At 73.7% G+C, this 52,414-nt stretch carries 29 protein-coding genes; 13 read left to right on the top strand and 16 right to left on the bottom strand.

Features of this window, described 5'->3' with window-relative positions; translation table 11 throughout:
• The 8 genes from ACWEMJ_RS21745 to ACWEMJ_RS21710 all read right to left on the bottom strand — a co-directional run.
• A partial coding sequence (locus ACWEMJ_RS21745; protein WP_452138734.1) for an AAA family ATPase occupies positions 1-1,188 on the bottom strand: 1,188 nt, incomplete at its 3' end.
• A gap of 103 nt (positions 1,189-1,291) precedes the next feature.
• Positions 1,292-3,133, bottom strand: coding sequence for a hypothetical protein (locus tag ACWEMJ_RS21740; protein ID WP_452138733.1), 1,842 nt, complete (start codon positions 3,131-3,133; stop codon positions 1,292-1,294).
• Positions 3,126-8,408 carry a hypothetical protein gene (locus ACWEMJ_RS21735; protein WP_452138732.1) on the bottom strand — a complete coding sequence of 1,761 codons (5,283 nt, stop codon included), beginning with the start codon at positions 8,406-8,408 and terminating at the stop codon, positions 3,126-3,128. The genes ACWEMJ_RS21740 and ACWEMJ_RS21735 overlap by 8 nt, the downstream gene beginning before the upstream one ends.
• On the bottom strand, positions 8,390-11,602 hold the full coding sequence (locus tag ACWEMJ_RS21730; protein ID WP_452138731.1) for a hypothetical protein: 3,213 nt from the start codon (positions 11,600-11,602) through the stop codon (positions 8,390-8,392). The genes ACWEMJ_RS21735 and ACWEMJ_RS21730 overlap by 19 nt, the downstream gene beginning before the upstream one ends.
• A gap of 148 nt (positions 11,603-11,750) precedes the next feature.
• Positions 11,751-12,920, bottom strand: a complete 1,170-nt coding sequence (locus tag ACWEMJ_RS21725; RefSeq protein ID WP_452138730.1) for a Kelch repeat-containing protein — start codon at positions 12,918-12,920, stop codon at positions 11,751-11,753.
• A 295-nt stretch (positions 12,921-13,215) separates the two neighbouring features.
• Positions 13,216-17,913 carry a DUF6603 domain-containing protein gene (locus ACWEMJ_RS21720; RefSeq protein ID WP_452138729.1) on the bottom strand — a complete coding sequence of 1,566 codons (4,698 nt, stop codon included), beginning with the start codon at positions 17,911-17,913 and terminating at the stop codon, positions 13,216-13,218.
• The gene (locus tag ACWEMJ_RS21715) at positions 17,906-20,455 is read right to left on the bottom strand and encodes a hypothetical protein (protein WP_452138728.1); all 2,550 of its coding nucleotides are present in this window, start codon (positions 20,453-20,455) and stop codon (positions 17,906-17,908) included. Before ACWEMJ_RS21715 ends, ACWEMJ_RS21720 begins: the two co-directional genes overlap by 8 nt.
• 147 nt (positions 20,456-20,602) lie before the next feature.
• On the bottom strand, positions 20,603-21,772 hold the full coding sequence (locus ACWEMJ_RS21710; protein ID WP_452138727.1) for a cytochrome P450: 1,170 nt from the start codon (positions 21,770-21,772) through the stop codon (positions 20,603-20,605).
• Positions 21,773-21,982: 210 nt separating this feature from the next.
• Here ACWEMJ_RS21710 and ACWEMJ_RS21705 point away from each other — a divergent pair, with 210 nt between their 5' ends.
• The 9 genes from ACWEMJ_RS21705 to ACWEMJ_RS21665 all read left to right on the top strand — a co-directional run bounded on the left by ACWEMJ_RS21705 (position 21,983) and on the right by ACWEMJ_RS21665 (position 40,791).
• Entirely contained in the window at positions 21,983-22,855 is an 873-nt protein-coding gene (locus tag ACWEMJ_RS21705) for a sterol desaturase family protein (protein ID WP_452138726.1), read from the top strand.
• 60 nt (positions 22,856-22,915) lie between these two features.
• Entirely contained in the window at positions 22,916-32,185 is a 9,270-nt protein-coding gene (locus ACWEMJ_RS21700) for an amino acid adenylation domain-containing protein (RefSeq protein WP_452138725.1), read from the top strand.
• On the top strand, positions 32,163-33,806 hold the full coding sequence (locus ACWEMJ_RS21695) for a phytoene desaturase family protein (protein ID WP_452138724.1): 1,644 nt from the start codon (positions 32,163-32,165) through the stop codon (positions 33,804-33,806). The genes ACWEMJ_RS21700 and ACWEMJ_RS21695 overlap by 23 nt, the downstream gene beginning before the upstream one ends.
• Before the next feature lie 14 nt (positions 33,807-33,820).
• The gene (locus ACWEMJ_RS21690) at positions 33,821-35,455 is read left to right on the top strand and encodes a phytoene desaturase family protein (RefSeq protein WP_452138735.1); all 1,635 of its coding nucleotides are present in this window, start codon (positions 33,821-33,823) and stop codon (positions 35,453-35,455) included.
• Positions 35,456-35,468: 13 nt separating this feature from the next.
• Positions 35,469-36,524 (top strand): MDR family NADP-dependent oxidoreductase, encoded by a 1,056-nt coding sequence (locus tag ACWEMJ_RS21685; RefSeq protein ID WP_452138723.1) that lies wholly within the window; start codon positions 35,469-35,471, stop codon positions 36,522-36,524.
• A gap of 30 nt (positions 36,525-36,554) precedes the next feature.
• Positions 36,555-37,670 (top strand): Rieske 2Fe-2S domain-containing protein, encoded by a 1,116-nt coding sequence (locus ACWEMJ_RS21680; protein ID WP_452138722.1) that lies wholly within the window; start codon positions 36,555-36,557, stop codon positions 37,668-37,670.
• Entirely contained in the window at positions 37,633-38,133 is a 501-nt protein-coding gene (locus tag ACWEMJ_RS21675; RefSeq protein WP_452138721.1) for a peroxiredoxin family protein, read from the top strand. Before ACWEMJ_RS21680 ends, ACWEMJ_RS21675 begins: the two co-directional genes overlap by 38 nt.
• A gap of 108 nt (positions 38,134-38,241) precedes the next feature.
• Complete coding sequence (locus ACWEMJ_RS21670) at positions 38,242-40,179, top strand: hypothetical protein (protein WP_452138720.1); 1,938 nt, start codon at positions 38,242-38,244, stop codon at positions 40,177-40,179.
• Between the two features lie 174 nt (positions 40,180-40,353).
• Positions 40,354-40,791: a hypothetical protein gene (locus ACWEMJ_RS21665; RefSeq protein ID WP_452138719.1), complete on the top strand. Its 438-nt coding sequence runs from the start codon at positions 40,354-40,356 to the stop codon at positions 40,789-40,791.
• 82 nt (positions 40,792-40,873) lie between these two features.
• Here the strand turns inward: ACWEMJ_RS21665 and lysA are convergent, their stop codons facing one another.
• Both lysA and ACWEMJ_RS21655 read right to left on the bottom strand, forming a co-directional pair.
• The gene (gene lysA, locus ACWEMJ_RS21660) at positions 40,874-42,211 is read right to left on the bottom strand and encodes a diaminopimelate decarboxylase (protein WP_452138718.1); all 1,338 of its coding nucleotides are present in this window, start codon (positions 42,209-42,211) and stop codon (positions 40,874-40,876) included.
• 55 nt (positions 42,212-42,266) lie between these two features.
• The gene (locus tag ACWEMJ_RS21655) at positions 42,267-42,443 is read right to left on the bottom strand and encodes a hypothetical protein (protein ID WP_452138717.1); all 177 of its coding nucleotides are present in this window, start codon (positions 42,441-42,443) and stop codon (positions 42,267-42,269) included.
• 294 nt (positions 42,444-42,737) lie between these two features.
• Here ACWEMJ_RS21655 and ACWEMJ_RS21650 point away from each other — a divergent pair, with 294 nt between their 5' ends.
• Together ACWEMJ_RS21650 and ACWEMJ_RS21645 are read left to right on the top strand one after the other, a co-directional pair.
• Entirely contained in the window at positions 42,738-43,076 is a 339-nt protein-coding gene (locus tag ACWEMJ_RS21650; protein ID WP_452138716.1) for an SAV_915 family protein, read from the top strand.
• A 114-nt stretch (positions 43,077-43,190) separates the two neighbouring features.
• Positions 43,191-43,532 (top strand): hypothetical protein, encoded by a 342-nt coding sequence (locus ACWEMJ_RS21645; protein WP_452138715.1) that lies wholly within the window; start codon positions 43,191-43,193, stop codon positions 43,530-43,532.
• A 93-nt stretch (positions 43,533-43,625) separates the two neighbouring features.
• Here the strand turns inward: ACWEMJ_RS21645 and ACWEMJ_RS21640 are convergent, their stop codons facing one another.
• From ACWEMJ_RS21640 to ACWEMJ_RS21625, 4 genes are all read right to left on the bottom strand, one after another.
• Positions 43,626-44,213, bottom strand: coding sequence for a GNAT family N-acetyltransferase (locus tag ACWEMJ_RS21640; protein WP_452138714.1), 588 nt, complete (start codon positions 44,211-44,213; stop codon positions 43,626-43,628).
• Positions 44,214-44,446: 233 nt separating this feature from the next.
• Positions 44,447-45,484 (bottom strand): hypothetical protein, encoded by a 1,038-nt coding sequence (locus ACWEMJ_RS21635; protein ID WP_452138713.1) that lies wholly within the window; start codon positions 45,482-45,484, stop codon positions 44,447-44,449.
• 167 nt (positions 45,485-45,651) lie between these two features.
• Positions 45,652-46,749: a polyprenyl synthetase family protein gene (locus ACWEMJ_RS21630; protein ID WP_452138712.1), complete on the bottom strand. Its 1,098-nt coding sequence runs from the start codon at positions 46,747-46,749 to the stop codon at positions 45,652-45,654.
• A gap of 59 nt (positions 46,750-46,808) precedes the next feature.
• Complete coding sequence (locus ACWEMJ_RS21625) at positions 46,809-47,423, bottom strand: RICIN domain-containing protein (RefSeq protein WP_452138711.1); 615 nt, start codon at positions 47,421-47,423, stop codon at positions 46,809-46,811.
• 141 nt (positions 47,424-47,564) lie between these two features.
• On the opposite strand from ACWEMJ_RS21625, the gene ACWEMJ_RS21620 reads away from it, so the two are divergent.
• A complete protein-coding gene (locus tag ACWEMJ_RS21620) occupies positions 47,565-48,386 on the top strand; it encodes an AfsR/SARP family transcriptional regulator (protein WP_452138710.1) in 822 nt (273 codons plus the stop codon).
• Here the strand turns inward: ACWEMJ_RS21620 and ACWEMJ_RS21615 are convergent.
• On the bottom strand, positions 48,317-49,516 hold the full coding sequence (locus ACWEMJ_RS21615) for a cellulose-binding domain-containing protein (protein WP_452138709.1): 1,200 nt from the start codon (positions 49,514-49,516) through the stop codon (positions 48,317-48,319). The two genes, ACWEMJ_RS21620 and ACWEMJ_RS21615, sit on opposite strands and share 70 nt — an antisense overlap.
• A gap of 99 nt (positions 49,517-49,615) precedes the next feature.
• The gene (locus ACWEMJ_RS21610; protein WP_452138708.1) at positions 49,616-50,731 is read right to left on the bottom strand and encodes a lytic polysaccharide monooxygenase; all 1,116 of its coding nucleotides are present in this window, start codon (positions 50,729-50,731) and stop codon (positions 49,616-49,618) included.
• 271 nt (positions 50,732-51,002) lie between these two features.
• On the opposite strand from ACWEMJ_RS21610, the gene ACWEMJ_RS21605 reads away from it, so the two are divergent.
• On the top strand, positions 51,003-52,295 hold the full coding sequence (locus tag ACWEMJ_RS21605; protein ID WP_452138707.1) for an extracellular solute-binding protein: 1,293 nt from the start codon (positions 51,003-51,005) through the stop codon (positions 52,293-52,295).
• The last annotated feature ends 119 nt before the right edge of the window (positions 52,296-52,414 follow it).

Genomic DNA, 52,414 nt, shown 5'->3' with positions numbered 1-52,414 from the left:
GACAGGCCCGTCGCGACGGCCGTGTTGTCGATCGACCCGTTGGCCGCGTCGGCGGCGGTGACGGTGTACGTGGCGGTGCAGGTGATCGTCCGGCCCGGCGGCGGCGTGCGCGAGGTGCCAGGCCCGCCGGTCGGGGTCGCGCCCGCCGTCGGTGGCGTCCGCCAGCGCCCGGTGGGCGGCGCGCAGCTCGGCGGCGTCCGCGCCCCGCCACACGGCGGAGCGCACCAGCGGGTGCCGGAACCGCACCGGCGCGCCCAGCGTGATCAGGCCGGCGGCCTCGGCGGGCGCCGCCGCCCGGGGCCCGATGCCCAGCGAGCGCAGCGCCTGCCACAGCAGCGGCCCGTCGCCGACCGGTTCGAGCGCGGCGACCAGCAGCACCGCCCGGGTGTCGGCGGGCAGCGCCTCGACGCGCCGCCGGAAGCCCTCCTCGACCCGGCCGGCCAGCGGGGCCGCCCCGGGGCCGCCGAGGCCGAACGCGAGCTGCGCGGGCGTCAGGCCGGACGGCAGTTCCAGCAGGGCGAGCGGGTTGCCGCCGGTCTCGCCGACGATCCGGTCCCGCACCCGGGCGTCCACCGGCCCGGGCAGCACCCGGTCGAGCAGCGCCCGCGCGTCGGCGTCGGCCAGGCCGCGCAGGGCGAGTTCGGGCAGCCCGGCGAGGCCCTGGTCGCCGACCCCGTCGGCGGTCCGTTCGGCGAACACCAGCGCCACCGACTCGGCCTCCAGCCGCCGTCCGACGAACGCCAGGATCCGCTGCGACATCAGGTCCAGCCACTGCGCGTCGTCGACCAGGCAGATCAGCGGCGCGGCGGCCCCGGCCTCCGCGAACAGGCCGAGCACCGCCATCCCGACCAGCAGCATCTCGGGCGGCGGCCCGGCGCTCAGCCCGAACGCCACCCGCAGCGCGTCCTGCTGCACCGGCGGCAGCCCGTCCAGCCCGCCGAGCAGCGGGGCGCACAGCCGTTGCAGCGCCGAGTACGCGAACTCGGCCTCCGCCTCCACCCCGGCCGCCCGCACCACCTGCGCCTGTCCGGCCCGCCCGGCCTCGGCCGCCAGCCGGTCGAGCAGCGCCGACTTGCCGACCCCGGCCTCCCCGCGCAGCACCAGCACCCGGCTGCGCCCGTCCCGGACCTCCCGCAGCAGGCCGGCCAGCTGCTCCAACTCCCGTTCCCGCCCGAGCAGTTGCCGCATCCCCTGGTTCTCCGTCCCACCCAAGACCGGACTCCCTCCCGCCGGAGCTCCGTCCCATCCTACGAACGGCCCCCACGAACGCCCCCCGGGAACGACCCCGGCGTCAGGCCGCCGGCGGCTTCGGCGTGTCCACCAGCAGATCGAACCCCAGCCCGCTCGCCCCCTCCCCCCGCCCGGCGCCGCGCGCGGCGGCCAGCCAGACGCAGACCCGCCCGTTGCGCCACCGGGTGCGCCGGTAGCAGACGCTCAACTTGGTCCCGGTCTGCGGCACTTCCTCCTGCCCGATGAAGTACGAGTGCGCGGGCACCGCGTCGAGTCCCTCCCGCAGCAAAGACGTTCGCGGCTGCACGGGCGGCAGCACCGCGACGATGTTCGGCATCGCCGCGCGCTGCAACTGCACGGTCCGGTTGTCCCCCGGCACGTGCACCGGGATGAACGGGATCCACTGCTCGGGCACGGAGTTCATCGCCTCGTACGCGATCGGCGCGAGCGGCGCGTCCGGCCCGGCGGGCGGGTGCCGCCGCAGGTGCTGGGCCTGGACCGCGGCGGCGACCTCGCTGCCCCGCCGGCCCTCGCCGGTGGGCCGGGGGACGGTCGCCTCGATGCCCCAGACCAGGTTGGCGTTCTCGTCGCGGACCAGCGACACCTCCTCCAGCGCGGGCCCGTCCGCGACCTTGGGCACACTGGCGGGCAGGAACAGGCTGGTGTCGGCGGCGGTGCCGGGCCCGGCGTCCAGGGTGTCGAGGGTGTACATCGACCAGCGCTGCCAGTTCTCGTTCAGGCCGCTGCCCGCCGGGGTGATCCACAGCCGCTGCCCGAACACGTCGGTGACGGCCAGGCCCTGGATGTCCGCCAGCGTGCCGACCGGGAGTTCGCACGGCAGCTGGTACCAGTCGTTGCTGTAGACCAGCGCGAACTCCAGGAAGATCAGCCGGGCCAGGTCGGTGCTGTCGGGCGACACCGCGGCGAAGTTGGTGCCGCCGTCCTCCACCGCCCACCAGCGCGGCAGCGGCATGCCCGCGTACCGCAGCTGCGCCGGGAAGACGGTGCGGTTGATCGCGGGCAGCGGCGGCTGCGCGCCGCCGACGGGGTGGTCGGGGTCCACCGAGAAGGCGTGCCAGTCGAGTTCGCCGCCGGGGAACTCCTGCGCGGTGAGCACCTTCTCGGTGCTGTCGGGGGCCGTGCCGGCCACCGAGAAGCGGTGTTCGAGGCGGCGCGGGTCCCAGGTGGCGTCGGCGCCGGGCTGGTCGATCAGGTCGTCGAACCAGGCGACCAGGCGGGCGCCGAGGGCGTCGAGCGCCGGGTAGTGCAGGTGCAGGACGTCGTTGATGCCGTCGGAGGCCCGCCCGCCGTCCTTGATGTGCCGGTACAGCAGGTAGCCGTCCATCCGCCGTACCGCCACGGCCTGCAGGGTGGCCCACACCTCCGGGTCGGCGACCCGCGGCGCGTCCGCGTCGGTGTCCGGGTTCGGCAGCGCGATCGGGTACTTGCGGACGTATTGGCCGCGGAAGTCGAAGGCGATGTTGGCCAGCACCGGGTCGCGGCCGAGCAGTTTGAGCCAGCGCCGACCGATCGCCAGCCGCAGGTCGAAGGCGATCGGGTCGGCGCCGGCGGTGAACGCCACCGCCCGCCGTTCGGCGAGCGCCTCCAGCGGCCGGTCGTCGGGCAGCGCCTCGGCGGCGCCGCCGGTCGGGCGGAAGCGGCTGGGCCGGGTGCCGGCGATCGAGTACGTCGCGGTGACGGGCGACCCGGCGTCGGTGGCGCGGAACTCGCCCAGCTGCCACTGCCTGGTCAGCATCCACAGCGCGTCGCGCACTTCGGCCCGCAGCGCGCGCTGGAAGTCGGTGGTGCGCGGGCGGCCCTCCAGCCGGTTCCAGACGCCGACGGCGGGGTTGGTCCGGTCGGTGAGCGCCTTGGGGAGGTCGGCGATGCGGGGCTCAGGCATGGGCGGCCTTCCAGCGCTGGTTGGCGATCGCGAGGTCGGTGGAGATGGTGATCGGCTGCCGGGTCGCGGACATCACGGTGGCGGGCAGCAGTTGGGCGTACCCGGTGTCGTCGAGGTGCTCGGGTTCGACGCCCCGGGCCTTCGCCAGGTCGAGGGTCTCGCCGATCGCGGCGATCAGGTCGTCGGTGTTCCAGGCGCCGGTGCGCACCGGCGGCACGACCAGCAGCATGGCCTGCGGCGGTTCGGAGTCCGGCCCGTCGTAGTGCAGCGCGATCCCGGTGGTCTCCCGGTCGGCCGGGACGACCTCCGTCCACTCGTCGAGCAGCAGCCCGACCTGGGTGGGGACGGTGGGGAGCGGGTCGGGCGCGTAGTGCGCGGTGAACAGCACCTTGTCCTCGGTGATGTCGGTGCCGGGGTTGAACTCCATGGCCAGCCAGTGGTCGTTCGGCCGGTACGGCAGTTGGATCGGCACCAGCTGCGGTTCGGCGGAGTGCAGCAGGTCGCCGAGGATGCCGCCGGGCCCGCGCAGCGCGTCGCTCAGCACCACGGCCCGCTCCCACAGCCGGGGCTTGTCGCGGACCCGGGCGATGCCGTGCGCCCAGTCGTCGATCGGGAAGTCCCGCCCGAACGGCGGCTGGGTGAGGTGCTGGACGAGCTTGCCGCTGTCGCCGAGCGCCTTCTTCCAGTCCGCGGCGAGCTGCGCGGTGGGCGTGAACTCCGGTACGGCCAGCACGTCCTGGCCGATCATCGCCTTGAGCGCGTCGAGGGCCGCGGCGACCTTGTCGGGCCCGGTGACGGCCGCGTCGTACGCGGTGAGCGCCCGGTCGGCGGCGGCGAGCCGGGCCAGCACCTCGGTGTGCAGCGTGTTCGCCCGCGCCAGCAGGTCCCGGCAGAACTGCACCACCCGGTCCTGGAACGGCCCCAGGCTGAGGTCGGTCGGGTCGAAGTCGCTCAGCGGGAGCTTCGCGGCGACCTCGGCGAGCAGCCCGCTGAGCGTGTTGCGCACCGTCCGGGCCTCGGCCCGGAGCGACTGGAGCTTGTTGGTGAAGGCCTGCCGCCGGTTCGTGATCACCGCCCGGTACGCGGCCGGCTGGGCGGGCAGCGGCGAGGTGGGCTTGGTGGCGATCAGCCGCTCCGCCTGTTGCAGCAGCCGGAACCGCTCGGCGGCGGAGGTCGCGGCGGGCAGCGCGTCGTAGCGGGCGAGCAGCGCGTCGGCGGCGGCCAGCGCCCGGGTCATCCGGTCGGCGACGACGGCGACGGCGTTCAGCACGTCGGTGAACACCCCGCGCCGCCAGGTGGCGAGTTCGCCCCATCCGCTGCGGACCATGCCGAACCCGCTCGCGGTGGTGACCAGCGCGGCGTACCCCGACAGCAGGGTGTCGACGGCGGCGACGATCTGCGCCCGCTGCGGCTCGGCCCCGGCCGGGTACAGCGGCGTCAGCGTGGCGAGGTAGTTCTCCACCGCGGTGCGCAGCGCGTCCAGCGAGGCCCGGACGGCGGCGGGGCGTTCCCGGGGCAGCGAGACGGCCCGGTCGGCGTCCCGGTCGGCGGGGTCGGTCCCGGCGGCGGGCGCCAGGTCGGTGGGGCGCAGCGGCCGGGCGGTGGTGAGCAGCGTGCGCAGCGCGGTGATCAGCGGGGAGATCTCGAAGAAGGTGACGCGGCCGGAGAGCTGGTCGGTGTAGTGGATGGTCAGTTCGACGTCGGGCCGGGGGTTGTCGGTGCGGATGACGGAGCCGATGATCCGGTCGTCGAGGTCGGTGTCGGTGCTGCTGCCGGCCGGGCGCACCGCCCACAGCAGGTCGATCGGCGCCAGGCCGAGGTCGAACTGGCTGACGGTGCGGTTGCGGGGCAGTCCGGTGAGCGCGTCGGTCCAGGTGACCTGGGCGACCAGGTTGGTGGCGGGCGGGAGCAGGGCGGGCAGCCAGGCGTTGACGGCGGGTTCGGCCTGGGCGCGCGGGGTGTTGTGGGCGAGCGGCGCGGCGCCGCTGTCGGGGCCGAGGCCGGCGGTGAGGCGCAGCCCGAGCCGGTGGGTGAGGGTGGTGCCGCTGCGGGGTGTGGCGACGACGGCGGGGTGCGGCGGCAGGCCTTCCTTGGCGTACGCGTCGAGGGTCGCGGAGGCCCGTTCGGGGTTGCCGAGCAGCGCCTGGTGGGTGCCTTCGGCGACGGCGAGGTCGGCGAGCGCGTCGTGGAGGTCGAGCAGGTGCTGGGCGGCCCGGTCGACGACGGCCTGCTGGGTGGCGGTGACGGCGGGCAGCCCGTCCAGCCCGTACGGGTAGCTCTGCGGGGCGTCTCCTCTGGTCAGGTGCCGTACCAGGGCGAGGCCGTCGATGACGTTGTGGGCCTCGACCTGGTCGATGGCCAGTGGCTTGGCGGGGTCGGGCTGGTCGCTCGGCCGGGGCACGGTCTCGGCGATCCGCCCGGCGCGCAGCGGGAACTTCAGGCGCAGCGCGGCGATCAGGAAGTCGACCTCGGCCTGTTCGTGGCTGTCGTGCAGGTCGCGTTCGAGCCGGTAGCCGAGCAGGGCGCCCAGCGACTGGCCCTGCCGCATGCCGTCGAGCAGGGCGAGCGCGGTCCGCACCCGCCCGGAGCTGAGGTTGACGGCGAACGAGCCGGGGTTGTCCGGCGATCCGTTGGCCAGGTATCCGGCGCGCAGCACGGCCGCGGTGCGGGCCTGCCCGGGCGAGGGGGCGTGCAGGTGGCCGCCATTGTTCGCGTCGTGCATCAGCGGCTGGTCGCCCTGGAAGACGGTGGCGAGCGGCCCGGTCAGGGTGACGGGGGTGAGCGCGGTCGCGCGCCGGCGGACGTCCTCCAGCCAGCCGTACGCGCCGAGGTGGACGCCGCGCACGGGCGGGGCGGTGCCGTCGGGGCCGTAGCGCATTTCGGCGAGGCGTTCGTTGGCGAGGCCGAGCCGCCAGGCGTCGAGCCGGTAGGTGGCGGTGTCGAGGTGTTCGGCGAGGACGCGTTCCAGCCGGGCGGTGGGCAGGGCCGTCAACAGGTCGAGGGCGTCGGCCTGTTCGGCGAGGCGGGCGGTGGCGGGGCTGGTGCCGATCACCCGGGGGATGTGGTCGACGACGAGTCGGGCGGGGTCGTCGGTGATCCGCGGCGCGGGCGAGTACAGCCTGCGGAAGCGGCTTTCGCTGGGCAGGCTCTGGCCGGGCGCGGGGATCTTGACGTGGATGAACGCCGGGTCGGCGGCGGCCTGTTCGGCAGGGGTGGCGATGCCGGCGGCGATGGCGAGTTCGGTGGCGGCGTCGGCCCAGCCGAGCAGCAGGGCGTGCCGGGCCAGCAGGTACAGCAGCGCGGCAGGCCGGTCGTCGTCGGGGAAGCCGGCTTCGGTGCGGATGCTCTCCAGGTCGGTGCGGGCGTGCGCGGCGAGCCACGTCAGGTAGTTGGCGCCGTCGACGGTGTAGGGCCGGATCGGGTCGGTCTCGGACAGCGGCCGGTCGTCGACGGCGGGGGCGAGCAGCGGGTGCTGGGTGTCGAGGAACAGCCGGCGGACCAGGTCCGGGTCCTGCGAGGGGCCGGTGTCGGGGTACCCGAAGCGGGTCAGCAGGGCGCGGAGCGGGCCGGGCTGGTTCAGCCGTTCCAGGCCGGGCAGCACGGTGGAGCCGAGTGCGCCGAGGTTCTCCCGGTTGAAGATGTCCTCGACGCTCTGCGCGTAGCGCTGGTAGTACTCGGCGGAGGTCGGGTGCAGCGCCAGGATGTCCAGCAGGTGCTGGTGGGCGTCGGCGGCGGGCCCGCCGAGGTGGGGGACCTTGGCGGTGGCGGCCTGCCAGTCGGCTGCGGCGGCCCGGAGCACCGTGTGCAGGCCGCGCCGGTGGGCGGCGGCGGGGTGGCTGTCGGGCCAGGCGAGCCGGGAGAACGCGGTGGTCGGCAGGATGCCGTAGGGCTGGCGGCCGATCCGCACGGTCGGCACCGGCCCGCGGCCGGAGACGTGCCGCAGGAAGTACTGCCGGGTCTGCTCGACGACGGCCCGGGAGAACACCGGGTGAAGCGTGGTCTGCAGGTGGTAGCCCCAGGTCGCGGGCCACAGCGCGGTGTCGGCGGCGCGCGCGTCGCGCTGGTCGGTGCCGTCGGCGCCCGGCATCCCGGCCAGGTCGGCGGGGTCGACGCCGAGCAGTTCGGCGAAGCACTGCCCGTCGGTGCGGGTGGTCCAGTCCGCCGTGGGGGCCACGGCGCGCAGGTGGGCCGCCGAGCGCAGCCCCGCGTCGGCCTCCTGCGCCGGGTCCGTCCCGGCGGGGGCGTGCGCGCTGTTGTTGGTGGGGGTGCCCTGCGGCAGCAGGGCGAGCCCGGCGGGGCTGCGGAGTTGACGGGTCAGCAGGCCGGTCAGGTCGGTGGCGGACTGCGCCGGGGCGGCCTGCCCGCGCAGCCCGAGCACCACCAGCCGGTCCAGCCCGCCGGCGAGGGCGGGGGTCAGCGTGACGCGGAAGCCCATGCCGACGGTGACGGCCCGGTCGAACTCGGTCAGCCAGCGCAGCTCGTCGGGGACGGTCAGCACGCCGGTGCTCTCGTTCACCTTCATCGGGTCGGTGTTGCCCGGGTCGGGGCTGACCGGCAGCGTCGCCGGGACGGGGTTGCCGTCCAGGTCGATCACCTTGGCGCCGCCGGCCCAGCCCAGCAGCCGGAACCGGTCGGGCAGCAGTCCGGCGCGGGCGGCGACCGTCCAGGACTGCGGGGCGATGTCGGCGGCGGCCGGGCGCGGCACCACCAGGAACGCCACCAGCACGGCGTCGCCGACGGCCACCGGCGCGGCCTCGATCCCGGCGGGCCGGCGGGCGGTGATCGCGGCCGCCCGGGCCGCGCCGACGGCGGCGAGCAGCGCGGTGTCGGCGGCCCGCAGCTTCAGCCGGTCGCCGTGCGCCCGCCACACCGCCGTCCAGTAGTCGACTGTCGGCTGCCGGTCGGCGGCGGGCAGCGCGGCGGTGCTGAACACCACCAGCACGGTGGTGTCGGCGGGCACCGTCGCCGGCCGGTCGGTCGGGTTCGCCGGCCGGTGGCTCTCCAGCAGCCAGGTGGCCCGGCCGGCGGCGATCCGGCCGACCAGTTCCTGCCAGGCCGTCCGGTCCCCGACGGCGTTGCCGCCGGTGCGCCACAGCGCCGTCCAGTAGGCGTCCATGGCTCCCAACTCGGCCTCGGTGGGCCGGGGTTCGAAACTGTCGACGGCCCACTCGTCGGGGAAGACCCGCACCAGCAGTTCGGTGGCGGTGAACCTGGTCTCGACCCGCACCGGTCCCAGCAGGACCGGGAAGTCGTCGCTCAGGGGGTTGTCGGCCATACCGGGAGCATCTCCTGTGCGTGGATGGCGACCATGACCGGCGCCTGGAAGAGGATGTACGCGATGTCGGCGGAGCTCAGCCGGGAGTACCACAGCGGCAGCGCGTTGTCCTCGGCGCGCTGCTGCTGCTTCTCCAGGTCGTCCGGGGAGCCGTCGAACGGTGCCAGCGGCACGTGCGTGGCGTCGCCGAACTCGATGAACCCGAGCCTGTCCGGGTCGACGTGCTGCCAGGTCAGGTCGTTCCACACCTCGACCGGCGGCAGCGGCCCCTCCGGCTCGTCCACGCCGAAGCGCGGCTCGCCGGGCCGTTCCTTGAGGACGAAGAACCATCCCGGGTCGCCGGGCGGGTTGCCGCGCGCCTCGGCGGCGTCCAGGTCGAAGCCCAGCAGGTAGATGTCGGGTTCGACCTTGGCCTCGTACAGCGGCAGCCGCACCAGGTCCGACGTCGGATGGTCCTCGTCGGGCAGCGGCGCCGGAACGCGCTCCCCCGTGGTGATCGGATCGCCGTTCGCGTCCAGCGGCCAGGCGGCCCGGTGCGCGTACACGGCCGTGTTCGGGTACTTCTTCAACAGCTCGCCGCGGACGACCAGCACCAGGTCGTCCTTCTGGTGCGGGCCCGCCTGCTGCCGGTTGTCGTTCTCGCCGAGCAGCGCCGCCGGCCCCCAGGTGTGGACCGGCTTGATGTCGTACAGCCGCTCACGCCGCTGCTCGGCCGTCTCCCCGGGCGGCGACAGCACCGCGCGCGGGTCCCAGAACTGCCGGAACGGCGTGCCGCGCTGGTCGGTCGGGTACTCGCGCCACAGCATCTCCCGCGCCATCTCGTGGTTCAGCCCGACCAGGAACGACTCGATGAAGCGCCGGTTGTTCTCCAGCAGAGTGATCGAATTCGCGGGCAGCAGGCCCAGGTTGGGCACGAAGACGTCCACCGACAGGTCGATCAGCGACTGGTACATCGGCAGGTCGATCACCGGGTACGCCATCGCCTCGACGAAGCTCTCCGCGAACGGCCGCAGCCGCTCCGGCACCCCCACCGACCCCAGCAGACACCTCGGCACGGTGGTGTCCGCACGCAGCCCCTGCAGCACCGCGTCCGTCGTCCCCGCCACCCCCAGCCGTTCCCGGACGGGCGCCTGCCCGACCGCCGCGGCCTCGTCCCGGCCGTCGTACAGCTCGCGCAGCGCCGCCTTGAACCGCTGCGCCTCCGGGCTGTCCACGTTCCCGCCGGTGGTCGGCGGCACCGGATCGCCGATGTCCTTCAGCACGAAGTCCGCGCTCTTCGGCAGCGACCCCACCGGATCGGCCGCCCGCAGGCCCACCCCGGGGTGCAGCTCGTGGTCGAGCTGGTCCGGCGTCACCAGCGCGGCCGGCTTCACCTTCGGCGCGGCGGCGGTGACCGGAGCGGTCTCGGCGTCCATCCGCGGCACCAGCGCCTCCCGGGGCCGGTCCGGCGGGAAGGTCAGCGACCGCACCAGCCGCGCCCCCGGCCGGATCAGCCGCCGCATCGCGGCCGACACCGGCGCCGCCGCGACCTGGCTGGCCGCCACCTGGAACCCCACCGCCAGCTGCTCCCCGCCCGCGTCCAGCGCCGCCGCCGGCCCGGCGGTGGTGACGCGCGGGTGCGCGGGAGCGGTCAGCGTCAGGTACTTGCCGGTGGGCGGCGGCGCGTCCAGCGCCGCCGGCGCGGCGGGCGGCGACAGGTGCTTGACCTGCAGGCGGTGCCCGACCTCCCGCGCCAACTGCGCCTGCCGGATCCGCGCGTTGGCCTGCAGCACGTCGCCGAGCTGCGCCCACGCCGCGTCCATGAACTCGTCCTGCCGGGCCTGCACCACCTTGGTGCCGAAGTTCGCCGCCACCCGGAACCGCGGGTCGAGGTTCAGCCGGTGCACCCAGTTGCGGTTCGCCGGCGCGGGCAGCGGCTGCCCCGCGTCGTCGACCAGCAGGTGCGCGGTCAGCGCGTGCCAACGGCCGTACAGCGGCGGCGTGATCACCGGATCGACGCCCGCCGACAGCGACTGCGCCTGCGCGGGCGGCAGCGCGGCGTGCGCCGCCGCCGGGGTGACGTGCTGGTAGGCCTCCGCCAGGTTGACCAGGTTGGCCAGCGCCTGTTGGAACGGGTGCGGGAAGGGCGCGGCGGGTGGTGGCTGCCCGAGCCAGTTGTCCCAGTTCTCCCAGGCGTCGACCGGCTGCTCGGGCACCTGCAGCGCCCCGCCCAGCCGCAGCACCCCGCCGATCGCCGCCGGCGTGGTGATCGGCGGCAGCCCCGGCCCCGCCGACCGGTGCACGTCCATGTCCCGCCGCCCCACCAGCGGATCCGGCCGGCGCGGCTGCAACAACCGCACCAGGTACTCGAAGTCCCCGGTGGCCCCCGTGGTGAACGACCACCGCAGGTAGTACGGCAGCTGCCCCTCGCCCTTGCGGTTCGGGTACGCCGGCCCCCAGCTGGAGTACAGCGCCCCCGGCGACAGCGCCGGATCGAACCCCAGCCCCGCCAGCCGCCCCGTCTCGAACGCCGGTACCAGGAACGCCTCGTAGGCCCGGTCCTGCTGCAGGTGCCGGGGACACACCAGCCGCGAACACGCCCGGTCCGGATCGGTGCGCAGCACCTCCGCGAGCGCCTGCAGCACCGGATCCCCGCCCCCGTCGAGCTCCCGCGCCACCACCGCGTCGTCCAACGACCCGTTGACGTGGACGTGCGCCCACGCCCCGAGCTGGTCGGCCGGCGGGAACACGGTCGGATCCTTCACGACCACGAACGGCACCGGCGTCCCCCCGCCGCCCTCCTCGAACTCCGCCGGCGCCCCCGTCACGTCACTGCGCGCCGCCAGCACCACCAGCGCCAGCCACGGCGCCAGCCGATCCGTCGTCCCGTCCGCGCCCGCCGGGCTGTACCGCCACGGGAAGTCCTCGTCGTAGAACTCGATGTGCGCGAGGAAGTTGGGCTCGATGTTGGTCGTCCCCGGCAGCGGCTCCCGCCGCGAGACCGCCCGCCCCTCCACCCCGATCACGTCGCCGGGCCCGTACAGCTGCACGGCCCGCTCGACGCCCCGGCTCAACGGCCCCCCGTCCAGCGCCTCCCCGCTCACCACCAGCTTCACCGGAATCGTCGCCCGCGCCGAAGCCCCCGGATCCCCACTGATCCGCGTCGACAGCCCGGACCGCAACCACGGCAGGAACGAGTAGCCATTCGCCGTCATTCGCCACTCCCGACCGACACCCGACCGCCGACGACCACTTCACAGCCGACCCCACCGGCGGCGGACCGCCGACCGAGCCCAACCCCCGTGCCCGACGCGCGAGTTCGCCGAGCATCGAGCCCGACCGGCCCCGCACCCTCCCCGGCCCTCATGCCCCGCCCCCGTCGAACACCTCGGCGGCGGCCGTCAGTTCGGTGCCCGTGGCGTCGGCCGCCGCCAGGCCCGAGCGGGTGGCCCCGCCCGCCGCGAGGACGCGGCCGTCGGTCAGCACGGCGGCGGCGAAGCCCCAGCGGCCGGTGAGCAGGCCCGGTTGCGCGGTCCAGGTGTCGGCGGAGCCGTCGTAGCGGAGCACGCTGCGGAACCCGGCCTCGTCGGCCTCGCTCCCGGTCCCCCCGATCACCAGCACGGCCCCGGTGCCGACGGCGACGGCCCGGTGCTGGGCGCGCCCGGCGGGCATGTCCTTGACGGGCGTCCAGGCGCCGGTGGCGAGGTCGTACTTCTCGGCCGTCCGCCGGCTGACCGGGTCGAACCCGCCGCCGTCGCCGGCCCCCGGCGCGCGACCGCCGGTGACCAGCACGGTGGTGTCCGACAGCGCGGTGGCCTGGTGCAGCGCGCGCGGCCGCGACAGGCTGCCCGTCGGCGTCCACTTCCCCGTCGCCGGGTCGTACAGCTCGCAGAAGGCGAGCGCCGGATCCTGCTCGGCGCCGACCGACGCGGTGCCCCCGACGGCCAGCACCTTGCCGTCCTTCAGCACCACCGCGACGTGCCCGGAACGGGCGTCCACCAGGTCGCCCGCCACCGTCCAGCGCGCGGCGTCGGTGGTGGCGGCCGGGTCGTACAGCTCGGCGGAGCGCAACGCCCGGACGGTGCTGCCCGCCCGGACGGCGCTGCCCCCGGCCACCAGCACCTTGCCGCCGGGCAGCAGCACCGCGCTGTGGCCCCAGCGGGCCTGGTTCATGGTGCCGGCCGGGGTCCAGGTGTTCGCCACCGGATCGTAGACCTCCGCGGACGCCAGCCCGGGCGCGGTGGAGCCGCCGATCCCTCCGGTGACCAGCACCTTCCCGTCGGCCAGCGCGGTCACCGCGTGCAGCCGCCGGGGCGAGGGCTGCGTCGCGGTGGCCGTCCAGGTGTCGGCCGCCGGGTCGTAGACGGCGGCCCGCCCGAGCGCGGCCCCGCTCGCGTCGGCCCCGCCGACGACCAGCACCTTCGTGGTGCCCTTGAGCACCACCGGGCCGTCGTGCTGCCCGAACCAGGCGGTGGCCCCGGCCAGATCGTGTGCGGCCGTCCACTTCGCTGCGGTGGGCACGGTGGTGGTCATGGTGTCGAACCTTCCGTCGTCGGGGCTTGTCGTTGTCGTGGGACGCACACCTCGGTGACGCCACCGGGTCCGACCGTCGGCGGCGACTTCGCCCGGCGCACCCCGCACACCGCCGCCCCACCGCCGAGCCCGATCGCCCACCAGCGCCGCTGCCGCCCGCGCGCCCCGCCGCCGCCCGACGCCGCCCAACTGCCCTGCGCCGAAGCCGACTTCACCCGGCACACGCCGCAAGCCCCGCACCGCGAGAGCCGCCGCCCCTCACCCGCTCCGCTCACCACACCGAACCCCTCCGCCCTCACGGCACGTACGCCTCGTCCACCGCCACGAGCTCGACCGCGTCCGGCCCCGGAGCCGCCGCGCCCGCCAGCGCCGTTCCGCCGGTCACCAGCACCCGCCCGTCCGTCAACTCCACCGCGCCGAAGTCGAACCGCCCGGTGGCGAGCCGCCCGGTGGCCGTCCAGCTCCCCGTCGCCGGATCGAAGGCGACCGCGTCGCGGAAGCCGGTGTCGAAGGCCGGCCCGCCGGTGCCGCCGACCACCAGCGCCAGGCCCGAGCGCAGCACCACGCACCGGTGCCCGCGCCGCCCGCCGCCCGGCAGCGGCGCGACGGGCGTCCAGAGCCCGCTGCCCGGGTCGTACACCTCCGCCGCGGCCAGGCTGCGCGGGTCGTACCGGCCGCCCGCGCCCACCGCGTCGCCCCCGGTCACCAGCACCCGGCCGTCGGCCAGCAGCACGGCCTGGTGCCCCTTGCGGGCGGTCAGCAGGCTGCCGGTCGGCGTCCACTTCCCGGTCCGCGGGTCGAACAGCTCGCAGTGCGCCAGCGCCGCGTCCGGCCCGCCGGTGGCCAGCGCGCCCCCGACCACCAGCACCCGCCCGTCGGCCAGCAGCACCGCCCGGTGCCCGGTGCGCGCGTCCGTCATCGCGGGGCCGGTCGGGCTCCAGCCGCCGGCCGCCGGGTCCAGCAGTTCGACGGTGGCCAGCGCCCGCCCGTTCGCGCCGGTGCCGCCGGTGACCAGCAGCCGGCCGTCGGCCAGCAGCGTCGCGGCGTGCCCGGCCCGGGCGGTGGCGAGCGGCCCGCCGACGGCGGACCAGGCGCCCGGCGCCGGATCGTAGATCTCCGCCGTGCCGAGCACGCCCCCGTCCGCCCCGCGCCCGCCCGCGACGACCACCCGCCCGTCGCCCAGCCGGCTGCTGCTGTGCCCGACGCGGGCCGTGGCGAGCGAAGGCGCGGCCGCCCACGCGGCGGCGACCGGGTCGAACAGCGCGGCGGCGGCCAGCGCGCCGCCGTTCGCGTCCGCTCCCCCGGCCACCAGCACCTTCCCGTTGGCCAGCCGCACCGCCTCCACGCCCCGCGCGGCCACCGGCAGCCCGCCCACCGCGCTCCACGCCCCCGACACGGCGGGCGACCCGACCGACTCCTCCTCCGGAATGACGTGCAACTGCCCGGCCAGCGCGCCGTCCCGGCCGACCCAGTCGTCGAGCACGTCCTGCGCGGTGGCCCGGCTGCGGAACGTCGCCGACGGGAGCCCGCCCGCCGGCGGATGCGCCTGGACGTTGTTGCGCACGTTCGCGACCACGAACCGCCGGTCGGTGAGCCGCATCGTCTGCTCGGGCGGGAACGGCTGCCGCAGCCGCGACTCGCGCCGCGAGATCGGCGAGCGGCTGGTGCTGCTCCCCTGCAGCAGCTGGTTGAACACGGCCGGGCTGACCTCGTGGAAGCGCTGCGGCGCGGCGGCGGCCGACCGCGCCGCCATCGGCACCACCCGCCGCGCGGCCGCCGCCGTCGCGGGAACCCCGCTGTCGATGATGTGCAGCTCGTACCGGGCGCTCCGCCGCACCACCCGGGGCGACAGCAACGTGCCTGCGGCGGCCGTGAGTTCGAGCCCGGAGTCCTGGCTCTCGTAGGCGGGCCGGGAGAGTTTCGCGGCGTCGTCCATGTCCTGGAACTGCGCCATGGCGAACTTCTCGCCGGTGACGGAGACCCTGGTCAGCCCGCTGTCCGGGGCCGGCGCGATCGCGAACCGCCGCCCGTCGCTGGGCCGTTGGGCGCCGACCCGGTCGACCCGGACGTCCAGCGGGACGGCGCGCTGCCGGACGGTCAGGGTGCCCAGCGGGTGCAGCACCAGCTGGTCGGTGTCGGGCAGCTGCCGCAGCGTGACCAGCGGGTTGAAGCCGCCCGAGGGCAGCTGGGTCTGCCAGCCCTCGATCTTGTCGAACTCCGCCGCCAGCAGCGGCAGTACGGCCACCGGCGGCAGCGTGGTGTTGTGCTCCTCGCCCCAGGTGATGTCGAAGTCGGCGGAGATCTCGAAGAACAGCAGGGAGATGGAGCCGCGCCCGTGCGCCCGCCACGGCGCGGGCCCTTCCAGCGCGAAGTGCAGGTCGATGCCGAACACGCCGACGCCGAAGGCCTTCAGGGTGACGCCGGCGGAGATCTCGATGGTGAACGCGAACGGCGAGAAGCGGAACAGCGCGTCGAACGACAGGTGCCCCTCGACGCCGAACCCGCCGAATCCCAGCCGCAGTTCGGCAGCCGCGCCGAACTGCACGGTGTTGCTGGTGACGGCGAAGTACCCGGAGACCCGGATCAGTTGGCCGGGCCGGTTGAGGATGTCGACCGTCAGCCGCTTGGGCACCGGGAACGGCAGCGGCGGCGGCTTGAAGGACGGGTGGAACCCGCCGACCGTCAGCACGAAGTCGGGGTTGTCGCCCCACGCGACGAGCAGGCCCATCCCGCCGTCGATGGTCATCAACAGCACGTGCGAGTCGAAGAGTTCGGCGAAGAACCAGAGCCGCGACTTGTCGACCTCCAGCGCGCCGACGAAGTTCACCTGGAGCGCCAGCAGCGGCAGGTCGGGGCTGGGCAGGATGCACTGGAGCACGCCGAGGATGGCGATGTCCCCGGGCGGGATCTCGATGACGATGCCGAGCGAGACGCTGACCAGGGTGGGCGTCCCCCAGCCGATCTTCGCCATCGGCCCGATCAGGAACCGGCCCTGCTCGGGCGGGAAGAACCGGGCCAGGTCGGAGAGGATCCGGGGCGCGTTGGCGATCACGTCCTCGGGGAACATCACCGACTGGACGGAGCCGTTGCGCACGCCCTCCGCGAGGGCCTGCAGGTTCATCGACCGGTTCAGCCCGATCAGCCCGCCGACGGCCAACAGCGTGAAGCCGTAGCCCAGTTGAATGCCCGTGGCACCGAAGTCGGTGGTGATCACGATCAGTAGCGAGAAGCCGTCGCCGCCGCCCGGCATCCGGGTGCTGATCAGGCCGATCGCCTTGAGCTCGACCAGCCCGGCGAACTCCAGGTCAAGGGCGCCCGCGTACTCGCCCCGGTCCTTGTCGAAGGACAGGAACCCGCCGCCCTTGACCGCCCCGGCGTTCACCTCCAGGCCGACGCCCTTGGGCGGCCGGAAGTCGAAGGACAGGTCGACCGGCCCCAGGTTGCCGCTGCCGTCGGACCGGAACGCCAGCACGGCGTCGAGCCCGACCTGCTCCACCACGGCGGTGACGGGCCCGAGTTGGGCGCGGAAGGACACCCCGAGGCCGATCGGCAGCCCGTTCGCGTCGGGCGCGGCGGTGATGGTCAGCCCCTGGATCTCCAGCGGGCCGAGCTCCAGGTGCGCGGGGAGCTGGATCTCCAGGTTGGAGGTACCGCGGAAGTAGAACCCCTGCCGGTAGGAGACGCCGACCGTCAGATCCGCGCCGAGGGTGAACCCGTCGGCGGGCAGCACGGCCGAGAGGAAGCCGTCCCCGCCGGCCGGCGAGAGCACGAACTCCAGCCCCTCCAGGCCGACTTCGGCGAAGAAGTCGACGGCGTCCCCGACCAGCCGCACCCCGCCCGCGCCGGAGAACCGCTGCAGTTGCAGCCGCGTGCCGCCGGCCTCGCCGAACAGGATGCGCGGCTGCCCGGCCGGCCCGGACCGCTCCGCCCGCACGTCGATCGAGCCCTTGGCGTGCACCGGCGCGCCGGACGACTCGAAGCCCAGCACCATCTCCACGCCCTGCCCGGGCCGCACCAGCAGCGCCACCCCGCCCTGCAGGTCCAGATCACCCCGGATGGTCACCGCGATGTCCGGCCCGAGTTCGAACCGGAACCCCTGCACGCCGGTGAACGAGGGCAGCAGCGCCAGCCCCGGCAGCGCCCCGTCGGCGGCGGGCAGCGGCAGCACCCGGATCGCGGCGTGCATCTCCGAGGACGGCTGGACCCGCTGGAACAGCACCGCGGTCAGCGCCTTCGGCCGCGGCCCGAACGGGTCCGGCGGCGCCCCCTGCACGGCCGCCGCCGCGGTGGGCGCGATCCGCAGCGTGTCGACGTTCGCCCCGAAGGTGTGCAGCAGGTTGTCGAGCTGCGACAGCAGCGCCGGCTGGTCGAACGCGGCGGTGCCCCACCCGAACGCGTCCTTCAGCACCTGCGCCGGGTCGGCCAGCACCCGCGGCAGGTCGCCGAGGTCGAACGCGAGGTGCACGTACGGCGGCCGGTTCCCGGCGGGCGCCGCGTACCCGGCCTTCACCACGCCGAGGCTGCGCAGCACGAAGCCCAGCCCCGAGTGGTAGCGCTGCAGGTAGGTGACGATCAGGTAGTCCAGGAGCTGCCCGGGGAACAGCGTCAGGAAGCCGTCGGCGCGCAGCGTGTCGGGGATCGCCGAGGCCGGCGCGTCGGCGATCGCGTGGATGCCCTTGATCAGCGCCTGGACGGCGCCGAGGGCCCGCTTGACGTCGTCCGGCGAGAACGACACCGCCGCCCCGGCCCCGCCGTCGCCGACCGTGCCGTCGACGTTCAGCCCGCCGTCGCCCAGCAGCGTGTGCAGGCTGTCGTAGAGCGTCTCGACGGCGTTGCGCAGGTCGACGAAGGGCTGCGGGATGTCCGTGACCGTCCACCCGAGGCGGCGCAGCAGCGCGCTGAACGCGGCGGGGGTGGCCAGTGCGTCGCGCAGCGGCAGCAGGGCCTGGCCGATCTCCGCCAGGATCCGTTCGAAGGTGCCCGGCTCACTCATGCTTCCTTCTCTCCGCCTTGGACTCCGGGTAGAACTTCCGGTCGAGGAGCGCGTGGAAGGTCGGGTCGACCCGGTTGACGATCAGCCAGGCGCAGACGTGGCAGAAGTCCGCCTCCAGGCGCATCTTGCAGCGGCCGGTCGGCCGGTAGTGGGCGCCGGCGAAGGTGGCGGCGCCTTCGAAGACTCCGATGGTGCGGGCGGACTTGCAGGGCGGGCTGAAGTCCGGGATGTCGACGGGGTTGTCCTCCTTGTCGTTGGTGTCGTCGTGCTCGGGGTTCACGTTGAGCGGATTGCCGTTGGCCTTGAGGAAGTTGAGCACCTCCGGCTCCACCACCAGGAGCGGCTGGTGCTGCTTGTCCTTCACCGGGACGAAGGCGATCGCCCCCTTCTTGAAGAGCGGGAACGGGGCGCTGCCGGCCCGGGTGAGGATGATCGCGCCCTCGCCCGGCAGCACCTGCCCGACGGTCAGCCCCTCCAGGTAGTGGGCGGGGTCGGTGGCCAGCGGGAGCTGCTGCCCGCCCGGCAGGATGCCGAAGTCGCGCAGCCGCACCTCGGAGAAGTCCGTCCTGGCCTGCTGCCACTCCGCGATGTTCCGGGCGCCGATGGTGAGTTTGATGCCCGGGACGGGGGTGGTGACGTTGACCGAGTCGGCCAGCAGCACGGCGGCGGTGCCGATCCGGGGCAGTTGGAGCCATTTGATCTTCGCCGGGTCGATCCGCCGGTCGGGCACCGGGTGGGCCCGCACGAAGCCGAGCCTGGTGACGTTGTCGCCCGGCATGTCGTTGGGCCGTTCCTCGGCGGGGCCGCCGTCGCCGCGGATCTCCTCGTACTCGTCGAGCAGGTTGAAGCTGTGGCCGAACTCGTGGGCGACGGTCTGGACGAGGTCGTCGAAGTTCACCTGCGTGTCGTCGGGCGGGTCGCGGCGCAGTTCCCGCTTGTCGGTGGCGTTGGCGTAGACGTACGGCAGCCCCTGGATGTTGCTGACCGTCGAGGCGGTCACCGTCCGGACGTTGAAGTTGGTGCCGCCGTCCATGTCGTCGTTGGCGATCAGCGCGATCAGGCCCCGGCTGGGCTGGAAGTGCTGGTCGTCGGGCTGCCAGACGGCGCCGACGGCGGCCGTGGAGCCGGTGACCTTCAGGCTGCGGACGAAGCGCAGCAGGGTGGTGGCCACGTTGAGCTCGGAGGCGTTCATGTACAGCTCGGGCGGGTGCCGGCGCGGGTCGAGGGTGAGGTTGCGGGTGGGCCGGTTGGTGTAGAACTCGTACAGCTGGGCGACGAAGGCCTTGACCGCCGGGTCGCCGACGGTGTCGGCGGCGGGTTTGGTCACCGGGTTGGTGCTGGACAGCCGGTCGCCGGGCCGGGGGCCGAGGCGGAGGCCGAAGAAGGTGTCGCGGGCGTGCAGGATGCCGACCGACTGGTGCTGCTTCCAGGAGGCGATCAGGTCGTCGTCGATCTTCGCCGGGTCGATGTCGAGGTCCTGGGACTGCCAGGTGGCGACCAGTCCGGTCCGCTGGTCGCCGCGCATCGGCAGCCCGACCCGGTGGACGAGCTCCTCCAGGGTGTAGCGGGCGCCGCCGCCGATCGCGTTGGTCGGGATCGGGAAGCCGGTGCCCTTGGCCTGCCCCGCCTCGGTCCGCTCCTCGCCGGCCGCGACCCGGAAGCCGCAGGTGACGGTGTGCTGCTGGGAGGCGGTGAACGCCTTGAAGACGTTGAAGCTGTTGCGCAGCATGCCGTACGGCTCGTGCGCGGGCTTCTCGAACATCTCGTGGACGACGCGGGCGACGATCTCGTCGAACTTGGCGCGGTCCTGCTCGCGGAACCCCTCGGCGAGGAACAGCACGTTGTGCTTGTCGGCCAGGGCCGCCGGGTCTCCGCCGCCCATCGCCCAGGTCAGCGCGTGGTCGGCGGCGTAGTCGACCACCCGCACGTTCAGCAGCTGCGCGCCGCCCAGCCCGGGGAACAGCCCGGAGAGCACCCACGGCGTGCCGGGCTGGGTGGGCAGCACGCCCCGCAGCCGGCCGGTGGCCGACACCACGAGCTGCCGGGTGTCGGCCGGCACCAGTTGGACGTACCCGTGGCCGGTGATGTCGCCGATCAGGTCCGTCCCGGTGCCGGCGTCGTCGCTGAACCTGGCGTACAGCGACGGCTGGGCGTGCGCGACGGTGGTGTCGAGCGCGGTGGTGATCGAGTCGTTGCCGAACCACCAGCCGACCACGGAGCGGTGCACCTGGAGCCGGCCGACGATGTACTGGTTCCCGGAGATCGCCCGGAACAGGAAGACCCCGGGGGTGGTGGCCGTGATCCGCCCGGTCGCGGGGTCGTACGTCGGCAGCCCCTCGAAGCGGTGGCCCTTGGCGTTGAACGGGGCGAAGAATTCGAACGTGCACTGGGCGCTCGGAACGGCAGTGACGGTGAATCCGTTGGTCGCGGGCACCGCCTCCGCGCGGGTGGCGAGCGTGACGGTGAGCGGCGGCGTCCCGGTCAGCGCGATGTGCAGGTCACTGTGCGGGAACAGCAGCAGGTCGGGGCTGGCGACGGCCACGGGAGACCTCCTGTCGAATGCTCCGCAACCATACTGAGCGGCCCCGACAATTCCGCCGGAAACACCGGGTCAATGCCACGAACGGGTAATTCTCATTCGATCACCCATCGGATGATCTGCCGTGAAAAACAATTGCGCCGATCAGACTCACCAGACCGCCGGCAGGCTGCGCGGACTGCGCGTGGTACTGCCCAGCCGCCATTCCACCGGCGCCCCCGGATCGGCGAGCCGCAGCCCGGGCAGGCGCTCGGCGAGCCGCCCCAGCGCCACCTGGATCTGGGTGCGCGCGAGCCAGGTGCCCAGACAGTGGTGCGAGCCCGCCCCGAACGACAGGGTGGCCGAGGGCAGCGGCGCGAACGGATCGCCCGCCAGGCCGTCCGGGAAGACCTCCGGGTCGCGGTTGGCGCTGCCGAGGCAGACCGCGACCGTCTCACCGGCCGGAATGCGCACGCCGCCGATCTCCGCCTCCCGGAACGCCTGCCGGGTGGTGAACTCGTCGTCGCCCAGCTGGACGTGGTGCAGCAGCCATTCGGTCGCGTGCCGCGCCCGCTCCGCCCCGGCCAGTCGCGGCCACAGCTCGGGCCGCTCGCCCAGCAGGTACAGCAGGGAGTTGGCGAGGACCGCCGCGACGCTGTCGCTGCCGCTCGCCGCCAGGCCGCCGACCAGGAAGGTCAGCTGCTCCTGCGGGATGCCGCCGGCCCGGTCGGCGGCCTGCACCAGCCGGCTCACCACGTCCTCGCCCGGCCGGCGCCGCCGGTCCTCCAGCAGCCCGGCCGCGAACTCCGCGAACTCCTTCTGGTCGGCGGCGATCCGCTCGTCCCCGCCGGAGCCGTCGTTGGTCAGGCAGGCGGCCCACCGGCGCAGCTGGGCGGGGTCGAGGCCGTCCAGCGCCAGCAGGCGCTGCGCCACCGCGAACGGCAGCACGGCGGTGAGGTCGGCGACCAGGTCGGCGGGCGGTCCGGCCGCCACCAGTTCGTCCAGCAGCCGGCCGACCACCGTCTCCACCCAGGGCTGCCAGCCGGCGATCGCCCGGGGCGTGAACGCCCCCTGCACGGTGCGCCGCAGCCGCTGGTGGCCGTCGCCGTTCTGGTTGTAGAGCGAGGACGGGTCGGTGGACACGTTGAGCGCGGCGCCGGGCTCGGGCCCGCCGTCCTCGGCCCGCCCGAACCGCGGGTCGGTCAGCACCTGCCGCACGTCGTGGTACCTGGTCACCAGCCAGGCGCTGGAGCCGTCCCGCAGGGTGGCCCGCCGGGGCGGCGCGGCGGCGGGGAGGTCGAGGGCGTGCAGGGGCGGCAGCTGGGCGATCGGGGCGGGCATGGCACCTCCACGTCGGCGGCGTGCGCCGGTGGTTCGGAAGGGGGGTGGGATTCGCCGATTACGCTACCTGACTGACCATCAGCTTTCTTTCAGCCGCGCCATGTCGGTTCCGTGGCGAGCGCAGGCCGTGTGGTTAGCATCGATTCCCGTTCGGTTCGGTGACGATTCATCCGGAGGTCGGCCTTGAGCAAAGGAAGATCTGTCGATCCGATGATCGGACTTCTCGGTATTCTGCGCTGCACCGCCTATCCGGTCCTGCTCGCCGCCGTTCTCGCCACCGCCATTTCGACCGTCCACGAGCATTGGGATCCCGGCCGCGTCATGGTGCTCTTCCAAATCGGCACCATCGGCTACCTCTGGACCCTCGAACGGCTCATCCCCCACCGCCGCGAGTGGCACCCCGGCGGCCGTGAACTCCGTTGCTACGGCGTCTACTTCGTCCTGACGATGGCGGGCGGGGCGATCGGCCAGCTGCTGGTCGCGGCGCTGGTCGCCCGGCTGGCGCCGCCGCATCCGACGTTCTCGCTCCGCGTCGAGATCCCGCTCGCCGTGCTCACCGGTTCGCTGGCGAAGTACCTCTTCCACCGCTGGTCCCACCACCAGCCGTGGCTGTGGCGGCTGCACGGCGTCCACCACGGGCTGGACAAGGTGAACGTCACCAACAACGGCGTCAACCACCTGCTCGACGTCCTGCTCGGGCAGGCCATGGTGCAACTGGCCCTGGCCTGGCTCGGATTCTCGCGGGAGGCGGTCCTCTGCGCCGCCCTGTTCGTCGTCGCGCAGGGGTATTTCGTGCACGCCAACATCGATGTCCGGATCGGCTGGCTGAACCACGTCCTCGGCAGTCCGGAACAGCACCGGCTGCACCACAGCACCGTCCCCGCGGAGTCCGGCCACTTCGGCGCGGACCTCGCCGTCTGGGACCACCTGTTCGGCAGCTTCACCTGGCGGCCCGGGCTGGAGCCGGTGGCGGTCGGGCTGCGCGACCCCGCCAGCTTCCCGCCCACCACCAGCGTGCTCGCCAGCCTGCTGCACCCCTGGCGCCCCGTCCCGGGCGCCACCACCGGATCGTCGTCCTCCTGACCGGTCCCGGTTCTCCGCCCACCCGTCCCCTGCGGGGCGCCATGACACACGGATTGGACCATGACGGACTCGCCCAACGACTACCAGGACCGGATCGCGATCATCGGCATCGGCTGCCGGTTTCCAGGCGGGGTCCGTGACCACCGCGGCTTCTGGCGCAACCTGATCGAAGGCCGGGACTGCATCGTCCCCACCCCGGCCTCCCGCTACGACACCGCCACCCTGGGCAGCCGGGACCGGGCGAAACCCGGCCGGCTGATCGGCGGGCGCGGCGGCTACATCGACGGCATCGACGAGTTCGACCCCGAGTTCTTCGGCATCAGCCCGCGCGAGGCGGAGCACATGGACCCGCAGCAGCGCAAGCTGCTGGAGGTGGCATGGGAGGCGCTGGAGGACGGCGGCCAGCTGCCGAGCCGGCTCGCCGGACGCGAAGTCGGCGTCTACGTCGGCGCGTTCACCCTGGACTACAAGATCCTGCAGTTCGCCGACCTGTCCTTCGACACGCTGGCCGCGCACACCGCCACCGGCACCATGATGACGATGGTGTCGAACCGCATCTCGCACTGCTTCGACTTCCGCGGCCCCAGCGTCTCCATCGACACCGCCTGCAGCTCCTCGCTGGTCGCCCTGCACCTGGCCCGGCAGAGCCTGCTGCGCGGCGAGACCGAACTCGCCCTGGCCGGCGGCACCCTGCTGCACCTGGCGCCGCAGTACACGATCGCCGAGACCAAGGGCGGCTTCCTGTCCGCCGAGGGCCGCTCGCGCGCGTTCGACGCCACCGCCGACGGCTACGTCCGCGCCGAGGGCGTCGGCGTGGTCGCGCTCAAGCGCCTGGCGGACGCGCTGCGCGACGGCGACCCGATCCACGCCGTGGTGCTCGGCAGCGGCGTCAACCAGGACGGCCGCACCGACGGCATCACCGTGCCCAACCCAGATGCCCAGGTCACCCTGGTGCGCCGGGTCTGCGCCGAGGCCGGGATCGAGCCGGGCAGCCTCCAGTACGTGGAGGCGCACGGCACCTCCACCCCGGTCGGCGACCCGATCGAGGCGCAGGCGCTGGGCCGGGTCCTCGCCGAGGGCCGCGAGCCCGGCGACCGGTGCTACGTCGGCTCGGTCAAGACCAACATCGGGCACACCGAGGCCGCCGCCGGCATCGCCGGGCTGATCAAGACGGTGCTCGCGCTGAAGCACCGGCGGATCCCCCCGCACATCAACCTGGAGCGGCCCACCGACGCGATCGACTGGGCCGCGCTGCCGTTCGAGGTCCCGACCGGCGCGGTGGACTGGCCCGCGCACCGGGGCCCGGCCCGGGCCGGCGTGAACTCCTTCGGCTTCGGCGGCACCAACGCGCACGTCCTGCTGGAGGAGGCCCCGGCCCGCCCGGCCGCCGCCCCGCCCGCCCGGACGCCCGCGTTCACCGTGCTGCCGCTGAGCGCCCGCGACCCCGCCGGGCTGCCCGAACTGGTCGACGGCGTCCGGCAGGAGCTGGCCGCCCCCGACGGCCCGCGGCCGGCCGATCTCGGCCACACCCTGGCCCGGCGCCGCGAGCACCACGAGCACCGCCTGTCGGTGGTGTACCGCCCCGACGACCCCGAGTCGCTGGACGAGGCGCTCGCCGCCCAGCAGCGCGGCGAGCCGCACCCCCGGGTGCTGACCGGCCGCCGCCTGGAGCGCGCCCAGCGCCGGCTGGTGTGGGTGTTCACCGGCATGGGCCCGCAGTGGTGGGGCATGGGCCGGGGCCTGCTGGAGAGCGAGCCGGTCTTCCGCGAGACGGTGGAGCGCTGCGACGCCGAGATCCGCCGGCAGGCCGGCTGGTCGCTGCTGGCGGAGATGGCCCGCGACGAGGCCGACTCCCGGATGGCCGAGACCTGGCTCGCCCAGCCCGCCAACTTCGCCGTGCAGATCGGCCTGGCCGCGCTCTGGCGCAGCTACGGGGTCCGCCCGGACGCGGTGGTCGGCCACTCCACCGGCGAGGCCGCCGCCTTCCACGAGGCCGGCGTGCACGAACTCCCCGACGCCGTCGCGGTGATGCTGCACCGCAGCCGCCTCCAGCACCGGCTGGCCGGCACCGGCGCCATGCTCGCCGTCGGCCTGACCGAGGTGGAGGCCGCCCGCCGGATCCGCGCCTGCGACGACCGGGTCTCGGTGGCCGCCGTCAACAGCCCGTCCTCCGTCACCCTCTCCGGCGACCGCGACACCCTCGCACGGCTCGCCGCCGACCTCGAACGCGAGCAGGTCTTCGCCCGCTTCCTGCCCGTCCAGGTGCCGTACCACAGCGTGCGGATGGACCCGATCCGCGACGAACTGCTGGACGCCCTGGCCGACTTGAAGCCGCGCCCGGCCGAGCTCCCGCTGTACCTGACGGCCCGCGAGGGCCGTGCGCACGGCACCGAGCTGGACGCCGCGTACTGGTGGCAGAACGTCCGCGAGCCGGTGCGGTTCCGCTCCGCCGTGGACCTGCTGGTCGACGACGGCCACCAGGTGTTCCTGGAGATCGGCCCGCACCCCGTCCTCGGCCACGCGATCCGCGAGTGCCTGGACGGCCGGGAGGCGAGCGGCTGGACGGTGCCCTCGATCCGCCGGGAGGAGGACGAGCCCGAGCGCTTCGCCCGCTCGCTGGCCGAACTGCACAGCCTGGGCGTCGAGTTGGACTGGCGGACGCTGCACCCGGGCGGGTCGCCGGTGCCGCTGCCGGGCTACCCGTTCAAGCGCGACCGGTACTGGGTGGAGCCCGCGCCGGTGGCGCAGGTCCGGCTCGGGCGGCTGGACCACCCGCTGCTGGGGCGGCGCACCGCGAACGTCCGCCCCACCTGGGAGGTGCAGCTCGACCTGGAGCGGCTGCCCTACCTGGCCGACCACCGGATCGAGGAGGCGGCGGTGTTCCCCGCCGCCGGCTACCTGGAGATGGCCGCGCAGGCGGTGCGGGTGCTGACCGGCGCGGACCGGACGGTGCTGGCCGACATCGAGCTGCCCAAGGCGCTGTTCCTGTCCGAGGCGCTGCCGCCGACCGTCCAACTGGGCTTCGACTCCGACGGCGTGACCTTCTCGGTCGCCTCCGGCGGCGCCGAGCGCACCCTCCACGCGACCGGCGTGGTCCGCACCGACCAGCGCCGCGGCCCCGGCCCCGCCCCGGACTTCGACGCGGTCCGGGACCGCTCCCGGCGGCGCCTCGCCGGGGCCGACTGCTACCGGGAGCTCGCCGGGCTGGGCTACGGGTACGGCCCGGCGTTCCAGCGCATCGAGGAGGTCTGGATCGGCCCCGGCGAGGCGCTGGCCCGGATCAGCCCGGCCGATCCCCGCCCGGTGGACGCCGACGCCGCGCACGTCCACCCGACCCTGCTCGACTCCTGCTTCCAGGCTCTGCTGACTCCCCAACTCCTGGAGCCCGCAGGGCAGGTGAGCGGCATCCGGCTGCCGCTGTCGATCGGCGAGGTGGCCCTCGACCGGATCGGCGACCGGCCGTTCTGGGTGCACGCCACCGTCACCCGGGAGGACAGCGACGAGCTGGTCGGCGACCTCGCCCTGCACGCCGACGACGGCACGCTGCTCGGCCGGGTCACCGGCTTCCGGGCGGCCGGCGTCGAAGGCGCCGCGGCCTCGGTCGGCCTGGCCGCCATCGACGGCTGGCTGGCCGAACCGACCTGGATCGACCAGGAGTTGGAAGGTACGGACACTCCGCCGGAGCACCTGGTGGTGCTCGCCGACGCAGGCGGCCTCGCCGAGGAGCTCGCCGCGCTGGTGCGCGGGCGCGGCGGGCGCTGCCACCTGGTGCGTCCGGGCGGGGAGTACCGGCACGGCGACGACGCCTCCACCGTCCGGCCCGGCGAGGCGGCCGACCTGCGCAAGCTGTTCGACGACCTCGACGACGGCTTCGACACCGTCCTGCACCTGTGGAACCTGGACCTGCCCGCGCTGGACGCGGCCGGCCCGGCGCAGCTGGCGGACTGCGGCACGCTCGGCGGGTACTCGCTGATCGCCCTCGCCCAGGTGCTGCCCGCGGCCCGGCCGAAGGGGCGGCTGCACATCGTCACCCGGGGCGCCCAGGCGGTGGTCGCGGGCGACCCGGTGGAGCCGCTGGGCGCGCCCGCCTGGGGCATCGGGCGGGTGCTGTGGCAGCAGGAACTCGTCGCGCAGCGCGGCAAGTTGATCGACCTGGGACCGGCGGCCGAGCACCCCACCGAGGCCGCGGCGCTGCTGCGGGAGCTGGCGGTGGCCGACGCGGAGGAGGTCGGGCTGCGCGGCGAGCTGCGCCGCACCTGCCGGCTGCGCCGGCCCGCCGACCTCACCCGGCCGCTGCCGCTGCGGCTGCGGGCCGACGGCAGCTACCTGGTGACGGGCGCGTTCGGCGCCCTCGGCCGGCTGCTGTGCCGGACGCTGGTCAAGCGGGGCGCGCGGCGGCTGATCCTGGTGGGGCGCACCGCGGTGCCCGCCCGTGAGCAGTGGGCCTCGGTCGATCCGGACGGCCCGGCCGGCCGCCGGGTGGCGTTCCTGCGCGAGCTGGAGGCGCTGGGCGCCCACCCCGTGCCGGTGCCGCTGGACGTCACCGACGGGGCCGCCCTGGCCGCCTGGCTGGCGGACCACCGGAAGCGTCAACTCCCGCCCGTGCGTGGCGTGTTCCACCTCGCGGGGCAGGTCAGGGACGCGCTGGTGCCGGAGCTCGACCGGCAGGTGTTCGACGCCGCGTGGGAACCGAAGGTGCTCGGCGCGCACGCGCTGCACCGGCAGCTGCGCGAGGAGCCGCTGGACCACTTCGTGCTGTTCGCCTCCATCGCCTCGCTGCTGACCACCGCCGGGCAGACCAACTACGCGGCGGGCAACGCCTTCCTGGACGCGCTGGCGCACCACCGCCGGGCCCGCGGCCTGCCCGCGCTGTCCATCGACTGGGGCCCGTGGGCGACCGGCATGATCGAGGAGCTGGGGCTGGTCGGCCACTACCGCGAGGCGCGCGGCATGAGTTCGCTGCCGCCGGCCGCGGGCATGGCGGTGCTGGAGCGGATCATCGGCCAGGACCGGGCGCAGCTGCTGGTCGCCACCGTCGTCGACTGGCCGGTGTTCCAGGCCTGGTACGCCTCGCCGCCGGCCCTGGTCGCCGAGCTGGCGGCGGACGCGGAGGTCCCGCAGGCCGCTCCGGCGGGCGGTTTCCCGGCCGCGTTCCGGGCCGCCGCCCCCGAGGCGCGCCGCCCGCTGGTGGCCGAGCGTTTCACCGAGCTGGTCGCGACCGTCCTGCGGGCGAAGCCGGAGCGGATCGACCCGGCCGCCGGGCTGAACAGCCTCGGCCTGGACTCGCTGCTGGCGATGGAGCTGCGCGCCCGCATCCACGCCGAGCTGGGCGTCGCGCTGCCGGTGGTGACGCTGCTCAGCGGCGACCCGCTGGACGAGCTGGTCGAGCGGGTCTACACCGGCCTGCTGGAGTCGGCGGCGGACGGCCCGGTGGCCGAGGCCGAGGTGGAGCTGCACACCGACGAGACCCGCTACCCGCTGACGCACAACCAGAAGGCGCTCTGGTTCCTCAAGCACCTCAACCCGGACGCCTTCGCCTACAACATCGGCGGCGCGGTCGAGATCCGCACCGAGCTCGACCCGGAGCTGATGTTCGACGCCTTCCGGGTGCTGGTCGAGCGGCACCCGGTCCTGCGGGCCAACTTCGTGCTGGAGAACGGCCAGGCCGTCCAGCTGATCAGCCCCGACGCGCGCCCGGACACCGGCCTGTTCGACGTCCAGGACCGCGAGTGGGACGAGATCCACGACATGATCGTCGAGGAGTACCGCAAGCCGTACGACCTGGAGCGGGACCCGCTGGTGCGGCTGCGGCTGTTCAAGCGCGGGCCGGACCGCTGGGTGCTGATGAAGGCGGTGCACCACATCGTCTCCGACGCGATCTCCACCTTCACCTTCATCGACGAGCTGTTCACCCTCTACGAGGGCCGCCGGCACGGCCGCCCGGCCGAGCTGGCGCCGGTGCCCTCGCGCTACCTGGACTTCCTCAACTGGCAGAACCGCATGCTCGCCGGGCCGGACGCGGCGCGCATGCTGGACTACTGGCGCACCCACCTGCCCGCCGAGATGCCGGTGCTCGGCCTGCCCACCGACAAGCCGCGCCCGTCCGTGCAGACCCACAACGGGGCGTCCGAGTTCTTCCGGCTGGACGACGAACTGAGCGCCCGCGTGCAGGAGTTGGCGCGCCGGCACGACGTCACCGTGTTCATGGTGCTGCTCAGCGCGTACTACCTGCTGCTGCACCGCTACTCCGGGCAGGACGACATCATCGTGGGCAGCCCGGTCACCGGCCGCACCCACGAGGAGTTCGGCTCGGTCTACGGCTACTTCGTCAACCCGCTGCCGCTGCACCTCGACCTGGCCGACCGGCCGTCGGTCGCCGAGCTGCTGCTGCGGGTCCGCGACACCGTGCTGGGCGGCCTGGACAACCAGGAGTACCCGTTCGTGCTGCTGGTCGAGCAGCTCGGGCTGCAGCGCGACCCGAGCCGCTCGGCGGTCTTCCAGGCGATGTTCATCCTGCTGACCCACAAGGTCGCCACCGACAAGTACGGCTACCACCTGGACTACATCGAACTCCCGGAGGAGGAAGGGCAGTTCGACATCACGCTGTCGGCCTACCAGGACCGGGCGGACGGCTGCTACCACTGCGTGTTCAAGTACAACACCGACCTGTTCGAGCCCGCCACGATGGCGCGGATGGCCGGGCACTACCGCAACCTGCTGGACGCGCTGACCCGGGCCGGCGCCGAGCAGCCCGCCGACCGGCTGCCGCTGCTGGGCGCCGACGAGCAGCACCTGCTGCTCGACCGGTGGAGCGGCGCGGGCCGCACCGAGCCCGCCGGGGCGCCGGTGCACGAGCTGATCGCGAAAGTCGCCGCCGAACGCCCCGACGCCGTCGCCGTCACCCTGCCCGCCGCCGACGGCACCGCCCGCCGCCTCGACTACCGCGAGCTCGACCTCCGCAGCCGCCGCACCGCCGCGCGGCTGCGCCACCTCGGCGTCGGCGAGGGCTCGGTGGTGGCGCTGTGCCTCGACAAGTCGCCCGAGCAGATCACCGCGCTGCTGGCGGTGCTGCGGGCCGGCGGCGCCTACCTGCCGCTCGACCCCGAGCACCCGGTGGACCGGCTCGCCTACCTGACGGGCAACGTCGGCGCCGCCCTGCTGCTCACCGACCGCGCCCGGCCCGAACTGGCCGGGCTCGCACCGCGGGTGCTCACCCTCGACGAACTCGACCGCACCCCCGAGAGCCCCGACCCCGACCCGGTCGTCGGCCTGGACGCGCCCGCGTACGTCATCCACACCTCCGGCAGCACCGGCCGCCCCAAGGCCGTCCGGGTCAGCCACCGCAACCTCGCCTCGGTGTACGCCGGCTGGCGCTCCGCGTACCGCCTGGACGACGACGTCCGGGTGCACCTGCAGATGGCCGCGCAGTCCTTCGACGTCTTCACCGGCGACGTGGTGCGCGCGCTGTGCTCCGGCGGCCACCTGGTGCTGGTCGACCGCGACCTGCTGTTCGACACCGCCCGGCTGTACCGCACCATGGCGGAGGAGCGCGTCGACTGCGCCGAGTTCGTCCCCGCCGTGGCGCGCGGCCTGCTGGCGCACTGCGAACGCGAGGGCCGGCGGCTGGACTTCATGCGCCTGCTGATCGTCGGCTCGGACGCCTGGAAGGTCGAGGAGCACCGCCGCCTGCACGCGCTGTGCGGCCCGCACACCCGGCTGGTCAACTCCTACGGGCTGACCGAGGCCACCATCGACAGCGCCTGGTACGAGGGCCCGGCGGACGGGATCGAGCCCGGCCGGATGGTCCCGATCGGGCGGCCGTTCCCGAACAGCGCGCTGTACGTCCTGGACGGGCACGGCGAGCCCGTGCCGCCCGGCGTGGCGGGCGAGCTGTGGGTCGGCGGCGCCGGCGTCGCCGACTGCTACCTCGGCGACCCGGAGCAGACCGCCGAGCGGTTCGTCCAACGCACCCTCGGCGGCCGGGAGGTGCGGCTGTACCGCACCGGCGACCTGGCGCACTGGGCGGCCGACGGCACCGTCCGGCTGCTGGGCCGGGCCGACAACCAGGTCAAGGTGCGCGGCCACCGCATCGAACCCGGCGAGATCGAGACCCAGCTCGCCGCGCTGCCCGGTGTCGCCCAGTGCGCCGTGACGGTGCGCCAGGTCGACGACGCAGGCGGCGTGCTGTGCGCCTACTACGTGCCCGAGCACGGGGCCGAGCTCGACCCGCGCGAGCTGCGCCGGCACCTCGCCGACCGGCTGCCCGCGTACATGACGCCCTCGCACCTCACCGAGCTGCCCGTCCTGCCGCTCACCCCGAACGGCAAGGTGGACACCGCCGCGCTGCCCGCCCCGCAGTTCGATCCGGGCGACGGCGAACCGGAGCCGCCGGCCACGCTGTTCGAGGTGCGGATGGCGGAGCACTGGAAGACCCTGCTGGGGGTGGAGCGGGTCGGACTGCAGCACGACTTCTTCGAGGCGGGCGGCAGCTCGATCAAGCTGATCGAGCTGATCCACCACCTGCGGGCCGAGTTCAACGTGTCCATCCCGGTCAGCCTGCTGTTCGAGTCCACCACGCTGCGCGGCATGGCCCGCACCCTGCAGCACGTCATCACCGGCCGGATCGCCGGCGCGCAGCCCTACCTGTGCTTCAACTCCGACGGCACGCAGGGCGAGCGGGTGTTCTGCTTCCCGCCGGCCGGCGGGCACGGGCTGGTGTACCGGCAGCTCGCCGCGCACCTGCCCGAGTACCGGTTCGTCGCGTTCAACTTCCTCACCGGCGACGACAAGGTGGCGCGCTACGCGGATCTGATCGAGTCCTTCGGGGAGCCGGGGCCGTACACGCTGCTCGGCTACTCGCTGGGCGGCAACCTCGCCTTCGAGGTGGCCAAGGAGCTCGAACGGCGCGAGCACGAGGTGCCGCACGTGCTGATCGTGGACTCCTACCGGATCGCCGAGTCGTTCACCCTGCGGGACGAGCACCTGGACGCCTTCGAGCGGGAGCTGCGCGAGCACCTGCGCCGGCACACCGGCTCCGACGTGGTCGCCGAGGAGACCCTCAGCCAGGCCCGCGAGTACCTCGACTTCTGCAGCCGCACCCCGAACCTCGGCTCGGTGCGCGGGCTGATCAGCGTGATCTCCGACCAGGAGAAGACGCCGTTCTACGCGGTGGGCAACCAGGGTACCTGGCACGGCAGTTCGGACCTGCGGACGGCCGTCTTCCAGGGCTTCGGCAGCCACGCCGAGATGCTCGACCAGGACTTCGCGGCCCGCAACGCGGAGCTCACCCGCGGCATCCTCACGGGGGGTGCCAGCGGTGTCGCGCAGTGACGGCGGGCCCCGGGTCATCGTCATCGGCGCCGGACTCGGCGGGCTGGCCACCGGCTGCTACGCGCAGATGAGCGGGATGCGGTCGCGGATCTTCGAGAAGCACGTCCTGCCGGGCGGCTGCTGCACGGCCTGGTCGCGCAAGGGCTACCTGTTCGACTACTGCATCGACTGGCTGATCGGCACCGCCCCCGGCAACGACGCCAACCGGGTCTGGCGCGAGCTCGGCGCCCTCGACGGGAAGGCCATCACCAACTTCGACCTGTTCAACCGGGTCGTCGACGAGCACGGCCGGTCGGTGTCCTTCTACAACGACCCCGACCGGCTGGAGCGGCACCTGCTGGAGCTCTCCCCCGCCGACGCCCGGCCGATCCGGGCCTTCTGCCGCGACCTGCGGCGCTTCGCCGACCTCGACCTGCACCCGTTCCTCAAGCCGTCCGCGCTGAAGACGCCCGCGGAGAAGCTCGCCACCCTGCGGGCGGTGCTGCCCTCGTTCCGGCTGCTGTGGCGCACGGCCGCGACCCCGCTGAACGCCTTCGCCGACCGCTTCCAGGACCCGCTGCTGCGCCAGGCGTTCCGCAACATCCTGTTCCAGGACCCGGACGGCTTCCCACTGCTGCCCTACCTGTACAGCATGGCCGCCGCCCGCAACCTCAACGCGGGCTTCCCGCAAGGGGGTTCACTGGGCCTGGCGCGGTCGGTCGAGCACCGCTACACCTCGCTCGGCGGCCGGATCGACTACCGCGCCCGGGTCGAGCGGATCCTGGTCGAGGACGGGCGCGCCATCGGCGTCGAGCTGCGGAACGGCGAGCGGCACTACGCCGACCACGTGGTGTCGGCCGCCGACGGGCACACCACCATCTACCGTCTGCTGGAAGGGCGTTGGACCGGACCGCGGATCGACCGGCTGTACCAGGAGGTGCTGCACCAGCCGGGCACCCTGTTCCCCGCCGTGGTCTCGGTGTTCCTCGGCATCGACGGCGAACTCGACGCCGACGACCCGCACTGCACCACCTTCCTGCTGCCCGCCGAGCAGGCCGCCGAACTGCCCGGCGGGCTCCAGCGCGGGCTGGTGGTGCAGCAGCGCTCGCGCTACTCGGACGGCTTCGCGCCGCCCGGCAAGTCGGTGATCCACTGCACCTACTTCAGCGACTACGACTACTGGAAGGCCCTGCGCGGCCGGGACCGCAAGGAGTACCGGGCGCACAAGCAGCGCGCCGCCGACGTCGTCCGGGCCTTCCTGGAGCGGCGCCACCCCGGCCTCGGCGGGCGCATCGACCTGATCGAGGTCGCCACCCCGGCCACCATGGAGCGCTACACCGGCAACAGCTACGGCAGCATCCTCGCCTGGAAGGCCTTCTCCGGCGCCGACGACCTGGTCACCAAGCTGATCAACCGGGACCGGATGCGGCTGCCCGGCCTCAGCGGCTTCTCGATGGCCGGCCACTGGGCCAGCCTCGGCGGCCTGATCCGCGCCGCGTCCAGCGGCCGGTTCGCCGTCCAGTACCTCTGCGAGGAGCTCGGCGTGGAATTCCGGGCCTGGGAGAGCGAGGACCAGGACCCCTGGCACCCCGGCAAGCTCGGACACCTGCCCCAACTCGCCCGCTGGAGCGCCACGGCATGACACGCAGAGAAACCATGATCGTCATCGGCGCGGGGCTGGGCGGACTGTCCACCGCCTGCTACGCGCAGATGAACGGCTACCGCAGCACCGTCGTGGAGATGCACGAGATCCCCGGCGGCTGCTGCACCGGCTGGGACCGCGGCGACTTCACCTTCGACTGCTGCATCAGCTGGCTGCTCGGCAGCGGGCCGGGCAACGAGATGCACCAGATCTGGCTCGAACTCGGCGCCCTGCAGGGCAAGGAGATGCGCCACTTCGACGTCTTCAACATCGTCCGCACCGAGCACGGCGAGGTGTACTTCTACTCCGACCCGGACCGGCTCGAAGCCCACCTGATCGACATCTCGCCGCAGGACGCCCGCACCGTCCGGCAGTTCTGCGCGGGCCTGCGCAAGTTCCGTACGCTGCTGGCGAGTTACCCCTTCCTCAAGCCGGTCGGCCTGATGGGCACGGTGGAGCGCTGGCGGATGCTGGCGGGCTTCGTGCCCGCCTTCAACGTCATCCGACGCTCCATCACCACCCTGATGACGGACTACTCGTCGAAGTTCCGGCACCCGCTGCTGCGCGAGGCGTTCAACTACATCCTGTACGAGCGCCACCCCGCCTTCCCGGTGCTGCCGTTCTACTTCCAGCTGGCCTGCCACGCCAACCTGTCCGCGGGCGTCCCCGAGGGGGGCTCGCTGGGGCTGGCCCGGTCGATCGAGCAGCGCTACCTGCGGCTCGGCGGGGAGGTGCACTACAACACCAAGGTGACGGAGGTGATCGTCGAGGACGACCGGGCGATCGGCGTCCGGCTCAGCGACGGGCGCGAGCTGTTCGCCGACATCGTGGTCTCCGCGTGCGACGGGCGCACCACCTTGATGGACTTCCTCAAGGGACGCTATCTCGGCGACACCTACCGGGAGTTGTACACCAACACCATCACCCAGCCCGGCATGGTCTTCCCCGGGTACGTCACCGTCTTCCTCGGCCTGCGCCGGCCCTTCCCCGAGGGCGAGCCCTGCACCACCTACCTGCTCGACCAGGACCGGGCCGCCCTCCTGACCGGCATCCGCCACCCCAGCATCAACGTGCAGTTCCGCAGCCGGCACTACCCCGAGCTGTCGCCCCCGGACACCACCGTGATCTACGCCAGCTACTTCTGCGACATCGAACCCTGGCGGGCCCTGAGCACCGGCCCCGAACAGCAGAGCCGGGTGCGCCGCGGCGAGGAGCTGCACACCCTGCCCACCGGGCGGGGCCGCGCCTACCAGACCGCCAAGCGGCAGGTCCGGGACACCATCGTGGACTTCCTCGACGGGCGCTACCCCGGGTTGAAGACCGCCGTCGCCGTCAAGGACGTCTCCACCCCGCTCACCCAGGTCCGCTACACCGGCAACTACGACGGCAGCGTGCTCGGCTGGCAGCCGTTCGTGACCAGCGGCGAGACCTTGGAGGAGGAGGTCAAGCGCAACGGCCCCGGCCTGCCCGGACTGCGCAACTTCTACCTCTCCGGCGTCTGGGCCACCACCGGCGGCCTGATCCGGGCCGCCGCCGCCGGCCGCCACGTCATGCAGTTCATCTGCCGCGACGACGGCAGGCCGTTCCGGGCCGAGATCGACCGCAGCGCACCCCTGCCCACCCATCTCGTCGTCCCCGTAGGCCGTTGAGGAGAACAGCACCGTGCAGATCGCCAAGTGGGTCGTCCAGGAGCACCTCGAAGGGGTGCCCGACGTCGAACGGATCTACCGGAAGGTGGTCGAGGACGTCGACGTCGACCTCGCCGACGACGAGATGCTGTTCCGCACCCGCTACCTCTCGCTCGACCCGTACCTGCAGGGCATCGCCCTGGACACGCCGCTGGGCGACCTGATGGGCGCCGACGCCGTCATGGAGGTGCAGGCGGCCGGTCCGCGCGCCCGGTTCGGGGTCGGCGAGCTCGTCCAGGGGTACGGCGGGTGGTGCACGCACCTGATCGGCAACGGGGACGCCCGGCTCTGGCAGACCGGGACCTTTCCGATGATCTTCCCGGAGTACCGGCGGCTGGACCCCGCGCACTACGACGACACCCTGCCGATCAGCACCGCGCTCGGCATCCTCGGCAGCCCCGGCATGACCGCCTGGGGCACCCTCACCAAGTTCATGACCGTCGGGCCCGGCCACACCGTCCTGGTCAGCGCCGCCAGCGGGGCCGTCGGCTCGCTGTTCGGGCAGCTCGCCGTCCGGGCGGGCGCCCGGGTGGTCGGCACCACCAGCTCCGAGGAGAAGATCGACCACCTCCTCGGCATGGGCATCGAACCGATCGTCTACCGGCACGGCGACGACGCCGAGCAGATCGGCGAACTGCTGCGGAAGGCCGCGCCGGACGGCATCGACCGCTACCTCGACAACCTCGGCGGCGCCGTCACCGACGCCGCCTTCACCATGCTGAACGTGCACAGCCAGGTCGCGGTGTGCTGGCAGTGGGCCACCCAGGTCGGCGAGGAGCACACCGGCCCCCGCCTGCTGCCGTACATCCTGTTCCCGCGCACCACCATCCGCGGCATCTTCGCCCCCGAATGGTTCACCGAGGCCAACTGGGCCGCGCTCCGCGCCGAGGTCGGCGACCTGGTCCGGCGCGGCGAGATCGTCCACCGGCAGACCGTCCACCACGGCTTCGACGCCATCCCCACCGCCTACCGGAGCCTGTACGGCGCCGACCGCGCCCGCAACCGGGGCAAGGTCGTCGTCGAACTCTGAACCGGGCCAACCGACATGACAGGAGAAACCGTGCGACCGTCCCGGAAGTTCGGACAGCTCACCGACCAGGGCCCGACCCCCGGGGACGTTGCGCTGCCGCCGGCGCTGCCCTACCCCGACGGCTGGGCGGCGCTGGCGTTCAGCGCCGAGCTGCGGCCCGGCACCGTCCTCACCCGCCGGTTCGCGGGCGAGGACGTCGTGCTGTACCGGCAGCGGGACGGCCGGGTGCGCGCCGTACGCCCCTACTGCCCGCACCTGGGCGCCCACCTGGGCCTGGCGAAACTGGCCGGCAACGACCTGGTCTGCCCGTTCCACCGCTTCGCCTTCGGCCCCGACGGGCGCTGCGTGCGCACCGGGTACGGCACCCCGCCGCCGAAGGCCTCGCTGACGCACCTTCCGGTCCATGAGGTCAACGACGCCGTCTTCGTCTGGCGCCACCACGACGGCCGCGAACCCGACTGGAACCTCCCCGCCTGGCACAGGCTCGGCAACCTGCCTGCGCGGCACGCCAGTTGGGAGATGGCCGGGTACGCCCAGGACGTCATGGAGAACGCCGTGGACGTCGGGCACTTCCAGACCCTGCACGGCTGGTCGCAGGGCGAACTCGCCGCGCCCGTCACCTTCGACGGCGTCACCTTCCACGTCTCGATGCGCGTCCAGGAGCAGTTCCCGCTGATCGGCCGGCGGCAGGTCGACATCGAGGTCGACGGCTACGGCCTCAGCTGCCTGCACACCGACATCCACACGCCCGCGCTCGGCCTGCGGATGTGCTCGCTGGTGATGGCCACCATGACCGCGCCCGGCCGGATGCAGTTCCGGCAGGCCAGCCGCTTCCTGGTGACCGAGCCGACGAGCCTGCCGCCGGCCCTGGCGCGGGCCGTCAGCCGGTCCGTCACCCGGCTGCTGGCCGGGCCGATGTTCCGGTTCAGCTGCGAGTTCACCGCCGCGGACTTCCCGATCTGGTCCACCAAGCAGTACCTTGCTCGCCCCCGGCTCGCTTCGGGCGACGGACCCATCGGGCCTTTCCGCCGCTGGTCCCGCCAGTTCTACCCGCCCACCCCCGGCGGGCCGCTCCCGCTGCCGACCACCCCCCTCGGAGGACACCAGGATGCCGAAGCCACCCGAACCGGGCACTCCCGCCCCTGACTTCACCCTGCCCGGCCTGGTGCTCGACGGGGACGCCGCCGTCCGCCGCGAGTACCGCCTCGCCGAGGCCAAGGGCAGCCCACTCGTGCTGGCCTTCTACCCCGGCGACGACACCCTCGTCTGCACCCGCCAGCTGTGTTCCTACAGCACCGACCTGCACCGGTTCACCGACCTCGGCGCCACCGTCTGGTGCATCAGCGGCCAGGACCTCGAAAGCCACGAACGCTTCGCCCGCAAGCGCGAGTTGGCGCTCCCGCTGCTCTCCGACCCCGGCGAGGCCGTCGCCAGGGCGTACGGCATCACCGCCCCCGGCATCGGCCTGCGGCGCGCGGTCTTCGTGCTGGACGGCGAGGGCGTCGTCCGCTGGCGGCACGTCGCGCTGGCCGGGCTGACCTTCCAGCGGACCGACACCCTGCTGCGGGAGCTCGCGGCATTGGCGGCCGAGCCGGCGGCGCCGAACTGAGACGCCGCCACCGGGCGCGAGCAGGCCGGGCTCGCGCCCGTTCGGCGTCGAATGTCCGAGCCGGGGAGCAGGATGGGGGCGATCACACGTCCTCAGGGGAGAAGAACGATGTCCAGCAGTGGCGACCGGCTGCCCGTGGAGTTCCTGACCGCCGTCGCGGCCGGCGCCGAACCGGGCTCGGCGGCCGCGCTGATGACGGCCCGGCAGGTGCGGGAGCGCCCCGAGGAGCGGGAGATCGGGCAGCTGCTGGAGGCGCTGCTGCGCGGGCCGTTCCGGGAGAGCGCGCCGAGCTGGATGCTGACGGCCGCGGTGGCGGAGGGGCTGCGCGAGGACGAGCCGGACCACCTGGCCCGTGCTCGGATCGAGCCCGCCGTGCTCGCGCTGACGCATCCCGACTGCCCGGCGGAGCTCGTGGCGGACGCGCTCGGCGGTTGCTCCGACCGGCAGCTCGGCGCGCTCGGCACCGCCGACCGGCCCGCAGGCCTGTGCACGGCGGTGGCGGCCGAGCTGCGCCGACGGGTGCCGGAGCGGCCGGTGTTCGCGCCGGAGATGCTGGAGAAGCCCACCCCCGCGCAGACGGTGCTCGCCTCCGGCCGGCTCGGCGACACCGTGTTCGGGGCGGCCGTGGCGCTGCTCCCCGACCACCCCGCCGCCGCGGAGGACGACGGCGATCCCGAGACCTCGTACCGGCGGTTCCGGGCGGCCTACGACGCCTGGACGCGGATGTGGGGGGCCGTGCTGGCGCGGCACCCGGACCGCCACGCCCGGCTCGTGGCGGACACGGAGGGGACGGACAGCAACCACGTCGTCCGCGAACAACTGCTGGGGCGGCTGCCGTGGCTCGTCGAGCCCGCGCTGCTGCGGCAGTTGGCGCTGGCCGACCTGGAGCGCTTCGACGGTGCCCTGCTGACGGCCCGCATTCTCGGGGACGTCACCGACGGGGTGTCGAAGGAGGCGGCCCGGGAGCGGTACGCCGCCGAGCTCGCGGCTCTCGACGAGAGTTCCAGGGAGAGCGTCGAGTACTCCCTGGAGGACGGCAGCCGGTACCACCACGAAGCCGGCCTCCGCTCGGCGACCTCCTGGGTCGCGCACGCCGCGGACCGCCGGTGGCGGTTCATACTCGATCCCGCCGAGGCCAGGCCCTCCTACGGCGCCCCCTACGCGTGGCGCACTCCGCCGGATCAACTCGCGGAGCTGGCAGGGCAGTTCGCGCTGACCGCGGAGCAGGCGCTGCGGACCTGGCGGCCGCGGAAGCTCTTCGGGACCGACCGGGCCGCCGACCTCCGCTGGGTGCACGCCATGCTGGTGCACCTGCCCGAGGTGACGGAGGGGACGAGGGCGGCCGTCCGGCGCGTGATCGGCGACGCCCGACGCGAAGCGCCCCGGCCGCGCTCCTACCTGGACCGCGGCGACCACCAGCAGTTCACGGCGCTGCTCGACGCGATCACCCGGATCGTCGCGGACCCGCCTCCCCGGTCGGCGGCCGCGCGCCGGGCGGCGCTCGGCGATCCGGCGGAGGTGACGGTCCGGGACTTGACCGATGCCGAACCCGGCGTGCTGGCAGGCTACTTGGAGCGGCACGCGGGCGACGACCAGCTGGTCGAGAAGGCCCTGCTGTCCTTCGCCCGGCGCGGCGGCCTGCCGGGTGAGCCGTCCTTCGCGGACGTTCTCGCCCGGCACTCGGACCCGGAACTCGCCCTCCACACCCTCACCCGCGACCTGCGCGGCAGGCTCGGCGGCAACCCCGCCGACCGGGAGTCCTGGGCCCGGCACGTCCTCGCGCTGCCCGACTGCGCGCCGGAGACCGTCCTCGCGCTGCCCGCCCGGACCGCGCTCAGCGTCGGCGGCCCGCGCTACCGGGGCACCCACCCCGCCGTCCTCGCGCTGGTGGCTGCCGCGCTCGGCGACGACGAGCAGGCCTGGCAGCGGTTCGCGGAGAGTCCCGTCGCCCACACCGGCCCCAACGCCTGGCTGCGGCTCGGCGACGTCCTTGCCGCCGCGGCGAGCGGCACGCAGTGGCCGAGGCCGCCGGTGGCGCGGCGGTGATCGTCGCCGCGCCGGGCGGGCGGGATCGGGTCGGTGCCGGCTGCGGACCGAATGGTCGGCGGGGCGGGTGAAACCATGATGATGATCACGGATAACCATCCGATGGAGTGGATAGCTTCAAATCGCCCGGCACCGATCCGCGGGGCGGGCGCATTCGGAGGAGGGGCAACAACCGTGAAGAAGGTCATGGGCGGGGCGGCCAAGGCGGCGGTCGCGGTGGCGGCGGCTGCGGCGGTGGTGGTCGGTGGGGCCGGGGGTGCGGCGGCGAATTCCACGCAGGGGCTGCTGGGCGGGCAGAGTCTGAACATCGGGGACTCGATCGTGAGCAACAGCAGTGGCAGCACGTGGTTCGAGCTGGTGCTGCAGTCGGACGGCAATCTCGTCGAGTACCGCTGGGACGGCGGGAGTCGGCGGGCGTGCTGGGCGACCGGGACGAACGGGTCGGGGGCGCATCACGCGACGTACCAGACGGACGGGAACTTCGTGCTGTACACGCAGGGGGGCACGGCGCTGTGGTCGTCGAACTCCGCGGGGACGGCGGTGATCACCGTCAGCATCACCACCAGCGGGTGGCTGCTGGTCGGGCAGAAGAAGATCACCAACGGCTGCTGAGTCGGCGGGGAGGCGGTGCCCGCCGGTCGGGCACCGCCTCTGCGTGTGCGGGCCGGGGCGGCCGGGGCGTCACGTGGCCGGATCAGCGGCCGACCTCGCGGGTGCGGAAGTCGTCCACCGTCTCGCGGCGGATCAGCAGGCGCAGGCGGCTGTCGCGGGCGGCGGCGACGGCCGGGCGGCCGACGTGGTTGTAGGTGGAGGCCATCGAGAGCTGGTAGGCGCCGGCGGCGGGGACGGCCAGCAGGTCGCCCGGGCGGAGGTCGGCGGGGAGGCGGGCGTCGCGGGCCAGGATGTCGCCGGCCTCGCAGTGGCGGCCGACGACGTCGAAGGGCCTGGTCGGGGCGGTGGCCGGGCGGCCCAGGGCGCGGACGGTGTAGGCGGAGCCGTACAGCGCGGGGCGGGGGTTGTCGCTCATGCCGCCGTCGACGGCCGCGAAGGAGCGGCCGCCCGCGGTGTGCTTCACGGACAGCACCCGGTAGACCGCGACGGCCGCCGGGGCGGCGATCGCCCGGCCCGGCTCGACCGTCAACTTCGGTTCATTGAGCCCGAGTTCGGCGCAGCGGGTGGCGAGGTGGGCGGTGGTCGCGGCGGCGAAGCGGGCGGGGGTGAGTTCGGGGTCGTCGGGGAGGTAGCGGACGCCGTGGCCTCCGCCGAGGTCGAGTTCGGGGAGTTCGACGCCGTGCCGGTCGCGGATCTCGGCGAGCAGTTCGACCAGCCGGTCGAGGGCCGTCAGGTAGGGCGCCGGGTCGGTGATCTGGGAGCCGAGATGGCAGTGCAGGCCGACGAGTCGCAGTCCTGGCTGGGCGAGGACGCGGCGGACGGCCTCGGCGGCCTCGCCGGCGGCGATCGAGAAGCCGAACTTCTGCCCGTCGACGCCGGTTCGGACCGCCCGGTGGTGTCCGGCGGCGACCCCCGGCAGCACCCGGACCAGGACGCGCTGCGGGGTGTCGGCCGCGGTGAGGGCGGCCAGCCGCGGGATCTCGGCGAGGTTGTCGACGACGATCCGGCCGACCCGCAGGCGGCGGGCCAGGCGCAGCTCGTCCGGGGTCTTGGCGTTGCCGTGCAGCAGGATCCGCTCGGGCGGGAAGCCGGCGGCCGCCGCCAGGCGCAGTTCGCCGGCGGAGCAGACGTCGAGGCCCAGGCCCTCCTCGGCGATCCAGTCGGCCATCGCCGTGCACAGGAACGCCTTCGCCGCGTACAGTACGTCGGCGTGCGGGAGCGCCCGGCGGTAGGCGCGGGCGCGCAGGCGGACCTCGTCCTCGTCGAGCACGTACAGCGGGGTGCCGAAGCGGTCGGCGGCCTCGCGCAGGCCGACGCCGCCGATCAGCAGGTCGCCGTCCGGGCCGGGGACGGCGGAGGCGGGCCACGGGCTGCCGAGGGGGCGGGCGGTGGTGCGGGGGTGGGCGGACAGGGTGGTCATCGCGGGGGGTTTCTCCGGGGGGTGGCTGGACGGGTGGGGTGGGCGCTGGTCGGCGTCAGTCCTCGTAGTGGAGGGTGTAGCGGCAGTGGCCGGCGGCGGAGCGGTGCGGCTCGGCGGGGGTGGCGGGGCGGGGGTCGAGGACGGGGCCGCGCAGCAGGCGGCGGAGGGTGGCGTCGTCGGGGTGGTCCAGGCGTCCGGACGGGGTGGCGGGGGCGAGTTGCAGGTCGGTCATGGCGGGGGTCCTTTCGGCCGGGGCGGGTTGCGCGTGCCACTCCAGTGCACGCCCGGCGGGCGGCGATCGCACCGGTTCTTGACGCGGCGACTACACCGATCGGGCCTGCTCTGACGGGACGTTGACGGCTCCGGCGGGCGCCGGGACGCGGCGCGTCAACAGGGCGTACGGATCGCACCCCGGCTGATCAGGGACGTATCAGGGGCGGGTCACCGGCGGCGGTGCGCGGGGATAGCGTCACTGCTGCGCCGGTGAGCGGCGCGCCGGGTCTCGACCGTCGTGTGGAGGTATGCCGTGAAGCAGCAGTCGAACCTTGAGTTCGCGAAGCCCTCGGAACGTGTCCCGGCCGGACGGCTGGTGGTACCCGTCCGGCCGGGGGCGGCGGGCTGCGCGGTCCGTGTCTTCCGTACCGCCATGGGCGACCGCACGGCGGTGGCCTTCTCGTCCGAACAGCGGCTGGTCGCGGTGCTCGGGCCCGACCAGGCGCGGATCACTCTCGCGGAGACGGCGCTGCGGGCGCTGTTCGCTCCGCTGGGGGTCGGCGGGCTGGTCGTGGATCCGCAGTTGGTGGCGCCCTCACCGTTCATGGCCTCCGGCGGCGACGTGCAGCGGGGGCTCTCGCGGGTGGCGTGACGGGCGGGATCGTCAACTGCGCTGCTCGGGCGAGGAGTTCAGTTGGCGGATGGTCGACTGCGAGTGGTGGGGCCTGCGGCGCTGGGAGGGGCCAGGCCCGAGGCGGGGCGGTCCATGAGGTGGGAGCTGGACGACGAGCACTACGACCGTGCCGGCGTGAGCGCGCACTACTGGGAGGGTGCGGACGGCCCCGAACTGGGCGCAGTGAGCGTCCACGGCCGCACCGGTCCGCAGGTCCTCCTCGACGACGTCGAACTGGTCGGTCGCCGGCCCTCCGTCGTCGAGGCGGAACTCCTCCGGTACGCCGAGGACCATCCGCTGGAAGTCCTCTACTCCCCCTACGGGAACGTGGGCTCGGCCGAGCTCAACGTGTGGGTACGGGCGGAACGGGTCGGGGACGGCACGATCACCGGGGCCCTCTGCTGCATCGAGCAGTGGGAGTGCAGCGACTACTGACGCCGAGCCCGTCGAAGCAACCGCCGATCGGATGGTTGCGGGGGAGGAACAACCTGCAAGACTCTCGGGCGGTTGAATGAGGTGTCCGACACCTCAACTCTGCTGCCCGGGAGTCCCGCTGGTCTCCTGTCCGAGTGCACTGGACCTGTCGCACGCGCTTGTCGAGTGGTCACCATGCTCATCGTCACCCGCGAAGGCGACCGCCGCTGCAGACCGCGGCGTACCCTCATCCGGCTCCGCATCCCTGCCCTCGGAGCCCTCACTCGTCCATCGGCGCATACAGACCCGTGTCGACGGATCGAGGCCGAACGCAGCCTCGGCGTCCAGGACCGAGCGCAGCCCATCGGTGATCTGAGAGGGCTCGATCTCGTGGAAGCCCAAACGCAGGTAGTAAGGAGCGTTCCACGGAACCGTTCGGAAGGTGGACAGGGTGAGTGCGGGCAGACCTCGGTCGGCTGCCCAGCGGGAAACGTGATCAATCAGTCTGCGGCCCAAGCCGCGGCCGGCCGCGGCCGGATGAACGCTCACCTGCTCAAGATGGGCGCAGCCGTCGAGCAGGTCGACGATGACGAACCCCATCGGATCGCCGGCTTCGTCCACCCCGACCCAGGCCTGTCCACCGCGCTGGTATCCGGCGAATTCCTCAACAGTCAGTGGCGGGTTGTCTGCGATCTCGGCCATGCCGATACCCCGGAACGCTTCGCCTGCGGCCAGTTGGAGTCCTGGTAGATGCTCAAGATCATCCAGGTCGGCAGGTCGTATCCGGAGTGCGTCGATCGCGGTACTACACATGAGTGGCGACTCCATCACGCCGGGACCTCTCCGGTCCACCGTATTGATCGGACCACTCGGGGCTGTGGCTTCGTTGAGCAGTGGTCGCGGGGGAAGCGTTGGCCGTTGCTGGTGGGTGGGTGTCAGGCGGAGAGGATTTCGGTGATGGAGGTGGTGAGGGCCTGCAGGAAGTCGGGGGTGAAGGGGCCGTAGGTGCGCCGGCCGGTGGGGGTGCGGGGGGACATCAGGTGGCCGAGGTGGGGGTGGATGGTCAGGTGTGAGTGCAGGCCGTGGCGGAGGGCGGCGCGGTGCAGGAGGTGGGCCTGGCGGGTCGGGGTGGTCCAGTCTTCGGCGCCGACGTGGATGGTGAGGTGGCCGGTGAGGGTGGAAAGGCGGCGGTAGGGGGCGGGTTGGGCGAACCAGTCGCGCCAGAACGAGGCGGGCGCTTCGTTGTCGCCGTCGGCGAGCGCGGTGTCCTGCCAGGCGTCGTAGTCCACGGCCAGTTCGGCGCGCAGTACTTCGAGGTCGGCGTGCGGGCCAAAGCGATCGACCAGGTCGAACGTCTCCCACCAGCCGCTGCGGCCGAGGGTGTCGGCGAGGGCGGCGGCAAGGTCGACGGTGCCGTCGGCGGTGGTGAAGCCTGCGGCCAGCCATTCCAGGCGGCGACCGAGGCCCAGCCAGCGGTGGAACACGGGGCGGGCCTCGACGCTGGGTGCGACCATCGCCAACAGGCTTTCGCCGCCCAGGCGTTCGGCCGCCGCCAGGGCCACCTCGCAGCCCATCGAGACGCCCAGCAGCAGTACCCGGTCGGCGTCCACGGCGGGGTGGGCGCGCAGGTGCCGGGCGGCGTGGACGGCGTCGTCGACCAGGCCGGTGAAGGTGAAGCGGGGCGAGCCCGCGCCGTCCTTCCACTGCTCCGTCAGAAAGCGGGTGTCGTAGGAGAGAGCGCCGGTGCCGGCCTCGACCAGGGATGCGCCGAGGTCGTCGAACAGCCGGACCTCACCGTTGCCGGAAGCCTCTGCGGGCAGGTGGGCATGGCGGTCCCACACGCCGAACGGGTGCAGCATCAGCACCGCCGGCGCGGGCCGGTCGGCCGACTCGGCGGGCAGCCGCAGCACGGCGGTGCGGCCGTGGTCGAGGGGGATGGTGTCGGCGCGTTCGGGCACGGCTGCGTGGGTCATGCCCGGTACCCTCTCAGACCCTCGCCGGGGCGCGGCGTCGCGCCTGGTGGCGAGTGCTCGCAAGTGAGCGACCGGGACGGCAGTTCGAGGAGCGGGGCGGCGGTTCGTGGAACACCACTGCGGCGTGGCCGGCGGGCGGTCTCGGCACGCTGCGTGGCCGGGGGTGGTCAGTGGTCGCGGGTGAGGGAGTGGGAGGGGAGGTGGTGGAAGAAGGTGACGGCGGTGGGGCGCCAGTGAGGGGGCCAGGTGGTGGTGTGGGTGGCGGCTTGGTGGGCCCAGTGGTGGGCTTCGGTCTGCAGGGATCGGTCGATGCCGTGGGCGCGGGCTGCGTGGCGGAGGCGGGTGAGGGCTCGGTCGTCGCAGGCGGGGTTGCCGAGGGCGGCGTGCAGGGCGGCGTAGGTGTCTTTGTCGGTGGTGGCCAGGAGGGCGCGGACGACGTAGTTGCGGCGGCCGGTGCGGATGTCGGTGCCGACGGGCTTGCCAAGTCTCTGCGGGTCACCGAAGAGGTCGAGCCAGTCGTCGTGGATCTGGTTGGCGATGCCCAGTGCGGTCGCGTAAGCGCGCAACTTCCCTTCGTGCGAGGCGAGTTCGGCTCCGGCGGCGAGCAGTCCCAGGCGCAGCGGGGCGAGGATCGAGTAGCGGGTGGACTTGAACTCGGTGACGGTGTGCAGGAAGTCGGTGTCGGCGTCGGGGCGCAGATCGCGTTCCAGGTCGAGCAGTTGGCCGCCGACCGAGGTCGCGCCGGCGTCGGCGACGACGGCGGCCATCGCCATCGCCCGCTCGGGCGGGAGTGTGCCGGTGAGCAGTACCCGGACGGCGAGGAAGGCGGCCAGGTCGCCGGCCAGGATGGCGAGGGCGAGCGCGGTGTCGGGCCGTTCGGGGAAGCGGCTGCGGTAGGCGTAGTAGGTGGACGGCCCGCCGCGCCGGACGGGGGTGTCGTCCACGATGTCGTCGTGGATCAGCCCGTGGGTGTGCAGCAGTTCGATGCTGATGGCGGCGGTGTCGAGTCCGGCGGGTTCCTCGTCGGTGACCAGGCCGGCGGCCTCGTGCAGCAGGGCCACCCGGAGCCGTTTTCCGCCGCGCAGTGAGAGGTCGCGCACCAGGTCGAGCGCCTCGGCGGGGAACGCGCCGTGGGTCGGCCGCTCCAGGCCGCCGCCGGACGGGGCCGGGTCGTTCAGGGAGTCGAAGTACCCGGCGAGGCGGTCTTCGAAGCGGCGCTGGTGGCCGGTCAGGCGGTGCAGGGCGGCGGTGAGGACGTCGTTCACCGCCCCAGGCTGTCACGCGGCCGCCGGCCCCCGGGCCGGGGGTCGGCGGCGTGCGCGGTTCAGTGCGGCGGATTGGGGAGGTTGTTGAGCTGCAGGAGGTTCCAGCTCTGGTTCGCGGTGTTCCAGACGTCGTCGGTGGTGATGCAGTCCCACTGCTGGAGCGGGGCCTGCTGGGCGGGCGTGCCGGAGGGGGCCGCGGCATCCAGGCAGCGGCCGGTGGCCCGGTTCTTGAGGATCATGGTGGTGGGGAAGCAGGTACAGGGGTGCCCCACCCAGTCCCTGCTCCACTCGGCCGGTGCGTAGCCGGCGTCGCAGTACGGGTACTGGATGACGGGGGTGCCGTTGGAGTACGTCCCGGAGCGCCAGTCGAGCATCAGGCACTGCCCGGAGTGCCGGGCCTTGATCCGGAAGTAGCCGTTCCCGCTGTCGAGCAGCTCGTACTCCTGCGAGGCGCTGGTGTTGTCCGGCCACAGGAAGACGCCGGTGTACGCGGCCGTGGACGCCCACATGACGTCGGCGCGCAGCCCGGTGCGGGCGTTCACCAGCTCGAAGCGGGTGGGGTCCGCCGCGTGCGCGGGGGCCGGGGCGAGGGCGCCGACCACGACGAACGCCAGGGCCACCGCCAGCGCCGCCAGGCCGAACCGGCGCGCAGGTCGCGCCAGGGGTATCCGCATGCTGTCTCCTCCGTGAGGGCTCGTCGACGCTTCCCAGCCTGCCGCCACGGCCTGTGCACCGACCTTGCGGGCACCTTGCGGACCGAGCCAGCATGGGGAGTTGGGCATTCCGCGGGCACGGACGATCACCGGGAGGTACATGTGGACGTCCGGCTGTCGGGCGAGGTCGAGGTGCGGTCGGCGGGCCGGCCGCTCGACGTCGGGACGCCGCGGCAGCAGGTCGTCCTGGCCGCACTGGTCGTCGACGTCCGGCGGCCGATCGCCATCGAGACGCTCGTCGACCGGGTCTGGGGCCACGACCCGCCCGCCAACCCGCGGTCCGTCCTGTACGCGCACCTGAGCCGGATCCGGGCGCTGCTGAGACAGGCCGGGGCAGCCGCCCGGATCGAACGCCGCCACGCCGGCTACGTGCTGGACCTCGATCCCGAACTGGTCGACCTCCACCGGTTCCGCCGCCTCGTCGACCAGGGCGACGAACGGCAGCGGGACGACGAGGTCCGGGCCGCGACGCTCGCCGAGGCGCTGCGCCTGTGGCGGGGCGAGCCGCTGGCCGGCCTGTCCGGGGCGTGGGCCGCGCAGGTCCGGGCGAGCTGGCACCGGCGGCGGCTGGACGCGGCGGTGCGGTGGGCGCAGGCGGAGTTCCGGCTCGGCCGTGCCACCGCCGTGATCTCCGCCGTCCCCGACCTCACCGCCGAGTACCCGCTGGCCGAGCCGCTCGAACACGTCCTGATCCAGTCCCTGCACGCGGCCGGCCGGGGCGCGGAGGCCCTGCACCGCTACGGCCTCGTCCGGCAGCGCCTCGCCGAGGAACTGGGCGCCGATCCCGGCCGGGAGCTCCAGTCGCTGTACCGCTCCGTCCTGACCGGCGCCCCGCCCACGTCCCTGGCGGGCCGTCAGCAGGCGATCGGCGAGGAGCCGAGCGCCACGTCGTCGTACCAGAGGGTGTCGGAGCCGTTGCCGTAGGCCTCCCAGCCGAGGTGGAGGGTGGTCGGGCGCGGGGCGGTGGTGCGGCCGAGCCACTGCTGGTCGATGTCCGCGGTGGGGACGCCGTCGTTGTGCAGGCCGGGCACCTGCTGGTCGTTCAGCCAGGTGTCCATGGACTGCTTGGTGGTGTCGACGGCGAAGCGGACGCAGACCCACTGGTTCACCGGCAGCGGCATGCTCTGCGCGACGCCGGCCGGGCTCTGCGCGGGCAGGGTGGCGTCGTCGGACTCGCGGTTCCACTGCAGGGCGCCGTTCTGGCCGCCCAGGCGCAGGTGCTTGCCGGCGTCGTTGGCGTCCGCCATGGTGACCATGGCGATGTGGTCGGCGGGCAGCGCGGTGGTGTGGCGGACCCAGTAGCGGGCGTACACCACCGGGCCGACGGTGGAGACGTTCCTGGTGGTCGCCGCGAACACGTGGTTGCAGTAGCCGGCCTGGCCGTTGACCCGCAGCGAGCGGCCGCCGCTGTGGGCGACCGAAGTGTCGACGGTCACCGCGCCGGTGCCCGCGCAGTCGGGGGCGGCGACGGTCCAGTCACCGGTGGGGGCGCTGCCGCTCTGGTCCTCGAAGCCCGAGCAGACCACGGCGCCGGAACAGCCGGTGCCGCCGCCCGTCGGGGAGGGAGAGGGAGAGGGGGACGGGGACGGCGTGGGGGAGGGTGACGGGGTCGGTGAACTTCCTTGGCAGAGCGCGCCGTTGAAGGCGAAGTCGGTGGGCGCGGGGTTGCTGCCCGACCAGGTGCCCTGGAGCCCGAAGGCCACCGAACCCCCGGCGGGCACCGAGCCGTTGTAGCTCATGCTGCTCGCGGTGACGGCGGTGCCGGCCTGGCCGAGCTGCGCGTTCCAGGCCGAGGTCACCTGCTGCCCGGCGGCGAACGTCCAACTCAGCTTCCAACTGGTCACCGCCGCACCCGAGTTGGTGATCGACACCTGTGCGGTGAAGCCGCCCGCCCAGTCGCTGCCCGTCCAGGACACCTGACAGGCCGCACTGCCCGCGCTCCAGGCCGGCCGCTGGCCGAACCCGGCCAGCAGTCCGAGCACCACCGCGAGCACGGCGAGCACCGCCACCGGGCCGCGCCGGGCGCCGCGGGCCCTCGCGTCGCTTCGCGCCATGTCGAACCTCCTTGCGTCGTCGGTACGTGTCCATGGGTCGCGCGGGGCCCCGGACCGGGCCCGCCGTGTGCGGCGGCGGGCCCGGCCGGGGCGCGGGGGTCAGGCGGCGGTGCAGGTGAGGGAGCCGGTCGGGAGGTTGTTTCCGGTGGAGTTGGCGGTGAAGCCCAGGGTGGTGCTGGAGTTCGCGGCGATGGTGCCGTTGTAGGCGGCGTTGGCCACCGTCACGGTGCTGCCCGAGGTGGTCAGCGTTCCGTTCCACAGGCTGGTGATGGTGGTGCCGGCGCCGGTCTGCCACTTGAGCTGCCAGGAGGTGATCGGCGCGGAGTTGTGGTTCATCACCTCGACCGACGCCTGGAAGCCGCCGCCCCAGGTGCTGACCACGCTGTACGCGGCCATGCAGCCGCTGCTCGGCATGGTGCCGCTGGGCGAGGGAGACGGAGAGGAGGAAGGGGAGGGGGAGGCGGACGGAGAGGCGGAGGTGGAGGGGGAGCTGGAGGAGGTCGGCAGGTGGATGCCCGTCACCTCGCCGTGGCCGCCGTCGAAGACCAGGTCGGAGCAGGAGAAGAAGTTCTCCGGGCTGTCCGAGCGCACCCACTGGATGAGCATGGCGGCGTTGCCGCTGCGGCCGGACGGCAGGGCGAGGTTCCAGTAGTAGTGGCCGCCGTCGGTGCCGGGGCTGCCGACCTGCGGCGGGTTGGCGACGGTGCTGATCAGGCTCAGGTCGGCCCAGGCCAGCGGGGTCGTCGGGGACCAGCCCTGCTTGGTCAGGTAGATCCGGAACTCACCGGGGTGCGCGGCCCAGTTCGAGTAGTCGACCTCGATGGTGGCGCCGGAGGTGAGGTGCGTCCGGGGCCAGTCGTCGCGGGCGGCGTTGTACGCGGAGAAGTCGTACGGGGACTTGTTGCCCGCGCTGCACAGGGTGCCGTCCGGGACGTAGCCCTGGCCGCGGCCGTTCGCGGCGGAGTCCAGGACGGCGAACCAGTTGTAGAGCGGTGTCGTGCCGCTCTGCGCGACGGCGGCCCGGCAGGCCGGGTTGGTCGGCTCCAGCGAGCCGGACCCGGTGCGCGCGTCCTGGTAGCACAGGTACGTGCGCGAGCCCGGCACGATCGCCACACCGTGCGCGTTCGCCGGGGCCGGGCCCAGCAGCAGCGCGAGGACCGTCGCGGCTGCGGTTGCGAGGGCCGCGACGATCGAGGAGACCTTGCGTCGTGACATGAAACTTTCACCACCTCGGTGGTTCGGGGCCCACCCGTGCCGTTCGGCCGGGCAGGCCGTCTGACTGGGAAAAGCCCGTGTTCATGCCCGGGAGCGACCCATCTGGGAGCGCTCCCAAATCCTCAACGTAACGACCGGCGGAGCGCCTGTAAACCGAGCGGGCCCGCGCTCCCGACCGCCTTCTTCCAGCCAAATGTCTAGACCTTTGCAACCATCCGCCCCTCTGATGGGTAATCAGAACACCACCCCCACAGTGGATTTGGAGTCCCCCATGACGATTCGCGCGCGCTGGCGCCCGCTCGTGTTCACATCCCTGCTGGCCCTGGCCCTGGCCGGATGCAGTTCCGGCTCGGGCGGCGGATCCGGCTCGGCCGGTGGCAAGTTGACGGTCTGGCTGGCCGTGGACGCCCAGGAGAGCTGGCCGGAATTGGTCCAGTCCACCAATGAACGTTTCGCGAAGGCCCACCCCGGGGTCAAGGTCGAGGTGCAGTACCAGCAGTGGACGACGAAGAACCAGAAGCTGGACGCCGTCCTGGCCGGGAAGAACGTGCCCGACGTGGTGGAGATGGGCAACAGCGAGACCACCAACTACATCGTCAACGGCGCGTTCTCCACCGTCGACCCGGCCCGCTTCGACCAGTCGGACGCCTGGCTGCCCGCGCTCGCCGACGCGTGCCGGGCCGACGGGAAGACCTACTGCGTGCCGTACTACGTCGGGGCCCGGGTCGGCATCTACCGCACCGACCTGTTCACGCAGGCGGGCGTACCGGGCGCGCCGAAGACGTACCCGGAGCTGCTGTCCGCGCTGGACCGGCTGAAGGCGACGAACGGCGCCCAGGACCCGGGCTTCTCCGCGCTGTACCTGCCCGGCCGCTACTGGTACGCCGCGATGGCGTTCGTGAAGGACGCCGGCGGCGAGATCGCGGTGAAGGAGGGCAACCACTGGAAGTCCTCGCTGTCCTCGCCGAAGTCGGTCGCCGGGCTCACCGAGTGGAAGCGGCTGATCGACACCTACTACGTCGGCGACCGCGCCAAGGACAACAGCGACCAGCCGGGCGTCGTCGGCCAGGGCAAGGTCGGCGTCTTCTACGGCAACACCTGGGAGGCCGACGGAGCCACCGACCCGACGCTCGGCGGCGACCCGAAGCTGAAGGACAAGTTCGGCACCTTCCCGTTCCCCGGCCCGTCCGGGAACCTGCTGCCGCCGTTCCTGGGCGGCTCCACGCTGGCGGTGCCCGCCAAGTCCGCGCACAAGGAGCTGGCCGCCGACTGGATCAAGCTGTTCACCGACCGGGAGTCGCAGAAGGCGCTGATCGCCGCGAACACCCTGCCCAACAACACCGGCCAGCTGGCCGAGGTCGCCGCCGGCGGCATCAACGGCCCCGCCGCCCAGGCCGCGGCCACCGGCGGCTGGATGACGCCGTTCGCGCCGGGCTGGACGTCCGTGGAGAAGGCCAACGTGCTGCCCGAGATGCTGGAGCGGATCGCCAACGGCAAGTCGTCGGTGCAGGACGCCGCCCGGGAGGCCGACAAGCGGATCGACGAAGTGATCAATGAGCGCTGACGGAAGCGGGGGGGCGGGCCCCCCCCCCCGCCCCCCCCCCCCCCCGCCCCCCCCCCCCCCCCCCCCCCCCCCCCCCCCGGGGGGGGGGGGGGGCGGCGAACCCCCGGGGGGTAGGGAGA

Source organism: Kitasatospora sp. NPDC004531 (assembly GCF_053602195.1).
Note: the sequence above shows the minus strand (reverse complement) of the source record. Positions and strands in the feature narration are given on the sequence as shown.

What these genes read in the sequence shown, in the direction of transcription:
- ACWEMJ_RS21640 (WP_452138714.1), bottom strand. Translation starts at nt 44,213, where the DNA reads ATGGCCGAGATCGCAGACAACCCGCCACTGACTGTTGAGGAATTCGCC.
- ACWEMJ_RS21710 (WP_452138727.1), bottom strand. Translation starts at nt 21,772, where the DNA reads ATGCCCGCCCCGATCGCCCAGCTGCCGCCCCTGCACGCCCTCGACCTC.
- ACWEMJ_RS21670 (WP_452138720.1), top strand. Translation starts at nt 38,242, where the DNA reads ATGTCCAGCAGTGGCGACCGGCTGCCCGTGGAGTTCCTGACCGCCGTC.
- ACWEMJ_RS21615 (WP_452138709.1), bottom strand. Translation starts at nt 49,516, where the DNA reads ATGGCGCGAAGCGACGCGAGGGCCCGCGGCGCCCGGCGCGGCCCGGTG.
- lysA (WP_452138718.1), bottom strand. Translation starts at nt 42,211, where the DNA reads ATGACCACCCTGTCCGCCCACCCCCGCACCACCGCCCGCCCCCTCGGC.
- ACWEMJ_RS21740 (WP_452138733.1), bottom strand. Translation starts at nt 3,133, where the DNA reads ATGCCTGAGCCCCGCATCGCCGACCTCCCCAAGGCGCTCACCGACCGG.
- ACWEMJ_RS21730 (WP_452138731.1), bottom strand. Translation starts at nt 11,602, where the DNA reads ATGACGGCGAATGGCTACTCGTTCCTGCCGTGGTTGCGGTCCGGGCTG.
- ACWEMJ_RS21725 (WP_452138730.1), bottom strand. Translation starts at nt 12,920, where the DNA reads ATGACCACCACCGTGCCCACCGCAGCGAAGTGGACGGCCGCACACGAT.
- ACWEMJ_RS21735 (WP_452138732.1), bottom strand. Translation starts at nt 8,408, where the DNA reads ATGGCCGACAACCCCCTGAGCGACGACTTCCCGGTCCTGCTGGGACCG.
- ACWEMJ_RS21700 (WP_452138725.1), top strand. Translation starts at nt 22,916, where the DNA reads ATGACGGACTCGCCCAACGACTACCAGGACCGGATCGCGATCATCGGC.
- ACWEMJ_RS21610 (WP_452138708.1), bottom strand. Translation starts at nt 50,731, where the DNA reads ATGTCACGACGCAAGGTCTCCTCGATCGTCGCGGCCCTCGCAACCGCA.
- ACWEMJ_RS21675 (WP_452138721.1), top strand. Translation starts at nt 37,633, where the DNA reads ATGCCGAAGCCACCCGAACCGGGCACTCCCGCCCCTGACTTCACCCTG.
- ACWEMJ_RS21635 (WP_452138713.1), bottom strand. Translation starts at nt 45,484, where the DNA reads ATGACCCACGCAGCCGTGCCCGAACGCGCCGACACCATCCCCCTCGAC.
- ACWEMJ_RS21705 (WP_452138726.1), top strand. Translation starts at nt 21,983, where the DNA reads ATGATCGGACTTCTCGGTATTCTGCGCTGCACCGCCTATCCGGTCCTG.
- ACWEMJ_RS21690 (WP_452138735.1), top strand. Translation starts at nt 33,821, where the DNA reads ATGATCGTCATCGGCGCGGGGCTGGGCGGACTGTCCACCGCCTGCTAC.
- ACWEMJ_RS21645 (WP_452138715.1), top strand. Translation starts at nt 43,191, where the DNA reads ATGAGGTGGGAGCTGGACGACGAGCACTACGACCGTGCCGGCGTGAGC.
- ACWEMJ_RS21720 (WP_452138729.1), bottom strand. Translation starts at nt 17,913, where the DNA reads ATGAGTGAGCCGGGCACCTTCGAACGGATCCTGGCGGAGATCGGCCAG.
- ACWEMJ_RS21605 (WP_452138707.1), top strand. Translation starts at nt 51,003, where the DNA reads ATGACGATTCGCGCGCGCTGGCGCCCGCTCGTGTTCACATCCCTGCTG.
- ACWEMJ_RS21655 (WP_452138717.1), bottom strand. Translation starts at nt 42,443, where the DNA reads ATGACCGACCTGCAACTCGCCCCCGCCACCCCGTCCGGACGCCTGGAC.
- ACWEMJ_RS21625 (WP_452138711.1), bottom strand. Translation starts at nt 47,423, where the DNA reads ATGCGGATACCCCTGGCGCGACCTGCGCGCCGGTTCGGCCTGGCGGCG.